Genomic DNA, 57,671 nt, shown 5'->3' on the forward strand with positions numbered 1-57,671 from the left:
GAACTCAACGTCATTCGAGTGTGGATCTGCGCAGCTCACAGCAGGTATGGAGAAGCGACGGCAAACGTCGAAAGAAGTCGATCTTAAATCGCAGGTTTATTGGTTCTAGTCAGCGCGACGGGTCGAGAACCAACTTTCCCGCAGTCTTGCGGGAGCGCAGGTCCTCGTGCGCCTGCCGGATCTCGCCCATGCCGTACTCGCCACCGGGAACGGCCTTCAACTTGCCGTCGACGACGAGCTCGAACAGCTCGGCCATCGCGCGGTGGGCCAGCGTGCCGTGCTCCGCGTCGCGCACCCTCAGAGCGTGAGGCAGCCACATACCCGCAACGGTCGTGGAGTGCACGAGCAGCGATCCAAGATCGACCGGCTTCGGCCTTTCGCGCGAGGCCATGCCATAAAACGCCAGGCGTCCGAACGGAGCCAGCGCCACCAGCGACTGGTCAGTGGTAGCCCCTCCCGTCATGTCCAGCACGACGTCGACACGCCTGCCGTTGTTGGCCTCGATCAACGCGGCCGTCATGTCCTCGGCGCGCGAGTCGATCGCGACGTCCGCGCCCAGGTCCAGCGCCAACTTGCGCTTGTCGTCGGACGACGCGGTGGCGATCACGCGACCGGCGCCCCACAACTTGGCCAGCTGCACGGCAATCGTGCCGACGCCACCGGCGGCCGCGTGCACGACGACCGACTCACCGGGCTCCTGGTGAGTCGACTTCCGCAGCAGCAGCCACGCGGTGGCGCCCTGCACGATCAACGACAGCGCCGTGAGGTCGTCGACCCCGTCCGGCACGTCGAAGGTCGTGAGTGCCGGCGCGACGGCCTTTTCCGCGTACCCGCCGGAGTTCTTGGTCAGCGCGACGACCCGGCGTCCGTCCTCGGTCGTGCCGACGACCTCGCCGCCGGGCACCAGCGGCAGCGTCATCTTGGCCAGGTACGAGTTCTCCGCCTGGTGCGTGTCGGCGTAGTTGAGGCCGGCCCGGCTGACGTTGATCAGCACCTCGCCCTCGGCCGGCACCGGGTCCGGCAGGTCGACCTGCTGCAGCACCTCGGGCCCACCGAACTCGGTGATCTGGATTGCACGCACGTCAGCTCTCCTTGAGCGCGATGGAAATGGGGTCCTTCTTGGCGGCGTCGACGCGCGAACCGTCGGCGGCACGCGGCCCAGGCGGGTTGCGGAACCCGAACGGCTCCGACTCCCTGCCGGACTGCACGAACCAGGCCTCGCCGGTTCCCGAGCCCTCCACGATGGACATGAACGTGTCCACCACAGCAGACACCGGCAGGATCGGCATGCCGATCTCGTCCAGCGTCGCCCGCAGCGGCGTGATGATGTTGGTGTCGGCGAACGCGGGGCACAGCGCGTTCACGCGGACGCCCGGCTCGGCGCCACCGAGAGCGCGTACGAGCGCGACGACGGCGGCCTTGTTCGCACCGTATACAGGATCCCCCGGCATGGGCATGAGGCCCGCCATCGAGGCCGTCGCGATGATCTGACCACCGCGTTCGCGCACCTGAGGCAGTGCGTAATGCATACCGTATGCAACGCCGTCGAGGTTGATGGCCATCGCGCGGCGGTAGGTCTCGACGTCGAAGTCGTCGCCCAGTGAGCAGCCGGTGCCGATGCCCGCGTTGAGGAATGCGATATCCAGTCCACCGTATTCACGCACGGCGGTCGCGACGGCCTCGGCGGAGTCCTCGGGACGCGTCACGTCGCAGCGCACGAACACGCCACCGACCTCGTCCGCGACGAGCTTGCCCTGCTCGACGTCGACGTCGGCGACCACGATGCGGGCACCGCGTTCTGCCAGACGCCGGGCGGACGCGGCGCCGATGCCGTTCGACCCACCCGTGATGAGTGCGACCTTGCCGGTGAGTTCCACGGGCACCTGCCTCCTCGTATTGCCACATTCCGACCAGTCGGTATGGTCGTCCGCACAGCGCTGGACGTCAAGCGGACTGATAGGTACGTTACTAAGCGCTTGCTTAGCTCACCATCCCCCAACGAAGGAGGACCCGTGGCCGACAGGGTTGCGATCGTCACCGGCGCGGCTCGTGGCATCGGTGCCGCGGTCGCGCAGCGTCTCGCCGCGGACGGCCTGGCCGTCGCGTTGCTCGACCTCGACGAGCAGGGTGTGCTCGACGGCGCCGACAAGATCGTCGCGGGCGGTGGGCGCGCCATCGGCCTGAAGGTCGACGTGTCCGACGAGGAGCAGGTCAACGCCGCCGTCGCGAAGGTCGCCGAGCAGCTGGGCGCCCCGACCGTGCTGATCAACAACGCCGGCGTGCTGCGCGACAACCTGCTGTTCAAGATGACGGCGTCCGACTGGGACACCGTCATGAACGTGCACCTGCGCGGCGCGTTCCTGATGAGCAAGGCCGTCCAGGCGTTCCAGACGAAGGAAGGCTTCGGCCGCGTCGTCAACCTGTCGTCGACCTCCGCTCTCGGCAACCGCGGCCAGGCCAACTACTCCGCCGCCAAGGCCGGTCTGCAGGGCTTCACGAAGACCCTCGCGATCGAGCTCGGCAAGTTCGGCGTCACGGTCAACGCGATCGCGCCCGGCTTCATCGCCACCGAGATGACCAAGGCGACCGCCGAGCGCATGAAGATCTCGTTCGACGACCTGATCAACGGTGCGGCGGCCACGATCCCGGTCGCGCGCGTCGGCCAGCCCGAGGACATCGCGCACACCGCGTCGTTCCTCGTCAGCGAGGGTGCCGGGTTCGTGTCCGGCCAGGTCATCTACGTCGCCGGCGGACCGAAGGACTGAGCGGATGCGCGTATTCGAAGGTGTTGACGAGCTCGTCGCCGCGAAGGGCGAGCACCTCGGTTTCGGCGAGTGGCACGAGGTCACGCAGGAGCAGGTCAACCTGTTCGCCGACGCGACGCTGGACCACCAGTGGATCCACATCGACGTCGAGAAGGCTGCCAAAGGCCCGTTCGGCGGCCCTGTCGCGCACGGCTACCTGACGTTGTCTTTGGTGCCTTATCTGGTGCGCGACATCTACACCGTGCGCAACATCAAGATGGGCGTGAACTACGGCAGCAACAAGGTCCGTTTCCCGCAGCCGGTGCTCGTCGGCGCAAGGGTTCGCGCGGGCGTCGAGCTGCTGGACATCTCGGACATCGCGCTGGGCAAGCAGCTCGTGACCAAGGTCGTGATCGAGATCGAGGGCAACGACAAGCCCGCGTGCGTCGCCGAGATCGTTTCCGTCATCGTTCCTTGATGCTGTGGATCAGCAGATCCGCGTAGTGCTCTGCCAGCCGCCCGGCCGGGATCTCCCCGTCCGGGCGGTACCACGTACCCAGGTGGTGCAGCGAGCCGAAGAAGTAGTGCGTGGCCAGATCAGCCGGCACGTCGGCCCGGAACGTCCCGTCCCGCTGCCCCTCCTCGACCAGCCCGCGGAACTTCTCGTGGTAGCGCCGCCGTTCCGCCCGCACTTCCTTCTGCTTCTCGGCGGAGAGATGATCGATCGACCGGAAGAACACCTTGGCGGCGTCGAAGTTCTCGACGCTCGTGACGATCACGTCGATCGCCGCCTCGCGCAGCCGTTGCGTGATCTCCCCGTCGCCTTCCGCGATCTTCTCCAGCCGTTCGGTCTGCATCCGCAGCAACCGCCCGTAGATCTCGTGCAGAAGGTCGTCCTTCGACCCGAAGTAGTGGTACATAGCGCCTTTGGTGACACCGGCGCGCTCCACGATCTCCTGCACGGCGACGCGTTCGTACCCCTTGTCCGCGAACAGGCGGGTGGCGGCGTCGATCAGTCTTTCAGGCACGGTCACGACCGGAGCGTACCTCCCGACCAAGGAGAATCCTGGCAATGATCAGTCGCTGGACCGTCGTCGTAGACCGCGACGACCTCACCAAAACCGAAGTCCTGCACGACGAACTCTCGCCCGAGTTGGGTGACTGCGAGATCCTGCTGCGCGTCAGCCACGTCGGCCTCACCGCCAACAACGTCACCTACGGCGTGGTCGGCGACCGCATCGGCTACTGGAACTTCTTCCCTGCCAACGCTCCCGGCAAGGGCGTCATCCCGTTGTGGGGCTTCGCCGACGTCGTCGACTCCACTTTGGACGCCGTCCCCGCCGGCACCCGCGTCTACGGCTACCTGCCGATGTCGAGCCACCTCGTCGTCCGCGCCCGGCTGACCTCGTCCGGCTTCGTCGACACCGTCGACCACCGGGTGGAGCTTCCTGCCGTCTACAACAGCTACCTGACCGCCACCGACCCGTCGTCGGAAGACCTCCAGGTCCTCTACCGGCCGCTGTTCATGACGTCGTTCCTGCTCGCCGATCAGTTGACGGACAACGACTTCTACGGCGCCCGCACGGTCGTGATCTCCTCGGCCTCCAGCAAGACCGCCTTCGGCACCGCCCAGTGTCTTCGCTCCCAGGGCGTCCGCGTGGTCGGCCTGACCTCACCGCGCAACGTCGAGTTCACTTCCGGCCTCGGCCTCTACGACGCGGTGCTCCCCTACGACGCTTCGGTGGACGTCGAGCCTTCCGTCTACCTCGACTTCAGCGGCTCCGCGGACGTGCGCTCGGGACTGCACGACCGCCTCGGCTCGTCGCTGGTCAAGGACATCTCGATCGGCCTCACCCAGCAGAAGGCGTCGGCGGACCCGCGCTCGCAGTTCTTCTTCGCCCCGGACCAGCTCCGCAAGCGCACGACCGACTGGGGCCCCGAGGGCTTCGCAGAGCGCTTCGGCACAGCCTGGAGCGCCTTCACCGCCCAAGCCGGCAACTGGGTCGCCATCGCGCACCACAACGGCCCGGACGAGCTCGTAGAGGTGTGGCAGGCCGTGCTCGCGGGCAAAACCAACCCGGACACGGCCGACGTCATCACCTTCTGAACAGGTCGCCCTTGACGGTGTCGAGGAACGCAGCCCAGGCGGGCGCCGCAACCGTGGCGTCCGCCAGGCCCTTCGAGTCACGGATCCGCGCGGCAGGGCCGTCCAGGGCGATCTCGACGCAGTCGCTGTTCTCGCCAGTGCCGCTCCTGCTGCTCTTGCGCCACACAACAGACACCTTGATCCCTACCTCCCGGCGGCCAGCCTCCCGATCCACTCGGCCGACTCGTCGGGGGTCAGCGCCAGCTTCGAGAGATGCTTGAAGACCAGCTTAGTGGGCTTCACCTTCGCCGCTTCCTCGATGTACGTGGCGCCAGCAGGGTGCTCGACGTAAAGCACCGACATCTCACCTGGGTAGGCGAAGTCCAGCACGGTGAACGACCCGAGCTGACCGTCGTTCAGTCCAGCGATGTCCGGCAGCACCTGCACCGTCACGTTGAGCAGCCGCGCTACTTCGTTTATGTGCAGCAACTGCTCCCGGTCCGCGTGACGGAAGGCTGCTTCGGCGATGATCGCGCGGTATTCGAGCGGGTCGTCGCCGACCAGTCGCTGGCGACGCCGCGTCCGCACCGCGACGTGGTTGTCGATCCACTTCCGCGACCGCTGCAGCTGCGATCCCGCGAACGCGGCGCGTATGTAGCTCTCGATCTGCAACAGGCCAGGGAGGTAGCCGAGGGCGAACGCGCTCACCCGGATCGCGTCGTGCTCCAGGCTGATGAAGCCGTGATCGTCCAGTCGGTAGGGGTGCCACCAGCCCTTCTCGCTGGCGCGTTCCCACATGTCGATGTACGGCGCCTCTTCCGTGACGAGCACGTTGTAGAGGTCGAGCATCGCCCTCAGGCCGTGGTACTCCGGCAGCTGACCGTTCTCGATGCGGCTCAGCTTCTGGTAGTTGTAGCGGAGCCGGTCCGCCGCGTCCCGCTGGCTGAACCCCGCCCGTTCACGCAGCCTCTTCAACGCCTCACCTAGGCGTACCTGCCGAAAGGTCGGGTCGGACATAGCCCAAACGTTACGGGCCAGATCTGACATCCGTGAATCACGCGGGCGATGTCTGATGAGGACCGTCCAAGCCATGGAGTACGTCCACAGCATCCAGTACCACCGCCGCAGCAGGAACGGCCGCATGACCCTCGCCTACGTCGAGACGGTGGAAGATCATGGTTGGTACATAAGGAAAGGCGACGACTGGAGGTCCCGCTACACGATCGCCTGCGCCACCGAGTACCTCGCGCGAGTGTCAGCAACCGCGGGCACGTTCGCCATCACCGTCTGGCGGGACACAACCCGAGTCTGCACGGTAGGCGTGGACTGGAATCCACCGATCAGGTGAACCTCTGAAGGCCTGACCGACCATCACGCGCACAGGGTCTTACTTGGAGGTTTTCCAAGCGTTCCAATGGATTCGTGCACGAGAAGCTAGTCCAGATCGGCATCCGGTTCCGGCAGTGGATGCACGACAACCTCACCCACGCCGCCACCCACTTCGGGCTCACCGTCACCGGCCCACCCCGCCACGGCTGGATGGACCGCTCGATCAGCGCGCCCACCGAAGGAGCGCTGTGGCTCCGCGTCGTGTCCGAGGACCAACACTGGTCCGGTGACGACATCTGGACGGGAAACCAAGCCGCCAACGCGTTAGCCGGCCTCCCCAAGCCGTACGTCCTCGACGTCTACGAGTGGACGAACTGGCAACACCAGCGCGCCGAACTGATGACCCTGCTGCCAGGCACACCCTGCACCCCAACCGACGCCCTGCACCTGACGGACGACTGGTGGCTGAACCTGCGCAAAACCATGGACACCATCGCCGCCACACCAACCGACCGCGTCAACACGGCCCAGGCCGAGGTGACCGGCCGAATCCAGCACCACTTCGGCGACGCGGCAGTCCACAAAGTCCACCAATGGGAGACAGCGCACGGCGACCTGCGCTGGGCACACCTGATGGGCCCGGACTTCGGCCTGCTGGACTGGAAGCAGTGGGGCCGCGCGCCAGCCGGAACGGACGCGGCGACCCTGCTCCACGACAGCCTCGCCGTGCCGGAACTCGCCGAGCGCGTGCGTGAGGTGTTCGCCGACGTGCTCAACACCGACGCCGGACAACTCGCCCAGCGCTACGTCAAAGCCAAGCGGGCCAGACGATGACCGCATCACGCCGTCGAGCTCGTCATCCGCGCCAAGCTGATCTTCTCGTCCCCACCAAGACGCTGTTTGGCACGCAAGTGCCAGCGGGGATGCAGGCAGGCAAAGCGAACCCGAGCACGGCCGATGTGATCACTTTCTGAGGTGCCGACCCATCCACTCGTGGACGTCGAGGTACCGGGTGAGGTGTCCTGCTTGCGCGCAAGCAGGACACCTCACCCTCGATGAACAAATGAATGAGCGCGCTTCATGGCTGTTCGCTTGCGCGATCCGGCAACCCGTAGAACCTCATCACCGCTGCTCGCTGATCAGCAACCGTCGCCACCTCGGAGATGTCGGCAGGCGCGAAGATGTCGACGGTGGGTCTGCCGGCCTCATCAGCCTCGTCTGTCAGGACGTAGGCGTACCTTCCACCGGTCTCCTGCTGTAGCAGACCGGAAGGAAAGACGTCCGGCCGCGCACCCTGACAGCAAAGCAGAAAACCATCTTCCTCCAGCCTGAGCCTGGCGTTCATGAGGCAGACGAAGAGGTCTTCAGCCTGAAACTCCAGGCTCGGACCTCCGTCGACCGCCATGACCATGGCCACGGCCGGGGGGTCGCGCAGCTCGATCTCGATCGAGCGCGCAACTCCCCGTTCGTTGAGGGCCACCAGCGTGAACGATTCCTCCAACGTCACCCCTTGAAGTGCGGGTTCGGCACCCAGTCCTTGCCTCCTACATAACATCCCACGATGCAACTCCGGTCGATCGCGCCGGGGACGGCTATCTCGTGCTCATACTTGTGACGGCCATCCGGCAGTGTCTTGTTCACGTCGACACCCTTGACGTTGCGGATGACGTACACGTTGTTCCCACGGCTCATCGCGTGCGACTTGGAAGTCGTCGTCGCCACGTATCCGGACGGATCCGTGTACTTGCCGGAGACTCCCGCCACGTGCTCCTCGAGGTTCATGTTGTCGCCCAGAGGCTCGAACCCCTTCTCGAAGATCTCGTCCGGATCTCGCGTGTCGGAGCGGTAGAGATCGCCGCAGTTGTGGCTGAGGACCGGCTGCGTACCCGCCACCACGAAGTAGGTGTGGATGTCGGCGACAGTCAGGTTGTAGACCCGCTCGTAAGCCGTCCACTTCCGAACCGCCGCGACCTGCACCCACGTGCCGGCCGAAGTCCGCAGCCACGCACCCTCTCGCAGCTCGGTGGCTTTGACCCACACACCCTTGTCCGGCAACCAGAACGGGTGCCCATCGGTCGCGGTCACCTTGCCGGTGGCCGAACCGGTCTTCCCGTCGGTGTCCACCGTGATCTCGACGAGGTTCTTCTTGCCCGCGCCGATGATCAGATTGGCGACGGTCTTGGTCTTGGACTCTCCTGTCTCCGGATCTGTGGCGAGCACCTTGTCACCGACCCGAATCGCGGCGATCGGTTTCCGCTTCCCATCCGCCATCACCACTTGGGTGTCAGGCGTGAAGCTGTTCTTCTTGTTGCAGCCGCCCAACACGTCACGAGCCTTGGCCAGTAGTCCCTTGGCCCACTCCTGCTGCTTCAGGAACGACTTGACCGCGGTGAAGGCGTTGTCCAAAGCCTTGACGATCTTGCCGGCCTTGAGGATCTTCCCCCACGGAATCACGCCGAGCACCATCTGAGCGCAGGCCCCGAAGTCGCCCTCGCCGAAGCACTTCTGCATGTCGTTGATGCCGAGAAGCTCCTTGAGGATCTCGCCACCGGCCTGCAGCGCGACGTCCACCCAGGACTGCTTCTCGAGCTCCTGAGCCCTGCGGTAGTTCGCGTCCGGAATCCCTGCCGCCTCGAGCTGGCGCTGCTGCGGCGACCGCAGCACGCCCATGCCGGACAGTTGCTCCGGCGTGTACTCGCCGTAGATCGACGAGCCTTCGCGGGTCGTGCTGTCGATGCCGCAGTCGCCGTAGATGCCGACGCAGATCGGGTGGTCGTCCTCCCGCTTCAGACCGGTCGGGTCGGAGTAGGTCAGTGGGCTGGAGTTGGCGTACGCGTAGCCGTTGATCTGCTGCGGATCGTCCAGCACCATCACCGGGTCCGCCGAGATGAACCTGCCCGTGGCGGAGTCGTAGTCACGCGCTCCCAGGCGGGTCAGACCGGACGCCTCCTGAACACCACCCACGAAACCCTTGTCGTCGGGCCACGAAGCCGGTGCGGCACCACGCGATTCGCCGAACGGGGTCTGACGGCGTTGCGTCACGGCCAAAGTCGACACCGCGAGCGAAACCTGTTGCGTGCCCTGGTGGTCGCTGAACTGCCACGAGATTCCAGCGGCGGTCCGGACGGCCACGGTCTGGCCACCAAGAGCGTAGTACCGCGTACCCCGAGGAGCCGTGGATCCGGAGACCAGCAGCATCTCCTGCATGCCCAGGTACAGGGTCGTGGCACCGGGAGCCTTGCGCAGCAAACGGTTTCCATCAGCGTCGTAGATGTACGACGTGTCCTGACCGGTCGCCTTGTCGGACACCATCTGGCCTTCGGCGTTCCAGTCCATCGTGTGGGTGGTGCCGGAGACCATGCGCCGGGTCATGTTGCCGGTGCTGTCGTAGTCGAACTCCGACAGCTGCTGCCCCGACGGCCCGGTGCTCGTGACCGAACGAAGCAGGTGACCACCCGACTGCGGATAGACATAATCCGACGTCGTGTCACCAGCAGCCGCGTGGTCGATCTCCTTGGTCCGGTTGCCCGCCTTGTCGTAGCGGAACGACTGCCAGTAGCCGGCCGGGCCACCCACAACAGCTTGCGAGGGCGCAGCAGCGCACTTCGACGTGCCGGCCCAGGCTTCCGTGAGCTGACGGACGTGGTCGTACTGGAAGCACTGGTAGTCGACGGAGCTGGGATCGTTGTTGGGCAACGTCACCACGTTGCCGTCGGCGTCGGTCTTGAACGAGGTGGGTGCCTCGATCACGGACTTGACGTTGCCGACCGCGTCGTAGTTGTACTGGGCCTTGCTCGGCACGGTGTTGGTCGACGCCCGGCGCAGGATGTCCGCAGTGGACAGTCGGCGGGTGTCGGCCTCGTAGGTGTAGTTGAGCTGCACCCACTTGGTCTTGTTCTGGATGCCCGTGTCGAGGTGGAGCTGGGAAAGCTGCGAGTACTCGTTGTACGTGGCCTTCTCCACGTACGGCGTCGTACCGCCCAGGTAGTCCGCCTGGCCGGTCTTCGTGTACAGGTACTGCAGCTTCTCCGCCGGCAGGTCGCCGGCTTTCGGCAGGTCGACGGTCGAGACGCTGCCGTCCTGGCCGTACTTGGTCCGAGTTTCGTAGGTGCCCGCCAGAGCGCCTTCCACGCCCGGAATGACGACCTTCGACGCTGTCGCGCGACCGGCCACGTCGTAGGCGGTCACCTCGGAGCGGTACTCCTGGCCGCCCGCGTAACGGATCGACGCGGTCGGCAGGCCCTTCGCGACCGTGTCGTAGGTCCACCCCGCGAGCTGAGCGGAACCCTCGAACGAGCCGGTCTTGCGGCCCAGCACGTCGTACTCGAAGCGCACGGTCTTGCCGCGCGAGTCCGTTGTGGACGTGAGCTGCCCGGCGTCGTCGTACGCACTGGTGGTGTGGCCACGGTCCGGGTCGTCGGAACCGGTCTTGCGGCCGCGCAGGTCGTAGGTGTTGCGCCAGACGTTGCCCGCCGGGTCGGTGACGGTTTCGAGCTCACCGGAACGCGAGTAGCCGTAGCGAGTCGCGTCGTAGTCGCCGGTCGGGGTGGGCTGCTTGTGCTGCCGCAGCTCGGTGGTGCGGCCGCGCGCGTCGGAGAGCACCGTCGTGGCCGTGCCGCCCGGCGGTGGCGTGGTCATGATCCGGTCGCCGCCGTAGACGGTGGTGGAGGTCCACTTGTCCTGGCCGAGACCGATGAACTTCTGGCTCACCGCACGACCGAGAACGTCGTACGAGGTCACCGTCTGGGACGGCAGCGCCACCTCGTTGCCGTTGGGCGGCACCACCAGCTCGGAGGACGGTAGAGAGTCCTTGTTGTAGTAGAGCGACGCGGTTCGCTCGACCAGACCGCGGTCGTTGTAGAACGTGTCGGTCAGCTGACGACCGGTGTACGGCGCCTCGGCCTGGGTCTGGCGCGGACGGAGCAGGCCGTCGTAGATGGCCCACGCCGTGACCTTGTTGCCCGTCGAACCGAGGGTCGTCGTCGACACCGCGGTGACCTTGTCCTTGCGCACCAGGTACTCGAACTGCGCGGTCGGCGAGTGCGTCCCGGGCACGCGACCCGGTTCGTACACCTTGAACAGGCGACCGAGCGCGTCGTACTCCAGTCGCGTGACGCCGTTGTTGACGTCGGTCTTCTCGATCGGCTGACCCAGAACGGGATCCAGCTTCACGGACGCGCTGTAGTTCTTGGCGTTGGTCATGGTCTGCCCGGTGAGCAGGCCGTGCGTGTGCGTGTACGACGTCGTCGACTTGCGGTCGAGCGCGTCGTAGGACTCGGTGACGCGGCCGTAGTCGTCGAAGGCGGCACGAGAAGTCTGACGGAAGACGTGTGCGCCGTTCTCGACGTACGCGGCTTGTTCGGACTTCGTCGCGTTGCCCAGACCGGGAATCACGCCCAGATCAGGGCTGCCGTCGTAGTACGTGCGGTTCTTCTTCAGCACCTGCTCGACGGTTGCCGTGCCGGTGCAGTCCTTGCCCCACGTCTCGGTCGAGACGAGCAGGTTGCGCAGCCACAGGTCGTCACGGTTCCCGTAAGTGCTCTTCACGCACAGGTCGTCGTCCGCCGTGGTGTCGTCACCGCGGTCGTCGACCTCCAGCACCACGCCGTATTGGTCGTGGTACTTCGGCGTGGACGTGGTCGTGCGCGTGGTACCGGACGAGAGCTTCGTGAACGTCCGGGTCTCGCCGGACCTCAGCATCCAGGCCTCGAGCGAACCCTTGCGCGCGAACGGACCCAGCGGCACCGGCTTGGTGATCGTCTTGATCAGCGCAGTGTCGTCGGGGCCGAGCACGATCTCCTCGCGCTGGAAGCCCTGGGCCGCGGGGATGTCGTCGAACTCCGGGTTCTCCGAGTCCTTCAGCTTGACGGACTTCGCGGTGCCGTCAGACTGCTTCCGGTCGCCGTTCATGCCGCGGTAGAACAACCGCTCGGTCCGCGTACCCGCCTTCGTGACCTTGACTCGCGCGTAGCCACGCCACTCCGACCACGTGCGCAACCGCTCCGGCGTGATCTCGTCGTCGGTGTAGTGCCAGGCGGGGTCGCCGATGTAGTCGTAGTTGGTCTTCTGGTCGGGAGCTCCACCCGTGCGGTCGGTCTCGGACACCGCGCGGACGACGTACTTGTGGAACCAGTCCACGGCCTCCGGGCGGTTCGGCGGCGCCCAGGTGACCGGGTAGCACCGCAACCTGTTCTCATCCAACGCGTTCTTGTCGGGCAGCCGCGAGTTCCGCTCGCAGTCGCCGTCGTGGTAGTCCAGGTTGATCCGGCCGCCCGACTCCGAGTACACGTCCGTCAGCCGGAACTTGTACAGCGGCAGGTACCCGCCGTAGCCCGCGGCACCGCCGACGCGGTTGGCCAGGCGCTTGCCGTCGAAGGTCACCTCGGGCAACGGGATCGTGTTGCCGCCGGCGTGACCCGCGTGCGTGATCCCCTTCAGCCACAACGCGGGGGAAGAAGAGTCCTCAGTGGACGGGAAGTCGTGGCCCAGCGACCACGAGTCGACCTCCTGCCAGCCGCCGTCGGTCTTCTTCGCCCTGGTGACGACCTTCGACAGCTTCTTGGTCGACCAGAACGACGCCGAGATCCGGTCAGGACACGTGCCGCCGTCGCACTTCTGGTCGAACGGCACGTCCGGGTAGTCGGCGGTACCGCAGGCGCTGCCGGACACACAGCGCTCGGCCGTCTCGAACGAGATCTTCGCCGGAGCACCCTCGTACTCGTGCCCCTTGCGCGTGCCGTACTCGACGCGGTTCAGCGTGCCACCGCGGATGTAGCGCGCAGCGGCGTCGTTGCGGTGCCGGCCGTAGAAGTTCACCTCGGCGTCGTAGTAGTACGTCATCGAGTTGCCGTACTTGTCCACGACGTAGTCGAGGTTCCACTTCCACACCCGGTCGCACCAGGAGTCCTTGAAAGCGGGCTTGTTGCACGGCTGACCGGCCCGGCGCTCGAACACCGGCACGGTCCACGCGGAGTTCGTCTCCGGGTTGCCCTGCGCCCAGCCGTCCAGCTTGTTGCGGCCGAAGTGGTACTGGGTGCCGTCGGTCTTCGTAACAACCCAGTACTCGCCGTCGACATCGCCGTTCGCGGCACCGGTCCGACGCTCGATCTTCGAGCCGTCGTCGTTCTTCAGCCGCAAAGCACCCGAGTCTTTGTCCTTGACGATCTGCGACGACTGGCCGCCCAGCACGATCGAGGCGTTCTCGTCGAACCAGCACTTGTCGGCCGTCTTGTCCGCGATGACCTCGGTGTTCTCGGCGCACGAGGTGAACCGCCGCTCGACGTGACCGGACGACATGTCCCAGCCCTCGCCGATCCACGACGGCTGGTTGTTCGTGGACGCCGTGTGCCCGTCGATCCGCGAGGACGAGTAGCTCAGCGCGAACTGCGGCTGCAGTCCGCCCGGCACCGCGGGCACCTTCAGCGGGTACGTCCAGTTGAAGTCGCCGGTCTGCTGCGACACCTGCCAGGACGCCGACGGCGCCAGCGGCGTCGCCGAGTAGTCGCCCTGACCATCACCGGACGCCGCGGCCGCGACCAGCGCGAACAGCACACCACCCGGCGCGGCGCCCTGCGCGACCGTCGAGTCCGAGCTGCCCGGCAGCTCGACGTCCGCCGTCAACTTCCCGGCGGTGCTGTCGTTGCGCGACGGCACAACGGTTCCGTCCGACACCCGCACCAGCTGCAACCGCGTCGCCCAGTCACCGCCGAACGCCCGCCGGAACCCGCTGTAGTCCAGGCCGACCGAGAGCGGACCGCCGTCGCCGGACACACGGAAGGCGACCCCGTGCACACCGGCTTTCTCCGTGGCAGCGCGGTCGAGCAGCTCGACCCGGACCTGGCCGTCCCGCTTCCCCACCCAGATCGGCAGGTTCCCGGCCCGCGCGTCCTTGCCTGCAGTCACGTCGACATCGGCGGATCCGGCACCAGGCCAGTCCACAGTGGACGAACCGCGCAGCGCGAGCCGCGCGGCCTCGCCCTGCTCGATCGGCTTCACCGGAACACCGCCCACCGCCACGTTGTGCGCGGCGGGCGGGTCCAGCACCAGTCGGGCGAGCTGGCTGACGGACGACGGCACCACCGCGGAGGCGCCGAGTGCGGCGACGCACGCGAGCAGCGTCGATCTGCGCAGATACCTCATGACAAGTCCCCAGGTCTCGTGATCAGGCGTCGGCGAGCAAGCGGATCTCGTTGGGCGTCAGCACGCCCTGGTACAGCCGGGCGTCGTTGACGGTGCCGTTGAAGTACTGCATCAGCTGGCCGTTGAACCGGCCCTGGCCGATCTGCACCGGTCCCCTGGCATGCCATTCGGACACGTGGAAGGCGGCATCGCCTTGAGGATGTCCGTCCACGTAGAGGCGCAGCTCACCCGCCGCCGCGTCGTAGACCGCCGCCAGGTGCACCTCCTCGTCCTTCACGGCATCCCTGTTGGCCTTGATGAACCTCTCGTTCGGGCCGTCCTTGTCGGCGTCGGTCATCCTGAGCCGCCAGGTCTTGACCGACTCGTCGTACTCCACGGAGAAGCCGCTGGTGCGGTCACCGATCTGGCTGATCACCGGGAACCGTCCGCCGGTCTGGCTCAGCTTGGCCCTGACCACCACGCTGAAGCTCTGGTCGGTGCGCACCACCGGACCTGCCGTCGCCGCGTACCCGTCGGTGCCGTTGAGCGTCAACGAACCACCCGACAGCGACGAGCCGCCGATGAGTGCCGCGGTGTGCCTGCGATCGGTGTCGTCAGCGGCACTGCGCGCGGCAGGCTCGAGTCGCCACAACGCCCCGTCGCCGGGATGGCCCTCGTACAACTCCTTGGCGCCGGCGTCGTTCGCCGCCTGCGCGTCGATCACAGTGCCCTCGATCGCGCCCGAGAGGTATCTCGTGAGGCCGACCGGCTTGCCGCGGCCCATGTTGAACGTGCCGGGCGTGGCCCAGGTGGTCGTCACCGGCACCGAGCCTTGCAGAGCCCCGTTGACGTACAACCGAAGCTGCTTCGCGACGTCGTCGTACACGCCGACCAGGTGCGTCCAGGTGTTCACCGCGGGCGCGTCCTTCGACCTGATGTGGAATCCCTGGGATCCGTTGGGGCTGTAGGTGCTGAACATCCAGCGGTCCCACGACTTGTTCCACTGCAGGAGCATCCCGCTGATGCCGGCGGTGCCGTCCTGGCTCAGCACAGGTGCCGACTCGTCGCCCTTGGCGCGCAGGTTCACCCAGGTCGACACGGTGAAGCTCCGCGTGGTGTCCAGCCGCCGGTCGGATCGGGCGTGACCGCCGTTGCCGTCGAAGGAGAGGGCGCTGTGGTCTCCACCGGCATGACCGGTCGTCCAGGTCGCGCCGCCGTACAGCGTCGGTGGCGGCACGGTGACCGGGCCGGCCGGGTTGTCGAACGACCAGTGCGCCTCCATCACCGCGGGCCGGTTCGACAGCTCCGAGATGTCCTCCGCGACCAACGTGCGGTCGTACACCACGACGTCGTCCACCCCGCCGGGGAAACGACCCCACGGGTTGCCGTCGAGCTTGCCCCTGCCGACCTGCAGACCGCCGGTCGCCGACCACGCCGCGGTGCGCTTGACCGCACCCTGGAACACGCCGCTGACGTACAGCTTCGCGTCACCGGACGCGGCGTCGTACACGCCGATCAGCCGCGTCCAGACACCGGTCTCCGGCGCGGCCTTCGAGGCGACCGCGCTCTCACCGCCGTTCTCGCCGGGCAGGTTGAACACCCAGCGGTCGAGCGAATGCGAGTACTGCAACAGGAATCCGCTGTTGCGAGCCCCGTCCTGGCTGACGGCGACGAACCAGTCGCCCTTGCGGTCGAGCTTCACCCATGCCGCGACGCTGAAGCTCTTGTCGGTGCGCACCACCGGTTGCGCGGTCGAGAGGCCGCCGTTCGTGCCGTCCAGCTGAACAGCCTGACCGTCGCGGCCCGGCGTCCAGCTGACGCCCGACGAGGACGGGGTCAGGTCGTGCGGCACGTCCGCGGTGTCGGTGCCGTCGCCGTCGAGCAGCCAGCGCCCGGTCGGCAGGCTCTGCTGGTCGGTCTGGAATTTGTACGCCACCGGCTGGCCCACGGAGACGTTGCCGGCGCGGTCCACGCTCTGGACGTAGATCACGTTGCGGCCCAGGTGTTTCGCGGTGATGTTCACGGTGGCGCTGCCGTTGGTGGCGGCGACCGAGTTCACCGGCGGGTTGTCGTAGCCGTACCGGAATCCGGCGACGTCCTCGACACCGTTGGCGTTGAAGGTGAAGCTGCCGTGGGTACCGGCGTGTCCGTGGAACTGGTCACCGGTCGGGAAGTCCGCCGAGGAGACCAGCGGAGGTTTGTTCGGCGGTGTCGAGTCGTAGGTGAAGGTGCAGTTGGCCGACGCGCTCGACTCCAGCCCACCATCGCCGGCGAAGGCCTTCCAGGTGTAGGTCTGTCCGTCCACGAACGCCTTCTCGCCGAACCTGGCGCGGGCGATCTCCCCGTTCGGGTGGTCGTTCACCTGGACCTTGAGGTCGCCCATCTCGAAGCGGGCGAACAACTTCGGGTTCTCGGCACCGTCCGGATCGGACACCCTCGCGGCGACCTCCGGGTTCGGCTCACGGATGTAGAGCGGCTTGCCCGGCAGGCGTGCACAGCTGGCGCCGGCCACGGTGAGGAACGCGGGCGGGTTCGGCCGCGTGTTGTAGGTGATGTTCAGCTGGGGGTTGGGGTCGAACTTGCGCCAGCCGTCGACGTTGCTCTCGTTGGTGGCCCACAGCCCCAGCCCGATCGTCCCGTCGCCGTCAGCGACCGCCGCGCTGACGCCGGTCAGGGCTTTGAAGTCGAACCCGTTGTGCTGGTTGCTGCAGTTCACGCCCTTCTCGTCGGTGCCGCTCTGCTTCTGCCTCCACCACACGTTGTTCCAGTTGGTGCCCCCGTCGATGACGCTGGTGCGCCACAGGTCGATCTGGCTCTTGGTGCAGTTCCACGCGTACCTCTGGGTGGCCTGGAACCACGCGGTGAGGACCTGTTTCCCGGCGAGCGCCGAGATGTCGAAGCTCCACGCCGAGCGCACGGTCACACCGGTCTGGGTCTCGTAGCCGGCCCGCGCCACACCCTGGAACCAGTTGTTCCAGTTCTCGTCCTCGGGCGCGTGCTTCCACAGTTCCGTGCCGCCGTAGCGGCCGGCGTTGAGCGGCGGGTCGATGTAGACCGGGTAGACCGTGTCGGGCGAGGTCAGCAGCTTCTGGTCGGGCACCACCTCGACGGAGCCGTCGGTGACGACGGTGTCCATCGCCTTGCGGCCGGCCTTGTCTCCCGGACCGCTCGTGGTCGAACCGCCCGCGGAGTCCCACATCATGGGCGTGGCGCCGGCGAAGACCTCTTTGCCCGCGTTGTCGGTCGCCTCCGGGTTGCCGCTGGCCTGGTCCTCGCGCAGGGTCAGTCCGGTGGTGCGCGCGCCGAGCTTGATGCGCTCCAGCGCGGAGTTCTTGGCGGCGTCGCGGTTCTTCACCACGAGCACCTGGGTGAAGCCGTCGGTCTTGGCGTGCAGCACGAGGTCGACGCCGGGGTACACCTCGGGGTAGGTCGCGCTGTCGCCGTCGAGGCGCGGTTCCGGCAGGGTGCCCGGCCACGTGAGCGCGATGTCCTTGCCGTCCTTGCTCAGCTTGACGAGCTGGTCGTCACCACCGCCGGAGAACACCAGTCCGGTGGTGGTCGCCGCCGGCTCGACCGCGCCATCAGCCCTCTCGCGCAAGCCCGTGTCGATCGGCACCCAGCCCGTGTCTCTTCGCACTCGCACGGGTTCGGCTCTGGACTCCAGGGTCCGCGTGCCGTCGGGGTTGACGAAGATCTTCGTCCGCTCGGTGCCGGAATCCGGGAGCTCGACCTTCTGACCGGTCTCCCGCGCCAGGGCCTCCGGCGACTTGTCCGGGCTCGCCACCGCGGCAGGCACAGCGGAAACAGCTCCGGACACGAGCGCGATCGTTGTGACGGCAGCGCAAACTAGACGCAGCATCGGATTGGCCCCCCAGGACTCCACAAATGAGCAGTTGAAGCTTCACCTGTGCTTTACGAGTCCACAAGGGTCTGTTCGGGCTAACGGACGATGAGCAACCGCGTACCGGGAGTGAGCAACTGTTACCGGCCCAGCAGAGTCGCCAGCAGCCCTGCGATGTTGTGCGCGTCGTCGTGCCCGCGGTGATGAGTGCCGTCGAGCTTCTGACCGGCGATGCGCACCGCTTCGGCCATCCCGACCTCACGCGGCAACGCGTTGGTGAGTGCGAAGAGCGTCTTCACGTTGACGTGCCGCGGCCCGAACGGATACCCGACGCCCAAGGCCTTGCACTGCCGTTCGAACATCTTGCGGTCGTAGTCGCCATAGGACGCCCACACCCGGCGATCCGACCGGAACTCCTTGCGCAGCAACGAACACGCCTCAGCGAAGGAGATGCCTTCGTCGACCTGTTCCTGCGTCAGCGTCGTCAGCCGCGTGCAGAACGCACTGACCCGCGACCGGGACGGACGCACCAGAACACTCCGTCGTTCGCCTCGCACGCCAGAGGAGACCTCGAGCGGGCAGATCCCGATCTCGATGATCTCCGAGACCTGACCGGGAGGCGGCGATCCTTCCCAACACGTCGACTCCACGTCGACGACCAGCACGTGGTCAAGCGATATCACGTGCTGATCGTCCCTGACGTGTCCAACGATTAGACGATGACAGCGCCACCGTCGACGACGAGCGTCTCGCCCGTGACGTAGCCACCGGCGGGAGAAGCCAGGAAGACGACGGCCGCCGCCAGCTCCTCCGGGTCGCCGATGCGACCGGCCGGAAGTGCGGCCTGCATCTTCTCCAGGTAGCCGGGCGGGTACTGGTCGGTCATCTCCGAGGCGAAGAAACCGGGGCAGATCGCGTTGACCCGGATGCCCTTGCGCCCGGTCCACTGCTGCGCCAGATCCCGCGTCAGACCGAGCAGACCAGCCTTGGACGCCGAATAGGCCGCCTGCGGGATGCCACCGGTCACCAGCCCCAGAACGCTGGAGATGTTGATGATCGAGCCACCGGACTTCATCACGGAAGCGGCGGCCTGAGCCATCCAGTACGCGCCGTTGAGGTTCACGTCCATGACGCCGAGGAACTCCTCCGGCGTCTCCCGCGACGCCGGCACGGCCGACGCGACACCGGCGTTGTTCACCAGCACCGCGACCGTGCCGAACTCTGCGGCCGCACGAGCCACCTCGCGGCAGTCGTCCGGCTGCGAAACGTCCGCCTGCACAACGAGAGCGCGACGACCGACCGACTCGACGAGCGCGGCCGTGTCCTTCAGCTTGTCCGCACGACGAGCCGCCAGCACGACGTCCGCACCGGCCTCGGCGAGACCCTTGGCGAACGCGACGCCCAGACCCGAGGACGCGCCCGTGACGATCGCGACCTTTCCGTCGAGGCGGAACTTGTCCAGGATGCCCACTACGAAAGCCTTTCCAGGATGATCGCCATGCCCTGACCGCCACCGACGCACATCGTCTCAAGACCGAACTGCGCGTCGCGCGCCTGCATGCCGTTGATCAGCGTCGTCATGATCCGCGCGCCGGTCGAGCCGAACGGGTGGCCCAGCGCGATCGCGCCACCGTGCACGTTCAGCTTGTCGATGTCAATGCCGAGCGCCCGCTGCGACCCGAGCACCTGCACGGCGAACGCCTCGTTGATCTCCACCAGGTCGATGTCCGAAATGGACAGACCGGCGTGGCTCAACGCCTGCTTGGTGGCGTCGACCGGCCCGAGGCCCATGATCTCCGGCGACAGCCCGGACACGCCCGTGGACACGATGCGCGCCAACGGGGTCAGCCCGAGCTCCTTGGCCCGCGTGGAGCTCATGATCACGACAGCGGCAGCGCCGTCGTTCAACGGGCAGCAGTTGCCCGCGGTGATCGTGCCCTCTGGCCGGAACGACGGCTTCAACGAAGAAACAGCCTCGTACGTGACACCGGCACGCGGGCCGTCGTCCGTGGAGACCACGGTGCCGTCGGGAAGAACAACCGGCGTGATCTCGCGGGCGAAGAACCCGTCCGCGATCGCCTTCTCCGCGAGGTTCTGCGACCGCACGCCGAACTCGTCCTGGTCGTGCCGCGAGATCCCCATCTGCGTGGCGACGTTCTCCGCCGTCTGCCCCATCGCGATGTAGTAGTCGGGCAGCTTGCCTTCGAGCCGCGGGTCGGTCCACGCCACGTTCGACGCGGCCGTGGCCTGAGTCCGCTGCTGCGCCTCGTCGAACAACGGGTTGAACGACGGCACACCCGAGTGCATGTAACGAGAAACGCACTCGACACCGGCCGAGATGAACCCGTGCCCCTCCCCCGCCTTGATCGCGTGGAAGGCCATCCGCGCGGTCTGCACCGAAGAGGCGCAGAACCGGTTCACGGTCGTGCCGGGCAGGTTGTCGTGCCCGAGCTGCACGGCGACGCGGCGCGCGATGTTCTGCCCGTGCTCGTCCTGCGGCTCGGCACACCCGAGGTGCAGGTCGGTGATCTCCGAGGCCGGAATGTCGCCCAGCGCCGCCGAAATCACCTGCGCGGCCAGGTCGTCCGGCCGCAGTGAAACCAGAGAACCCTTGCGCGCACGGCCGATGGGCGAACGCGCGGTGGAGACGATGACTGCTTCAGCCACAAGACACCCCTTACAGGCCCAGTTCGCGGCCGATGAGTTCCTTCATGATCTCGTTGGAGCCCGCCCAGATCTTCGTGACGCGGGCGTCCATCCACGCGCGAGCGACGCGGTACTCGGTCATGTAGCCGTAGCCGCCGTGCAGCTGCACACAGGCGTCGATGACCTCGTTCTCGACGTCGGCGCTCCAGTACTTCGCCTGCGCCGCCTCGACCGAGGTGAGCTCGCCGCGCACGTGCTGCATCGTCAGCGTGTCGACGAACGCCTGCGTGACGTCGAGCTTCGTGCGCAGTTCTGCCAGCTGGAACTTGTTGTGCTGGAACTTGCCGATCGCCTGGCCGAAAGCCTTGCGCTCCTTGACGTACTCCAGCGTCTCGTCGAAAACACCCTGCGCGTGCGCCAGGTTCGAGATGGCGCCGCCGATCCGCTCCTGCGGCAGGCGTTCCATCATGTAGATGAAGCCCTGGCCCTCCTCGCCGATCACGTGCTCCTGCGAGAGGCGCACGTCGGAGAAGAACAGCTCCGCGGTGTCGGACGGGTGCTGGCCGACCTTGTCGAGCTTGCGGCCGCGCTCGAAGCCGGGCATGCCGGTCTCGACGGCGAACAGCGTGATGCCGCGCGCGCCCTTCGAGGGGTCGGTGCGCGCCGCGACGACGATCATGTCGGCGGTGTAGCCGTTGGTGATGAACGTCTTGGAGCCGTTGAGGATCCAGTCGGACCCGTCCCGCACGGCGTTGGTCTTCAGCGCGGCGAGGTCGGAGCCACCGGAGGGCTCGGTCATCGCGATGCCGGTCTTGATCTCGCCGGTGCACATGCCGGGCAGCCAGCGCTGCTTCTGCTCCTCGGTGCACAGGTCGACGAGGTAGGGCGCCACGACGTCGCCGTGGATGCCCAAAGAGGACGCCACCGCGGCGTTGACCCGGCACAGCTCCTCGGCGAACACGGTGTTGAACCGGTAGTCGTTCGCGCCCGAGCCGCCGTACTCCTCGGGAATCTCGAGGCCGAGCAGACCCTGGCGGCCGGCCTCCAGCCACACGTCCCTGTCGATCACGCGCTGCTCGATGAACTTCTCGACGTTCGGCGTGATCGTGCGCTCGACGAACGCCTTCGCCGACTCCCGGAACGCGGCGTGATCCTCGTTGAACAGCGTCCGCTGCACGACTACCTCCATACTAAGCGGTTGCTTAGCGCTAAGCGCCCGCTTAGCGTGCAGTACGATTCATCACCTGTCAACACGCGAGGAGCGGGCCCATGACGACGACCGGACTGGACGAGTTCGCGCTGCTCGACGAGACCTGGCGCGCCGTCACGCCGGATGCCGCCCGCCGCATGCTCATCGCAGCAGCGCACGCGTTCGCAGGCAAGGGGTATCACGCCACGACCACGCGTGACATCGCCTCTCTGGCCGGAATGTCCCCCGCCGCGGTGTACATCCACTACCGGTCCAAAGAGGAGCTTCTCTTCAACATCTCCCGCGTGGGCCACGAACTGTCACTCACCGCGCTGTCGTCGATCGAAGGCCGTGACGCGACGGAACGGCTGCACAACGCGGTGAAGTCGTTCGCGAGCTGGCACGCGGAGTTCCACACGACCGCGCGGGTGGTGCAGTACGAGCTCGGCGCGCTCTCCCCGGAACACCACGCGGAGGTGGCGGAGCTGCGCCGGCAGATCGACTCGACGATGCGGTCGTTCATCGCGGACGGCGTCGAGGAGGGCACCTTCGACGTGCCGGACCTGAAGGGCGCGACGCTGGCCGTGCTGTCGCTGTGCATCGACGTCGCGCGCTGGTACCAGCCCGGCGGGAAGCGGACCCCGGACGAGATCGGCGCGCTGTACGCCGACCTCGTCCTCAGGATGGTCCGGCCTAACTGACCGACTTGCGGCCGTACATGCCGGCCACGACCGAGACACCGACCGCGGCGACGATGATCTGGACGATCACCTCGATCCAGTCGATGCCCGGCGTGTCCTGCACCCCGAGCAGCCGCGCGATCCACGACCCGATGAACGCGGCCGCGATGCCGACCAGCAGGGTCAGCCAGATCGGGATGTTCTGCTTGCCGGGCGCGAACAGCTTGCCCAGGAAGCCCAGGATCAGGCCGATGATGAGTGCGCCGAGAATGCTCTCGATGGTCACGGACGCCTCCTCCGCTTCTCCCCGCTGCTCACGGGGATCTCTCAGAAAATCATCCCGTCGATCGTCACGGTCCGCAGCGCGAGAACTACCGGCTCCACCAATCGGCCCTGGTCGGGTCGTGCAGCGCGTTGGTGACGCAGTGCACCTCGCCCTGCCGCTCGTGCGCGAACTCCCAGTCCTCGATCCACTTGACCTGCACCGGAGTGCCCGCAAGCGCTTGTTCGGTGACTGTTTTGAAGAGGTCGGTGCCGTTGATGCGCGGTCCGTGCGGTTCCGGTGCGCCGAAGATGTTGCCGTCGAGCGAGATTCCGTTCGGGATGCCCGGTGAGAAGGTGACGAGCCTCTGTTGAGGTGCCTCCCTCAGCTCGCGCCTGAGCCGATCCGGCTGGGGCTGCTCGAACAGCACGGGCACGCGGACGAGATCACGTTCGGTGAGCCCGGTTTCCTTCAGCAGCACGGCGACCTGCGCGTCCAGGTGCCCGGCCGCGATCTCGTTCGGCTCGGTGAACCACTGTTCGGCCAGCGACCGGTCGATCGAGAAGTCCCAGCCGTGTGGCAGGTCGTTGAACAGCATCTCGCCGCCGTGGCCGTCCTTCGACGCCTGGCGCAGCAGGCTGATCGCGAGCCTCGGATCAGCGACCATCAACGTCCAGCCGCGCGCGTTGCGGGCCGGGATGACGTGCACGGTCTCGTCTGCGTGGCCCACGATCAGCCACGACGTGTCGATCACGACCGGATCCGCGTACTGGGAGTCGATCAGCTTGGTGAACGTCGGATCCGGCCTGCCCTCGGGCGTGCTCCCGTACAGCGGCCTGCCGAGCGGGAAGCCGCGGTAGGGCGGCAGGCTCTCGAAGTTGCCGGTGGAGTTGAGCGTGTCGCGGCTGGTCGTGACGTCGCGCTGGGTCGTGTACTGCTGCACGACACCGACGTCCGGGCCGCGCAGCGCGCTGAACACCACCCGGCCGCCCACGCGCAGCATCGCCGGGTGCGGGCCGTCCCAGTCCTCGCGCGCGGGCTTGTAGTTGGGGCTGCGCAACAGGATTCGGATGATCTTCGGCCCGGTGGGGCCGGGCATGCTCGCCGTGGTGGGTTCGAACATGTCCTGGAACCACGGATCCGCGTTGTCGTGGGTGGTCGTTTCGGGCGCGGCCTTCTTGAGGTCCGCGAGGAACTTGTCGTACCCGAAGTCGTAGTCGCGGGGTCCTGGACGAGAGGTGAGCACCTGGCGCGGCGGTTTCAGGTCGCTCTGCAGGATCAGCGGCGCCACCCGCAACCGCACCGAGGTCGTGCCGAGCGACACCGTGACGACGCCGTTCCAGACGGCCTTGTCTCGCACGACATCGCGGCCCTCCAGCCCGAACTCGGCGCCGTTGCGGAGGTCTTGAGCGGTGATCGTGCCGCTGTCGCCGAGGGACGCCCACGTGCCGGCGTGCTTGATCCACAGCCTGGCGTACCTGCCCTCACCGGGACCGAGCGAGAGCGTGGTGTCCTTTGTGGCCCTGCCCGGCATGATCCGCAGCGGCGCGAAGTCCTCGGCGTCGAGCGGTCCGTTCACGACGTCGTCCTGCGCGTCGTTGCACGCCACGAGCCGCTCGTCGACCGCGAGCTCCTCGTCGCGCAGGTCGGCCTCGGTGACCTGGCAGCGCTTCGCGTCGTCGTCGAGGTTGGGCAGGAAGATCGCGGGATCCTTGCCCGTCCGGTCGGCCCAGCCGACCCTGCCGTCGCGGTTCGCGTCGGCCAGCAGCACGGGTCCGGGTGAGGCGATCGCGGGGGCCGCGCTGAAGATCAGGCCTGACACCACGCTCACCACGGCAAGTCCCCGCACGGCAAAGCCTCCACGTACTTGATCAAGTACGTGGAGGCTAGCGGCGTGGACTACCAGCGGCTACCGGAGACCTGAGCCATCCACTGGTTGATGGTCGCGGTCCAGTCGGTGGCGACGGCCTGCTGGTGCGAGACCGCGAAACGACCGTAGGCGTCGCCGCCCGCGCGCAGCAGCCCGGCGCGCTTGTCGGCCTCCAGCACCACGTGCAGCTCGTGCGGCGTCGTGACGAAGGTCAGCTCGACCTGCTTGAGGCGGCCGGAGAACTGCGGCGGCGGGTAGAACTCGATCTCCTGGTAGAAGGGCAGCTCCTGCGGCACGCCGTAGATGCGGCCGCGCTCGTTGTCCGCCTTGGTGAAGCGGAAACCCATCTGCCCGAACGCCTGCAGCACCGCGTCTTGCGACGGCAGCGGGTGCACCCAGATCGGGTCGAGGTCACCGGGGTCGACCGCGCCGCGGACCTCGAGCTCGGTGCGCAGGCCCAGCTGCATGCCGGACAGCTGCATGCCGCCGACCACGTTGAGCGGGCACTCGAACGGCACCGGGATCTGGAACGGCAGCGAGAGGTTCTGGTGCGGCTGGGCGACGATCCGCTGTCCCACGGAGAACTTGTGGAACTCCATGTTGGTGTTGTACTCGTTGTCGCCGCTCTCGACCTCGACGCGGGTGAGCAGCGCGAGCGTGACGTGGTCGATCTCGGCGGGGTGGTCGCCACCGGCGATGCGCACCTCACCACTGAGCAGCTCGCCCGGACGCACGTTCGGGTTGGTCAGCACCGTGTCGACAGTCGGCCCGCCCACGCCGAACGCGCGCATCATCCTCTTGAACACCACTGCGGCCTCCTGAAGCCACTCGCAACTTTGCGGGGAAGTCTGCCTGCTGAATCGCCCGAAAGCGGTGAAGCGTTCCGTGGACGCCTCAACCCCCCGATCGGTTCCGTATGGACTTCCGTTGACTTCAGATGGCAACATGCGACCGCCGTCACATACTAAGCGGTCGCTCAGGAGGATTGCCGTGCTGCTCGTCGCCAACCGGGGTGAGGTCGCCGTCCGCGTGCTGCGCGCGGCTGCTGACCTGGGTATTCGCACTGTGGCGGTGTACGCGGAGGACGACGCTTCCTCGCTCCACGTCACGCTCGCGGACCGTGCGGTCGCACTGCGTGGACCCTCGCCTTATCTGGACGTCTCACAGATCTTGGACGCCGCCGCCGGGTGTGTCGCGGTGCATCCGGGGTGGGGATTCCTGTCCGAGAACGCCTCATTCGCGCGGGCTTGTGCGGCGCGCGGGCTGACGTTCGTCGGACCGTCTCCCGAGGTGCTGGAACTGCTGGGCGACAAGCGGCGGGCCAGGGAGCTGGCCGCGTCGCTGGGCATCCCCGTACTGGACGCTGTGCCCGGCGAGTTCCCAGTGATGGTCAAGGCCGTTCTGGGTGGCGGCGGCAAGGGCATGCGGGCGGTGTACGCGCCCGAGGACCTCGACAGCGCTGTCGAGGCGTGCCGGGCGGAGGCGCTCGCGGCGTTCGGGGTCGGGGACGTCTACCTCGAACGGTTGATGCCCTCCGCCCGGCACATCGAGGTCCAGCTCGTGGGAACCTCGGTGATCGGCGACCGCGACTGTTCGCTGCAGCTGCGGCACCAGAAGGTCGTGGAGATCGCGCCCGCTCCCCTGCTGGATCCGGTGCTGCGCAAGGCTTTGCACTCGGCCGCCGCCTCACTGGCCTCCGCTGTCGGGTACACCGGCGTCGGCACGGTCGAGTTCCTGGTGGCCGGCGACTCCTTCTACTTCATGGAGGCGAACCCGCGGCTGCAGGTCGAGCACACCGTGACGGAGATGGTGTCCGGTGTGGACTTGGTGCGCACGCAGCTGCTGCTGGCTTGGGGCGGCGACGTCGACTACACGCCCTTTGACCGAGGTTCGGCCGTGCAGGTGCGCGTGAACCAGACTTCCGGCGGGGTGCTGTCTTCGTTCGCGTTGCCTTCCGGTCCTGGCGTGCGCGTCGACACCCACGGCTACGTCGGCTATCGGGTCGGAACCCGTTACGACGGCCTGCTCGCGAAGCTCGTGACGCACGGCGAAGACCTCGACGTGGCCCTGAACCGCGCTCGTCGTGCGTTGCGCGAGTTCCGCGTCGAGGGCGTCTCGACGAACCTGGACTTCCTCTCGTCGTTGCTGGCTCAGGACATCGTCGGCGCCACCACAGACTTCGTGGTCGAGGAACCGGTTGACGGCATGCGGGCTCCGTTGGCGGGCACTGTCGTGGACGTGTCCGCTGACTCCGTCGTGCTGGAAGCGATGAAGATGCAGCACGTGGTCCGGGTGTCCGGTGACGTGCTCGTGTCGGTCGGCGACACGGTCTCCGAGGGCCAGCTCCTCGCGTCCGGTGTCGGCGAGTCCACTGAGGACTCTCTTCAGGTCGATCTGGACGAGGTTCGCCCGGACCTGGCCGAAGTGCTGGCACGACACGACTTCTCCCGCCCCGAGTCAGAGGCCCGCCGTCACGCCACCGGCGGCCGGACGGCCCGCGAGAACATCGCCGATCTCTGCACCGACTTCGTCGAGTACGGCGGCCTGGCGATCGCCGCCCAACGCGCCCGCCGGTCGCTTCCGGAGTTGATCGAACGCACGCCCGCCGACGGCATGGTCGCGGGCATCGGCGTCGTCAACGGCCAACGGATCGTGGCGATGTCCTACGACTACGCGGTGCTCGCCGGCACGCAGGGCTTGCGCAACCACCAGAAGAAGGACCGACTCTTCGCGTTGGCCCAGCAGGAGAACCTGCCGGTGGTCCTGTTCGCGGAGGGCGGCGGTGGACGTCCCGGCGACACCGACCACAGCATGGTCAGCGGCCTGGACTGCGGCTCGTTCCACGCGTTCGCGACGTTGAGCGGCCAGGTTCCGCTGGTCGGCGTGGTCGCGGGACGATGCTTCGCGGGCAACGCGGTGCTGCTCGGCACGTGCGACGTGATCATCGCCGTCGAGGGCGCGAACATCGGCATGGGCGGGCCGGCGATGATCGAGGGAGGCGGCCTGGGCGTCTTCCGGCCGGAGGAGATCGGGCCGCTGGACGTCCAGATCCCCAACGGCGTGGTGGACATCGCGGTGGCGTCGGAGGAAGAGGCCGTCGCGGTGGCGAAGAAGTACCTCTCCTACTTCCAAGCTCCCGCAGGCGTCCCCCGCGAAGGGGGACCCCTTGATTCAATTATCCCAGACGACACCGACAATTTTCGGTGCGCCGATCAGCGCCTCCTCCGCCACGCCATCCCCGAGAACCGCCTCCGCGCCTACGACATCCGCAAGGTCATCGACACCCTCGCCGACACCGACAGCGTTCTGGAAATCCGCAAGGGCTTCGGCAAGGCCATCGTCACCGCCCTCATCCGCGTAGAAGGCCGCGCGATAGCCCTGATCGCCAACGACCCGAACATCCTGGGCGGCGCGATCGACGCCGACGCAGCCGACAAGTGCGCCCGCTTCCTCCAACTGGCGGACGCCTTCGACATCCCGGTCGTCTCCCTCACCGACACCCCGGGCTTCATGGTCGGCCCCGAAGCCGAACGCACGGCCACCGTCCGCCACCTGACCCGCATGGTCGTGACGGGCGCCAACCTCACCGTCCCCTTCGGACTGGTCATCCTCCGCAAGGCGTACGGCCTGGGCGCCCAAGCCATGGCAGGAGGCAGCCTCAAGGTTCCGCAGTTCGCCCTCTCCTGGCCCACCGGCGAGTTCGGCCCGATGGGTCTCGAAGGCGCCGTGAAACTCGGCTTCAAGAGAGAACTCGAGGCCATCGACGACCCGCAAGAACGCAAGCTGCGCTACGACCAGATGGTCGAAGCAGCGTACGAACACGGCAAAGCGCTGAACGTCGCCAGTGTCTTCGAGATCGACGACGTGATCGACCCGGCCGACACCCGCCGCTGGATCGCCACCGCGCTCGCCCCCACGACTTCCCGACAGCACAAGGGGAAGAAACGCCCGTTCATCGACACCTGGTAAGGGAGACGCCGTGGTCAGTGTTGCCCCGGAACAGAAGACCCTGCGCAGGCTGATGGCAGCCGGACTCGTGGGAAGCTCCCTCGAGTGGTACGACTTCTTCATCTACGCGACCGCCGCGGCCCTGGTTTTCCCCAAACTGTTCTTCCCCGAGGCGACGCCGATCGTGGCGCTGCTGCTGAGCTTCAGCACGTTCTGGGCGGGCTTCATCGCGCGCCCGATCGGCGGCCTGGTCTTCGGCCACGTCGGTGACAAGGTCGGCCGCAAACCCGCACTGGTCATCTGCCTCGCGCTGATGGCCGCCGCGACGTTCCTCATCGGCGTCCTGCCCACGACGGCGTCCATCGGCGTCGGCGCACCGATTCTCCTGGTGCTCCTGCGTTTCCTGCAGGGCATCGCGGTCGGCGGCCAGTGGGGCGGCGTCGTCCTGCTCCTCACCGAGTCGGCGGGGCCGAACCGCCGGGGCTTCGCGGGCACGTTCGGTCAGGCGGGCGTCCCGATCGGCGTGCTGCTCGGCAACATCGCCTTCATCAGCGCCACCACATCCCTCTCGCCGGCGGCGTTCGCGTCGTGGGGGTGGCGCGTGCCGTTCCTCGCGTCCGCACTCCTCTTCCCTGTGGTGCTCTTCATCCAGATGAAGGTCGAGGACAGCCCGGTATTCCGCGAGCTGCAAGCCAAGCGCGCGGACGCACCGGCTCCCGCACCGCTGAAGGAGGCCCTGCGCACCCACCGCAAGGCGATCCTGCTCGGCGCGGGCCTGATGTTCGCCTCCAACGCGATCTTCTACGTCTCGATCGCGGGCGTCCTCTCCTACGCCACCTCGACCCTCGGCCTCAGCCGCGAGTCGGTGCTGATCGTCAGCCTGCTGTCGTCGATCGTGAGCATCCCGGTGATCCTCTGGGCGGGCCACGCCTCCGACCGCATGGGCCGGCGGCCGCTGATCATCGCGGGCGCGATCGGGCTGACGGTGTGGGCGTTCCCGTACTTCCTGCTCGTCGACACGGGGTCGCTCGTCCTGCTGTTCGTGGCCGCGACGGTCGGAGGCATAGCGTCCTCCCTCGTCTACGGCCCGATCGCCGCGTACCTGGGAGAGCTGTTCGAGCCGCACGTCCGCTACTCGGGCGCCTCGCTCGCCTACCAGCTGGCGTCGATCCTGGTCAGCGGCGGCACGCCGTTCATCATGACCGCGCTGCTCGGAGCGACGGGCACGTCGATGTCGGTGTCCGCGTTCCTGTGCCTGATGGGTCTGGCCACGTTGTTCTCGGCGCTCAAGCTGCCCGAGACGCACAAGGTCGTTTGACCCCGGCTCGCTTGGTGCTACCCTAGTAGCACCAAGCGAGCTACCATGAGAAACATGGCGGTGGAGAAGTTGAGCGTGTCGATGCCCGGCGTAGTGGTCGCCAGGGCGAGGCTCGCCGCGGACCGGGCAGGGATGCCGCTGTCCGCGTGGCTCACGGAGGCGGCGGCCGCGGCGGCCGACCTGGCCGAGGCCCAGGCGGCAGCCGAGGACTACGCGTCGCACTACGGCGAACCGGACCAGGCCGAGCTGGAGCAGATCCGCGAGGAACTGGCAGCCGCCGGCGTCGGCACGCCCGAGTCCGCGGCGGACACCGCGGCGCGGCAAGCCGCGCTGGCACGACTTCTCGGGCTGCCGGACGAAAGGCAGGCCAGGTGAGCACTCGGGGCATCGTCCTGGACGCGGGTGCGTTGATCCACGTCGAAGGCAACCCACGCGGCCGCGTTTACGGCGCCTGCCGAGACGCCCTGGACAACGGCACCCGCGCCCTGCTTCCGGCCGTCGTGCTCGCTCAGGTGTGGCGTGGCAGCGCCCGGCAGGCGCCCGTGGCGATGCTGCGCCGGATGTGCAAACCGGTCCCGTTCACCGACGACGTGGCGGAAGCGGTCGGCAGGCTGCTCGCGCTGGCCGGCACGTCGGACGTCGTGGACGCGGCGGTCGTCATCGCCGCGTTGAGCCACAACTGTGCCGTGCTCACCTCAGATCCGGGCGATCTCGGCAAGCTCGCCGACGCCGCCGGGGCGAAGGTCCCGCTCATCACCGTTTGACCCCAGCACCTCTGGTAACCCTTGGTTCAGAACTCAAACCTGAATCGGGGGAAGCGCGTGTCCGAGAAGGTCTGGCTCATCACCGGCGCCAACAGCGGCTTCGGCCGCGCCATCGCCGAAGCCGCGATCGCGGCAGGCGACAAAGTAGTAGCCACCGCCCGCCGCACCGAAACGTTGGACGACCTCGTCCGCGCCCACCCGCGCCACGTCGTCCCGGTCCAGCTCGACGTGACCGACCACGACGCCATCGGGACCATGGTCGCCAACGTCATCGCCGAAGAAGGCCGCATCGACGTCCTCGTCAACAACGCGGGCCGCACCCACGTGGGCGCCGTCGAGGAGACCACCGACGAGGAGCTGCGGTCGCTCTTCGACGTCCACCTGTTCGGTCCGGCCGCGCTGACGCGTGCCGTTCTGCCTCATATGCGCGCACGCAAAGAAGGCGCCATCGTGCAGATGAGCAGCATCGGCGGCCAGCTGTCGTTTGCGGGCTTCGGTGCGTACAGCGCCACCAAGTGCGCCCTCGAAGGGCTATCAGAGGCCCTGGCCGACGAGGTCAAGTCGTTCGGCATCAAAGTCCTCATCGTCGAACCGGGCGCGTTCCGCACGAGCCTGTTCGAGAACGGCAGCGGCTCCGCCGACACCGAGATCTACGCCGACTCCGCGGGCAAGACCCGGCAGATGGTCGAGGCGACCGCGGGCAAGCAGCCCGGCGACCCCGACAAGGCCGCCCAAGCCATCCTCACCGCCCTCGACGCCGCCGAGACCCCGCTCAGGCTGCCACTCGGCGCGGACGCCACCGGCGGCATCCTGGACCACCTCAACCAGGTCAAAGCCGAGCTCGAGCTCTGGGAGAAGGTCTCCCGCGAGACCCAGTTCGACGGATGAACCGGACAAATCGATCCTTCACTGTCAAGACCTCTGCGGAACCCTGAGGCGATGCCGTACGTTGCTGCGTCGTGACCACTCTCATGGCGCGCTTCAAGCAGCGGATGCGCCGGTTCGCGCAGAAACCGGCGTCGGTTGACCTCGCCCCGTTCTCGGCACTGCTGAAGGACGTGGAGAAACACGCGGACACCTTCAAGGCGTTCAGCGACGAGGAGCTGACGGCACACGCCGCGAAGCTGCGCGAGGAGAGCGACGACCCGGAGCTGGTGGCTCTCACGCGAGAGGCCGCCGAGCGCGCGATCGGGCAGCGTCCGTTCGACGTGCAGGTGCTGGGCGCGCTGGGCATGCTCAGCGGGCTCGTCGTCGAGATGGCCACCGGTGAGGGCAAGACGCTCGCCGGCGCCATGGCCGCGGCCGGGTTCGCCATCAAGGGCAAGCGCGTCCACGTGGTCAGCGTCAACGACTACCTCGCCCAGCGCGACGCGGAGTGGATGGGGCCGCTGTACCGGCTGCTCGGCGTCACGGTCGGCTGGCTCAACGGCGGCTCGAAGACCGAGGAGCGCCGCGAGGCCTACCAGTGCGAGGTCACGTACGCACCGGTCAGCGAGATCGGCTTCGACATCCTGCGCGACCGGATCGTCACGAAGCCCGAGGACCTGATCGTCCCCGAGCAGCAGGTGGCGCTGATCGACGAGGCCGACTCGGTGCTCGTCGACGAGGCCCGCGTGCCGCTCGTGCTCGCCGGTTCGACCAGCGCCGAGGCCGCCGACCCCGTGATCGCGGACCTGGTGAAGCGCCTGCGCCAGAACCTGCACTACGAGATCGACGACGAGGAGCGCAACGTCTTCCTCACGGGTGCGGGCTCCGAGGCCGTCGAGCGCGCGCTCGGCGAGATCGACCTGTACTCGCAGGAGCACGTCACGTCCACGCTGTCGAAGGTGAACGTCGCCCTGCACGCGCAGGTGCTGCTGCACCGCGACGTGGACTACATCGTGCGCGACGGCAAGGTGCACCTGATCAACGACACGCGTGGCCGTGTCGCGAAGCTGCAGCGCTGGCCGGACGGTCTGCAGGCCGCGGTCGAGGCCAAGGAGAACGTCCAGACCACGGAGTCCGGCGAGATCCTCGACTCGATGACGGTGCAGGCGCTGATCTCCCGCTACCCGACGCGCTGCGGCATGACCGGTACCGCGGTCGCCGTCGCGGAGACCCTGCGCGAGTTCTACGAGCTCGAGGTGCTCGTGATCCCGCCGAACAAGGAGAACATCCGCGAGGACGAGCACTTCCGCCTCTACGCGACGCTGGAGCAGAAGGAAGACGCGATCGTCGAGGAGATCAAGAAGGTCCACGAGACCGGGCGGCCGATCCTCGTCGGCACGCTCGACGTCGCGGAGTCCGAGCGGATCTCCTCCAAGCTGCGCGACGCCGACATCGAGTGCGTGGTGCTGAACGCGAAGAACGACGCCGAGGAAGCGTCGATCATCGCCGACGCCGGCTCGTACCAGCGCATCACGGTCTCCACGCAGATGGCCGGTCGCGGTACGGACATCCGTCTCGGTGGCCACGAGGGCGAGGACCACGACCGGATCGCCGAGCTGGGCGGCCTGTACGTGATCGGCACGGGCCGGCACTCGTCCTCACGCCTGGACGACCAGCTGCGCGGCCGCGCCGGACGTCAGGGCGACCCCGGCGGCTCGGTGTTCTTCTCCTCGCTGCACGACGAGCTCATCACCCAGTACGCGCCCGACGCCGAGGATCCGTCCGAAGTGGACGGCACCGGCCTGGTCGAGGACAAGGGCCTGATCTACACCTTCGAGCACGCGCAGCGCGTCGCCGAGGGCGTGAACCTGGAGATCCACCGCAACACGTGGCGCTACAACAAGCTCATCGAGCACCAGCGCGACCTGCTGCTCAAGCACCGCGACGTGGTGCTGAGGACGGACGCGGCGCTCGAGAAGCTCGGCGAGAAGGAAGGCGTGTCCGACGAGGTGGCCGGTGACGCCGCCCGCAAGATCACGCTCTTCTACCTCGACGACCTGTGGACGCACCACCTCACGTTCCTGTCGGACCTGCGCGAGGGCATCCACCTGCGCGCGCTGGCCCGGCAGAACCCGCTCGACGAGTTCCACCGCGAGGCCATCCCGGCGTTCAACAAGATCGTGCCGGAGTCGTGGGAGCAGGCCTCGGACAAGTACGAGGCCGCGAAGATCACCGACGACGGCTACGACCTGTCGGACTCCGGCGTGAAGCGCCCGAGCTCGACGTGGACGTACCTGGTGCACGACAACCCGTTCGGCTCCGGGCTCGAGGAGACGATGAAGGGCCTCGTCAAGATGGTGCGCGGCCAGCGCCGCTAACCGTTTGGCACCAAGTCATCCGCAGGTCTGGCGGGCCGGGGCAATGCCTCGGCCCGTCTGTCTGTTCTTGACGTCGCCGTGGTCATCTCCTCGGTGAGGGCTCTGATCTCAGCGAGGATGTCCAGGTGCTCCTGCGACGGCGGCGGGCCAACGAAGTTGGACCTGTTGTGCGCCGTCCGTTCCGCCCGCTCGGCCAGCTGCCGGATGCGGCGGAGGAGATCGTGCTCCCCGTCCGGGAGCAAGAAGTCCGTCTGCTCCATCACCCGTGCAAGCTTTCGCGTGCACGGGTGACCAGTCGATCCCCTAGTCGGCTGATTCCAGTTTCTGGACGAGCCACTCGTGGAACCCGCCGATGTGGTGCTCAGAGGGCACCAACACTCCTCCGCGCGCGTACGCACGAGAGGACATCGCGGGTTGACAACGCTCACAGGCTTCGAAGTCCTGCTCGTTCACCCGGTGGAACAGCTCGACCGAGCGAGAGACGTCACGCCCGGTGTCGACCACTTCCTTTGCGTACAACCAATCGCACTCGACGATCGTCCTGTCGACCGCGACCGGGTACATCCGGTGCAGGATCACGTGGTCCGGCACGAGGTTGATGAAAACCTGCGGCTTGATGGTGATCGCGTAGTACTTCCGGTCGCGATCCTCTTCCAGGGCCGCAAGTTTTTCGAAGCCCTCGCTGCCGTCGACGGTGAAGCCCTTGATCTCGTCACCGAACTCCGCGCCGTGCCCGACGTAGTACTGCGCGGCGTAGCCGTCGGCGAACTCGGGCAGCACCTCGGTGAGCTCGGGGTGGATCGTCGCGCAGTGGTAGCACTCCATGAAGTTCTCGATGATCAGCTTCCAGTTGGCCTTGACGTCGTAGACGATTCGTTTGCCCACGGACAACTGGTCGATCTCGTAGCCGTCGATGCCCTCGAGCGAGCCGAGGCGTTCCGTCACAGCTGACAGCACGTCGTCCTCGAAGCTCGGCGGGTCGTCGGCGAGGTTGACCCAGGCGTAGCCGAGCCATTCCCTGAGGTGCACTTTCGTCAGCCCGTACTCGACGCGGTCGACGTCCGGCATCGAGGTGAGGTTCGGCGCGGCGATCAGCTTGCCGTCCAACGCGTACGTCCACGCGTGGTACGGGCACTGGAACGCCCGCTTGACGCTGCCCGCCTCGTCGACGCAGATGCGCGCGCCGCGGTGCCGGCAGACGTTGAGGAACGCGTTGAGCGCGCCGTGGCGGTCCCGCGCGATCAGCACGCTCTCCCGCCCCACCTGCACGGTGCGGAAGTCGCCGGGGTTCGCGAGGTCGCCCGACTTGACCGCGCAGAACCACATCTTCTCGAAGATGGCGGCTTGCTCCTGCGCGAAGATGCCCGGGTCGGTGTAGTAGCGGCCCTCAAGGGTGGAGATCAGGCTGCCGGTCATGCGTGGCCTCTCAGGCGAGCAGGGTCGAAAAGGGCGATCGGGTGCCGGGTGGCCCCGTCTGTGACGAGGTCGGCCAGGATCTCGCCGACGACGGGCACGAACTTGAAGCCGTGCCCGGAAAAGCCGCACGCCACTGTCACGTTGTCGTGGCCGGGGTGTTTCGCGATGACGAAGTGCCCGTCCGCGGTGTTGGTGAACATGCAGGTGGCGGCTCGCTGGAAGGTGCCCGTGATCCCGGGCATTCTGGGTTGCACGTAGTCCGTGATGTGCCGGACCTCGTGGTCGTGGACCGTGCGGTCGATCGTGTCGGGTGTGCAGGTCTCGCCCTCGCCGAAGATCGCGATCTTCACCGCGCCGTCGAGCTCGGGAAAGCCGTAGAAGGTGCCTTCCCGTTCCCAGATGTAGACCGGGTGGCCGGTGAAGTTCTCCTTCGGGGTGAAGAAGAACTGGACCTGACGTTCGACCTCGAACGTGATCTCGAGGTCTCGCAACAACTCCGGCGCCCACGGTCCCGGGCACACGACGACGTGCTCGGCCTCGTAACGGTCTTTCGTCGTCGTGACCGTGCCGGCTTCCCAGTGCGTGACGGGTTCCTCGAAGTGCAGCTCGGCACCGGCCTTCACGGCCAGGTCGAGGTGCGCCTTCACCGACTTCTCCGGTACGACGAGGCCTGCTCCAGCCTCGAAGAGCGCGACCTCGTCGTCAGCCGGGTGCATCGTGGGGAAGCGGGCCCGGATCTGGTGCGCGTCAAGCAGTTCGTGCTTCAGCCCGTACTGCTCGGCGCTCACCCGGCTGCCGCTGATCGTGCGGCTTTCCTTTGCACCGACCAGAATCCCGCCGACGCGGTGGAAGACGTGCTCGCCGCTGTCGTGCTCGATCTGGTCCCACATCTCGTGCGCTCGCAGCAGCAACGGCACGTACGCCGGGTCCTCGAAGTAGGCCTGCCGCGTGATCCGCGACCCGCCGTGGCTCGACCCGTGCGCGTGCACGGCCGTGTGCTTGTCCAGTCCCAGCACGCGTTTCCCGCGCTGGGCGAGCCGGTACGCGGCGGCACTGCCCATGCCGCCGAGCCCGATGACGATGACGTCGTACATCACCCCCGGAGCCGCTTCATCTCCGGGTCGAACAACGGCTCCTGCGCCGCACGCGCCTTGACGCGCTCGCCGAAGTACTCGATCTCCACCTCGTCGACGCCCTCGGGCAACCACGCGTAGGCGATGTTCAGCCCAGTGGTGTAGCCGTAGGCCGCGCTCGTGACGTACCCGACCGGCTTCCCCTGGTGGTAAACGGGTTCGCTGCCCATGACGACGCTGTGCGGGTCGTCGATGGTGAGGCAGGTGAGCTTCTTGTCGCTCGTGCGCTTGTCGAGCGCCTCCTTGCCGAGGAAGTCCTTGTCCTTGCGCACGGCGAACCCGAGCCCTGCCTCGAACGGGTCGTGCTCGTCGGTCATGTCAGCGCCCCACGACCGATAACCCTTCTCCAGCCGCAGACTGGTGAACGCGCCGCGCCCGGCCGCGATGACGCCGAGCTCCTGGCCCGCCTCCCACAACGTGTCCCAGAGCTTCGGACCGAGGTCCGCCGTCGTGTACAGCTCCCAGCCGAGCTCGCCCACATAGGACAGTCGCAGCGCGGTCACCGGAACGTTCTTGATGAACGCCTTCTGCCCGGTGAAGTAGCCCTTGGCCGTGTCCAGCGTGTTCGGGATCCGCTCCACGAGGTCGCGCGCCAACGGTCCCCACAGGCCGATGCAGCACGTGCCGGCCGTGATGTCCCGGAGGAAGACGTCGTCCGGCGCGTGCTTGGTGAGCCACGCGAGGTCGAGGTTGCCGTTCGCGCCGACCTGGAACGTGGTGTGGTCGAGGCGCGCGATCGTGAGGTCGCTGCGCACGCCGCCCGTCTCGTCCAGCAGCAGCGTGTAGACCACGGCGCCGGGCTTGCGGTTGAGGTTGTTGGTCGTCATGCGCTGCAGGAACTCCAGCGCTCCCGGCCCGCTGACCTCCAGCCGCTTCAACGGTGTCATGTCGAACATCGCCACGCGCTTGCGCGTCACCAACGCCTCGGCACCGCAGATCGGCGACCAGTACCGGCTGGCCCACTCCCCGCGCTCCGGCACTTCCGCGACCTCGGGCAGCGACGCGTTGGCCTCGTACCAGTGCGGCCGCTCCCACCCGGACGCCTCCAGGAAGAACGCGCCCAACGCTTTCTGGCGTTCGTAGAACGGGCTCGTGCGGATCGGCCGCGGGCTTTCCATGGGCTGCAACGGATGCAGCACGTCGTAGACCTCGACGAAGTTCTGGCAGCTGCGTTCCAGCACGTAGTCCGGCGCCAGCTGCACCTGCTCGAACCGGTTCAGGTCGCTGGAGTGCAGGTCGAGCTCCGGTTGCCCGTCGACGATCCACTCGGCCATCGCCTTGGCCACACCGGCGGAGTGCGTGATCCACACCGCCTCCGCGACCCAGAACCCCGGCAGCCCGGGGTGTTCCCCGAGCAACGGCATCCCGTCGCTGGTGAACGAGAACAGCCCGTTGAACCCGCGATCGAGCCCGGCCTCGGCGAGCGACGGGATCAGCTCGACGGCCGCATCCCAGGACGGCTCGAAGTCCTCCTTGGTGAACGGCTCCTCGGACCCGGTGATGTCGCGCGCCGCGATGGGCATGGGACGGTGGCCGTACGCCCCGATTCCGAGCGCCTCGCCGTGGGAACGGAAGTAGAGATCCGCGTCTTGATGCCGCAGGATCGGCTGCCGCGCCAAGGATTCCGTGCTGATCGCCGCCGAACCGCCCGCCGCGGCCACCACATCTCCCGTGAACGCGTACTGGTGCGCCATCGGCACCAGCGGAATGGTCAGCCCGACCATCTCCCCCAGCACCGGCCCCCACATCCCCGCGCACGACACGACGATGTCTGCGGGGTAGCTGTCGGTCTCGGTCCGCACCCCGGTGACCCGGCCCCCGGCGGTCTCGACCGCGACGACCTTCTGCCCGAACTCGAACCGCGCCCCGCGCTCGATCGCCCGCCGCGCCTGGATCTCCGCCGCCAGCACGGGCTTCGCGAGCCCGTCGCTCGGAATCAGGAACCCGCCCAGCACCTTGTCCCGGTCGACCAGCGGGTGCAGCGCCGCCACCTCGTCCGCGTCGATCAGCCGGCTCTCCACACCCCACGACGTGGCCCACCCGTGCCGCCGCGCGAGGTCGGCCAAGCGCGTCTCGGTCGTGGCGATCTCCAACCCGCCGATCTGGTCGAAGCACCCGAGCCCGGTGTACTTCTCGACGGTGTAGCGCGCGAAGGCCGTCATGCTCCGGCAGGAGTTCGTCTGGAACACGAGCCCCGGCGCGTGGCTGCTGGAACCGCCGGCGGCGAGCCACTGGGCCTGGTCCAGCACCGTGACGTCGGTGAATCCCCGTTCGGTGAGCTCGTCGGCCAGCGCACAACCGACGATCCCCGCCCCCACGAGCACCACGCGAGGCACCTCTCCAGGCATCTGGAACACCCCTTCGCCGCCGTTGCGCGGAACGGAACCTGTTCCGCTATCTGCAACAAGGTGCGTCCAGTGCGTCCTGCTGTCAATACCGCCGTTCGGGCATCCGGGGTTTGACGCTCGGTGAAACCGGGCATTGAGGGAGGTTCAGCGCGTCCACGAACCGCTCGGTGCCCAGAACCCGGTACGGCCGGTCGTGGAACAGACGGGTGCTGGGATCTACCGGCTCAGTCAGCCCGGCTTCGTTGTGGAGACGTGCGACGAACTCGTACGCCTCCACCAGGTACCGCTCCCGAGTCCGCCAGTCGGTGGCCGCCAGCACCGCCGTGAGCACCGGCCCCAGCGCCGGCCCGCAGGGCAGGTGAGCGAAGGCGGTGCCGAACCACTTGCCGTACGGCGGGTAGACGCGGCCGAGCAGCAGGCACAGGCACATCAGCTCGCGGACCAGGCGCGCGGCGATGACGGCGGACCCGAGCTCGTCACCGACGTCACCGCTGCGGCCCATGAACGAGTCCTCCTCGCCGATGCGCCGCCAGTGCCCGGCCATGACCTGACACCACACGTCGTCCGGATACCAGGCCAGCTTCCGCCGCACAGCTTCGAGCCCCAGCCCGTCGTGGAAGACCGCGCCGCCGGTGACCTCGGCGAACAGCTGGCTGGGCACCAGCCAGTCGACCTCGCCGAACGGGTCGAAGCCGAGCAGACCGGCCAGCCACTCCCCGGGCTCGGCGACGACGACGCCGTGCTGAACAGGCCCATCCGGCGGCCGCATGTGCAACGTTCCGCGCTCACCCGTCGGCACCAGGTTCGTCGAGTACCCGGCGATGGTGGCGGGGAGCTCCCTGGCCAGCACGTCCCGTAGCGCGGCGGCGTGCCCAAGATCGTCAGCGGCCAGGAACAGCTGCAACCGCGGCCCCCAGTCGTGGTCGGTCGACTGCTCGGTGTCGAACCCCAGGACCTCGGAGCCAGGCCCGATCAACGCCGCTGTGTGGACCAGTCCGGGAAAATGCCGCTCCAGCAACGGACGGACGGCCTCGCGGTAGAAGCGGCCGGACAGCTCCAGCCCCGGGATGTACGGCATGGGGAAAATCGTGGGGGCGAAGGCACCGAGTCCGCGACCGAATTCGGGCGGGGCTTCCATTCGTACAAGGCGTCCGGCCAGTCAGGCCTCCACCATGGATCGCATGCCTACCTGGGACGAAGTCGTCGACACCGCCAAGCGCCTGCCCGAGGTGGAGGAGTCCACCTGGTACCGGACCCCGTCGCTGAAGGTCGCCGGCAAGGGGTTCGCCCGGCTGCGGTCCGAGGCGGAGGGCGGGCTCATGCTCCTGTGCGACCTCGACGAGAAGGCCTCGCTGCTGGCGAGCGGCGACCCGGCGTTCTACACGACGCCGCACTACGACGGCCACGGCTCGATCCTCGTCGACCTGGAGAAGGTCGACGAGAGCCAGCTGGCCGAGCTGATCGAGGAAGCTTGGCGGATCAGGGCACCGGCCAAGCTCAAAATGAGCAGCTAGAGGCTGCCGCCGTCGCGCACAATCCGCACATGGAGTCCGCGACCCTGCACACGATGGCGCGCAGGTACCTGATGAGCCGCACCGACAAGCTGCACGCCGAGGCCGCCAGGGCTCCCAAGATGCCCAGCCTCAACGGCGCACACCCCGGTTACACCGAAGAAGAGAAGCGGATCTTCCCCCGGTTCCACGTCGTGAACGCGATGCTGAGCGCGGTCGAGCGCCTCGACCCCGAGGACCTGCCACCGCTGAGCCAGGTCGCGTCGACCCTCTCCATCGCCGCCTCGACGGCGCAGTCGATCTTCACCACGGATCGCGACCCGATCGCGACCGAGGCGGGCGCCGCCGAGCGCGAGCTGTTCCGCCGGGCGATCAAGGGTTGGCTGGTCTCATCGGACGTCGACGTCGAGCCGCTGCCGTACCGCCGCGTCTTCAGCGACGAGGAAGCGGCGGGGTGGCGTCGCGGCCTGGAGCGGAGGTGGGGCGTGCACCAGACCCTGTGGCACCCGCTGATCAGCGAGGACGTCCCGGAGGACGTGCTCGTGCTCGACTCGCTCGCGATGTGGGACGGCGGTGGGATCGAGCTGGTCCGCGAGGCACTGGCGGCCCTCGGCGTGCGCAGGGTGACCGAGATCCGCGAGTTCGGCGATCCGGGGGCACGGCTCGACCTGGAGCTGCTCGTACCGACCTACGACGGAGCCGAGGGCTACTGGACCGACGACACCCTCGACTGGCTCGTCTACGCCTCGCACGAGCAGTCGGTGGCGTTCGGCGGCACGCTCGCCGAACGCCTCCGCACCTCCTGGCCGAACCTCGCCGACTGGGCCTACGTCCCGCCGTGGGGTCAGCCGGCGAAGTAGCCGAGCTGCGCCGAGAGCTCCTGCGCGGCCGACGACATCGCGGGAACGATCTCCTCGACCCGTTCCCGCGACAACCGGTACGACGGCCCGGACGCGCTCATCGCCGCCACGACCTCACCCCGGTGCCCGCGCACCGGCACGGCCACCGCGTGCAACCCGAGTTCCAGCTCCTCGTAGCACGCCGCGTACCCCTGCTCCGCGACCGCTTCCAGTTCCGACAAGAGCCGCGAAGCGTCCACGACGGTGTTCTCGGTGTACGAGTCGAGCGGTAACGACACGAGCCGCTTGCGCTCGTCCAAGGGCAGGTAGGCGAGCAGGACCTTGCCGGACGACGTGGCGTGCAGGGGTGTGCGCTGGCCGATCCAGTTCACGGCCGACACAGCCGCGGAGCCGCGGGCCTGGGTGATGTTGATGGCGACTCCGGCGTCGTGCACGGCGATGTTGACGGTTTCGCCGAACGAGTCCGCGAGCGTCTGGCACACGGGCTGGCCGAGCTTGGTCAGGTCCATGCGGCCGGTGGCGGCACCGGCCAGGCGGACGACGCCGAAACCGATCGCGTACTTGCCTCTCTCCCCGAGCTGCTCGACCAGGCCACGCGCCTCCAGCACGGAGACGAGTCTCGACACCGTGGACTTGTGCACACCCAGCTCACCTGCGATTTCGGTGATACCGGCCTCGCCCTGGGCCAGTAGTTCGAGCACGCTGATGGCTCTGTCGACGGACTGCACCTGAGCTGCCGAGTCGGAGTTGCTCATCGCGCAACAGTAACCGGCAGGCAAAACAACCTGCTGGCCTCTTGACGAGAAGTCGCCGGAGCCGCACATTGTGTTGCGTCATTCGGAACGCGTGCCGCGTAACGCAACGGAGGCCCGACGATGATCCGCGCCTGCGCTCTCATGGACCTGCCCCCGGGAGAGGCGGTGCGCATCGTCGGCCCTCATGCCCCGATCGCGGTGTTCAACGCCGACGGGGTCCTCTACGCCATCGACGACACCTGCAGCCATCAGGACGCCTCCCTCAGCGAGGGATGGCTCGAAGGCTGCTTCGTGGAGTGCCCGCTGCACGCCGCGTCCTTCGACCTTCGCAGCGGCGAGCCGACTTGTCTGCCCGCCAAAAGACCGGTGAAGACCTATCCCGTCTTTGTGGAGGATGGAGTGGTCTATGTCGATGTCGAGGTGAACAAGGACGTGGCGTGAGGACGATCGCGATCATCGGCGCTTCGCTCGCCGGTTTGAGGTCGGCGCAGGCACTGCGCCAGCAGGGGTACGACGGACGGATCGTCATCGTGGGTGACGAGATCCATCTCCCCTACGACCGGCCTCCTCTCTCGAAGGACTTCCTCCTCGGCAAGGTCGAGGCGGTGCCGCTCGCCGACCAGGAGGACCTCGACGCGCTCGACGCCGAGTGGCGACTGGGCAGCAGGGCCACCGGCCTGCTCTCCACCCAGGAGATCGCGCTCGCCGACGGCACCACGGTCGCGGCCGACGGCGTCGTCATCGCGACCGGCGGTATACCGAGGACGATCTCCAATACACACGTCCTGCGCACCCTCGACGAGGCCGTCAAGCTCCGCGACGCCATCAACAACGCCCAGCACGTCGGCGTCATCGGCGCGGGCTTCATCGGCGCCGAGATCGCGTCGAGTGCGCGCGCCCTGGGCAAGGACGTCACCGTCGTCGAGGCGCTCCCCACGCCACTCACGCGTGTACTGGGAGCCGAGATGGGCAGTGCATGTGGACAGCTGCACGGCGACCACGGATCAACGTTGATTACTGGAATCAATGTTGACTCAGTCAACGTTGACGGCCAAATCAACCTCGGAGATGGACGCAAGGTTGACGCCGACGTCGTCATCGCGGGCATCGGCACGCGCCCGGCCACGGACTGGCTCGCGGGCGGACCGGTCAAGGTCGACAACGGCGTCGTGTGCGACGCGGGCGGTGTCACGAACGTGAAGAACATCGTGGCCGTCGGCGACGTCGCGAACTGCGCGGGTCATCGCGCCGAGCACTGGACGTCCGCCACGGAACAGGCGCAAATCGCCACCCGCAACTTGCTGGCCGGCGAGACCGTCGCCACGCACACCAACGGCGGCTATGTCTGGTCCGATCAGTACGGAGTGCGAATCCAGTTCATCGGACGGGCGACGAACGACGTCCGCGTCGAAGATGGGTCCATCGAGGACAGGAAGTTCGTCGCGACCTATCGAGACGGTGACAACCCGGAAGATGTCGTTGGCATCATCGCAATGAGCAACGCGCGCATGTTCACCCGCATGCGCAGGAACCTCAGATAGCGACGGTCGTCACGGTTTATCGCCACCGGCGACCGGCTATACCCCAGTGTCCTTCGTGGACACACGAAACAGGGAGGCAGTCCGTGTCGCCGGTGCGGCAGATCATCAACCCCTTCGACCAGAGCGTCATCACCGAGGTCGAAGAGCAGACCCGCGACCAGGCCCTCGCCGCGATCGCGAAGGCCAGGAACGCCTTCGACCACGGCGACTGGCAGCACGCGCTCCCCGAGCACCGCGCCGCCGTGCTCAACCACGTCGCGGACCTGCTGGAGCGCGACAAGGAGGACATCGCCCGCACCGAGACGCTCGACACCGGCAAAACGCTGGTCGAGAGCCGCATCGACGTGGACGACGTCGTCTCCGTGTTCCGCTACTACGGCAACCTCGCCGGCCTGCTGCACCCGAAGGTCGTCCAGGGCGCGCCGGCGGACGTCATCAGCCGCATCGACTACGAGCCCGTCGGCGTCTGCGGCATGATCGCGCCCTGGAACTACCCGCTGCTGCAGATCTCCTGGAAGATCGCCCCGGCCCTGCTCGCGGGCAACACGCTCGTGGCGAAGCCCAGCGAGATCACGCCGCTCACCACCATCAAGCTGTTCGAGCTGCTGCAGGAGGCCGGCCTGCCCGACGGCGTCGCGAACCTCATCCTCGGCACCGGGCCCGAAGTCGGCGCGCCGCTGAGCGAGCACCCCGACGTCGACCTCGTCTCGTTCACCGGCAGCCTCGCCACCGGCCAGCGGATCATGGCCAGCGCCGCCAGGACGGTGAAGAAGGTCGCGCTCGAGCTCGGCGGCAAGAACCCGAACATCGTCTTCGCGGACGCGGACATCGACACCGCCGTCGACTACGCGCTCACCGCCGCGTTCTTCCACGCGGGCCAGGTCTGCTCGTCCGGCACCAGGCTCATCGTGCACAGCAGCATCTACGACGACTTCGTCACCGAGGTCGCGCGCCGGGCCGACAGGATCAAGCTGGGCAACGGTTTCGACGAGGACACCGAGTCCGGACCGCTGGTCAGCGCCGAGCACCGCGCCAAGGTCGAGAGCTACGTCGAGCTCGCCAAGCAGGAGGGCGCCACGCTCAAGGCCGGCGGCAAGCGACCGGAGGAAGCCGAGCTGCGGAACGGTTTCTTCTTCCGCCCCACCGTCTACGCGGACTGCACCCGCGAGATGAAGCTCGTCCAGGACGAGACATTCGGCCCGATCATCACCGCCGAGCGCTTCGAGACCGAGGACGAGGCCACGTTCCTCGGCAACGACACGGACTACGGCCTCGCGGGCGGCGTCTGGAGCCAGGACCTCGACAAGGCGCAGCGCGTCGCGAAGAAGCTCCGCCACGGCACGGTCTGGATCAACGAGTTCGGCCCGTACCTGCCGCAGGCCGAGTGGGGTGGCTTCAAGCGGTCCGGCGTCGGCCGTGAGCTCGGCACCGCGGGCCTGCACGAGTACACCGAGCCCAAGCACGTCTACCAGAACCTCAAGCCACAAGCCCAGAACTGGTTCGCGCGAAAGGACTCCACCCAGTGACCGCATTTGACTACGTGATCGTCGGCGGCGGCACGGCGGGCTGTGTGCTCGCCGCGAGACTGACCGAAGACGAGAACGTGACGGTCGCGGTCATCGAGGGCGGTCCGTCCGACGTCGGCGACGAGAAGATCCTCAACCTGCGCAACTGGATCAACCTGCTCGAAACCGAGTACGACTACGACTACCCCACGGTCGAGCAGCCGCGCGGCAACTCGCACATCCACCACAGCCGCGCCAAGGTGCTCGGCGGCTGTTCCAGCCACAACACGCTGATCTGCTTCAACCCCCTGCCCCAGGACTTCGACGACTGGGGCCACGGCTGGACGTGGGACGCGATCGGCCCTTACTACGACAAGGTCGCGCTCAACATCATCCCGGTCGAGGAGAAGGACCGGAACCCGATCGCGAAGGACTTCGTCACCGCCGCGCAGGAGGCCGTGAGCGTCCCGGAGGTCGACGACTTCAACGCCAAGCCGTTCGAGGACGGCGTCGGCTTCTTCTCGATCGCCTACCACCCGGAGAAGAACAACCAGCGGTCGAGCGCCTCCACCGCTTACGTGCACCCGATCCTGGACCGCAAGAACCTGACGCTGCTGCTCGACACCTGGGCCGGCAAGATCGAGTTCGACGGCACCCGCGCGATCGGCGTGCACACCGACAAGGGCTATGTCGAGGCCACCAAAGAGGTTCTGCTCTGCGCGGGCGCGATCGACACGCCCCGCCTGCTCAACCTCTCCGGCGTCGGCGACGCGGAACACCTGCAGAGCATCGGCATCGAGGTCGCGCACGACCTGCCCGGCGTCGGCGAGAACCTGCTCGACCACCCGGAGTCGGTCATCGTCTGGGAGACCACGAAACCGCTGCCGCCCAACTCGGTCATGGACTCCGACGCGGGCCTGTTCATCCGCCGCGACTCCTCCGACCCGCGGCCGGACCTGATGTTCCACTTCTACCAGATCCCGTTCACCACCAACACGGAACGCCTCGGCTATCCGGCGGTGGAGCACGGGGTCTGCATGACGCCGAACATCCCGAGGCCCCACAGCAAGGGCCGCATGTGGCTGAAGTCCAACGACCCGAAGGAAAAGCCCGCGCTCGACTTCGGGTACTTCACCAACCCGGACGGTTACGACGAGCAGACGCTGGTCGACGGCTTCCGGATCGCGCGGAAGATCGCCGAGCAGGAGCCGCTGAAGTCGTGGCTCAAGCGGGAGATCGCCCCCGGACCGGACGTCAGGAGTGACGAAGCCCTGTCCGAGTACGGACGCAGAGCCGCCCACACCGTCTACCACCCGGCCGGCACGTGCGCGATCGGGTCCGTTGTGGACGGTGACCTCAAGGTCATCGGGCTGGAAGGCCTGCGAGTGGTCGACGCGTCCGTGTTCCCCACCATGCCGACCGTGAACCCGATGGTCACGGTCCTCATGATTGGAGAGCGCGCCGCCGACCTGATCAGGGAGGCGTAGTGACAGCTCCAACCGCCGAAGATCGGCTGAAAGACCTCGGGTACACGTCGGAGTTCCGGCGGGACATGAGCCCCTGGGCCAACTTCTCGCTGGGCTTCACCTACCTGTCCCCCGTGGTCAGCACGTACACGTTGTTCGGCACCGCCCTCGCCCTGGGCGGTCCGCCGATGATCTGGAGCTTCGTCGTCGCGGGCGTGGGCCAGTTCCTGGTCGCGCTCGTGTTCGGCGAGCTCGTCGCGCAGTATCCGGTCGCGGGCGGCGTGTACCCCTGGGCACGCCGCCTGTGGGGCAAGCGCTGGGCGTGGATGACCGGCTGGGTGTACATGATCGCCCTGCTGGTCACCATCGCGTCCGTCAGCTACGGCGCAGGTCCTTACCTCGCAACACTTCTCGGCTACACCGCCACCACCGGCAACACCGTGCTGTGCGCGGTCGCGATCATCGCCGTCTCCACGCTCATCAACTACGCGGGCACGAAAGTCTTGTCCTGGGCGGCTATTTTCGGGTTCGCCGCGGAGATCATCGGCGCGCTCGCCGTCGGCATCTGGCTGCTCGTCGACAACCGCGTGCACGGCCTGGGCGTGATCTTCGACAGCTTCGGCGCCGAGAAGAGCGGCAGCTACCTGCCGGCGTTCTTCGCGGCGGGCATCATCGGCCTCTACCAGTACTACGGCTTCGAGGCCTGCGGTGACACCGCGGAGGAGGTCAAGGATCCCGGCCGCGTCATCCCGAAGGCCATGCGCCGCACCATCTACATCGGCGGCGCGGCGGCGACGTTCGCGTGTCTGTCGCTGCTGCTGGCGGTGCCGGACTTCGGCAAGGTGATCTCCGGCGAGGATGCCGACCCGGTCACGAACATCCTCACCAACGCGTTCGGCCCGGTCGGCTACAAGATCGTGATCGGCGTCGTGCTGATCTCGTTCCTGTCCTGCACGATGTCATTGCAGGCAGCGGCATCCCGGCTGACCTACTCCTACGCCCGCGACAAGATGTTGTTCGGGCACAAGGCACTCGCGAAGTTCAACCAGAAACGGCACATCCCGCCGTACGCGCTCGCGCTCGCCGGCATCATCCCCGCGGTCATCGTGTTCGCGTCGATGCTGTCCACGAACGCGCTGGACAAGATCGTGTCGTTCGCGACGCTCGGCATCTACCTGGGCTTCCAGATGGTCGTGTTCGCGGCGTTGCGGGCCAGGCTCAAGGGCTGGGTGCCGTCGGGCGAGTTCACGCTCGACCGCTGGGGTCTGGCGATCAACGTCGCCGCCCTCGCGTACGGGGTCGCGGCGATGGTCAACATGGTCTGGCCGCGCACGCCGGACGCACCTTGGTACGACAACTACGTCGTGATCCTCAGCGGCGCATTGGTGGTGGGAATCGGGTTGGTGTACATGGCGATCGCGAAACCGTTCGGCAACTCCGACGCCCCCGCGGGGGACGCGGTCAGCTCATTCCGACCCGAACGGGTGTAAAACCGCGGACCGGCTGAGAACGCTGCCTATGCTCGTTCGTGGCCAGAGTCTTCCTCAGCTATTCCGTCGCGGACGAACGCCAGGCGGCCGAGGTGCGCCGGATGCTGGTGGCCGAGGGCCACGAGGTGTTCCTCGACCACGATCCGCAGGCAGGGATCCAGCCGGGCCAGGAGTGGGAAGCCGGCCTGCACGCCCAGCTGCGGCGGGCGGACGTGACGGTGTGCCTGATGACCGCCACCTACGTCGAGTCGCGGTGGTGCTTCGCGGAGATCTTCACCGCGCAGACCCTGGGCCAGCTGGTCGTGCCGTTGCTCGCCGAGCCCGGCGCGGAGCACCGGTTGCTGGACGCGGTGCAGCGCATCGACTTCACCGCGACGGACGGCCCGGCCCGGCTGGTGGCGAGGCTGCGGGAGGTCGACGCGTGCGGCGGCGCGGGCTGGGCGGACGGGCTGAGTCCCTTCCCCGGCCTGCGGGCCTTCGACGCGCGGTGGCGGCAGGCGTTCCGCGGCCGTGACGACGAGATCCGCGAACTGTCCGCGCTGGTGGCGAGGTCGAAGGAGATGCTGCTGCTGGTCGGGCCGTCCGGCTGCGGCAAGTCGTCCCTCGTCTGCGCGGGCCTCACCCCGGCGATCGCGGCCGAACCGGGCTGGCTGACGCTGCCACCGGTGGTCCCCGGCGAACGCGCGGTGGCCGAACTGGCGCTGGTGCTCGCCCGGCGGGCCTGCGAGCTCGGTCTGGAGTGGACGGTCGCGGAGGTGCGCACCGCCCTCACGACCGGCTGCGGCCTGGCGACTCTCGCGGACGAGCTGCTGGCCGCCGCTCCCGGACGACGAGACCGGCTCCTCCTCGTGGTCGACCAGTTCGAGGAACTGGTCACGCAGACGGAAACCGCAGAACGCCGCCGGTTCGCGCGCCTGCTCGCCGCGGGACTGCGCGCACGGGTGTCGATCGTCGCCACGCTGCGCCCGGAGTTCCTCGCCGCGGCACAGGCCGACGAGGAGCTGGACGCGTTGCCCCGCAAGCTGGTCGAGGTGCGGGTGCTGCGCAGACGGACACTGGGTGCGGTGATCGAACAGCCCGCCCGGCTCGCCGGTCTGAAGATCGACGGTGAGCTGGTCGACCGGCTGGTGGCCGACACGGACACGGGCGAAGCGTTGCCACTGCTGGCTTTCACGCTGCAGCAACTGGCCGAGGGCGTCGGCAGGGGCGGGCGGTTGTCGCCGGAGCGGTACGCCCGGCTCGGTGGGGTCGCCGGAGCCCTGGCGGGCCAGGCGGACCAGGCGCTCGAGGCCGCCGTCGACCGCACCGGTCAGCGGCCTGACGAGGTGATCGCGGGACTGGTGCGGCTCGTCACCGTGGACGAGCACGGTCTCCCCGCCCGCTGGCGGGTCACCAGGGACGACCTCCCCGAACAGCAGCGCACCGCATTGGACGAGTTCGTCGCACGCCGGTTGCTGGTCACCGGCACCCAGCACGGTACCGCCACAATCTCCGTTGCCCACGAAGCGTTCCTGACCGCCTGGCCACCGCTGGCCGACGCCATCGCGCGGGCCGGCACGGCGTTGAAGGCGAGGCCGCAGATCGAACGCGCGGCCAAGGAGTGGCGCGAGTCCGGCAACACCCACCTGTGGAGCGGTTCGCAGCTGGCCAAAGCGGTCGCCGACATCGGCGCGCACGAGCTCAGCGCGGACGGCCGCGAGTTCCTGACCACGAGCCGCCGCCGGGAACGCCGCCGCCGCACGAGGCTCGTCAGCGTGCTGACCGGCCTGCTCGTGCTGGCCCTGATCGCGGCCGGACTCGCGGTTCTCGGCCAGCAGAACGCCCTGCGCGAGCAACGCCTGGCCACCGTGCACGCCCTGATCACCCAGACCGATGCGATCCGCGACCGCGACCCCCGCACCGCTCTTCGGCTGGCTGTTGCCGCACAACACTTCTCCGACGACGAACGCACGCGGATCAACCTGTTCAACGCCTACAAGGACATGGACATCCTCGCGTCGCTGACCGGCCACACCTCGTGGGTGCGACAGGTCGCGTGGTCACGGGACGGCCGCACGATCGCCACTGCCGGCTCCGACAAAACGGTGCTGCTGTGGGACATGACCGGCGACGAGCCGCGTTACCTCGCAAGGCTCGTCGGCCACACCGAGCAGGAGGTGTCGCTCGCGTGGTCGCCGGACAACCGCACCCTCGCCACCGCCGGCGGCAGCACCGTGCTGCTGTGGGACCTCGGCGACCGCGAACACCCCCGGCTCGCCGAAAGCCTGACGGGACACACCGGAGGCGTCCTGTCGATGGCGTGGTCGCACAACGGCAGAACCCTGGCCACCGCGGGCTTCGACCACACCGTCCGACTCTGGGACAACGCCCGGCCCATCGGCACCCTCACCGGGCACACCGGCCAGGTGGAGTCGCTGGCGTGGTCCGCGGACGACCGCACGCTCGCCAGCGCGAGCCGCGACCACGACGTCCGGCTGTGGGACCTGTCCGCACCGGCGACGCCTCATCTCGCCGCAGACCCGCTCCGCCACGACACCGACGTGCTGTCGGTGTCGTGGTCTCCGGACGGCCGCACCCTGGCCACCGCCAGTGGCAAGACCATCTACCTCTGGGACACCGCCGAACGCCGCCACGCCACGCTCGACGGCCACCGCGAGGACGTCTGGTCGGCCGCCTGGTCACCGGACGGCCGCACCCTCGCCACCGCGAGCAACGACAACACCGTCCGCCTCTGGGACACCGCCACCCGGCGCCCGCTCGGCCACACCCTCATCGGCCACAGCAACGACGTGCTGTCGGTCGCCTGGGCACCGGACGGACGTTCCTTCGCCACCGCGAGCAGCGACCTGAGCGTCATCGTGTGGGACGCCGCCGCGCGTACCCGTCCACGCGGCCTCGGCAAGCTCACCGAAACACCGGTGCGCATCGCGGCGTCGTCGCCCGACGGACACACCCTCGCGACCGCCGGCCACGACACCGTCGAACTGTGGGACCTCGGCGAGCGGAACCGCCCGCGCCGCACCGGAACCACCCTGACCGGACCGGCAGCCGAGGCACTGGCGTGGTCCCCGGACGGCAAGATCCTCGCCATCTCCGGCTCCGACCTGACCATCACGCTGTGGGACCCGGTCAGCCGAAGACGCGTCACCACACCAACCGGACACCACCAGCGGGCACGGGCGATCGCGTGGTCGCCCAACGGCGGCGTCCTGGCCACCGCCGGCGAAGACAACGCCGTGCACCTCTGGGACACAGACCTCCGGCGGATCGCCTCGCTCACCGATCACACCGGCCCGGTCCGATCGGTGTCCTGGTCTCCGGACGGCAGGACCCTCGCCACCGCGAGCAACGACTCCAGGGTGATCCTCTGGGAGGTCACCGCCACGCCGCGCCGCATCGCCGAACTCAACGAACACTGGCGCGGTGTGCGCGCGGTGGCGTGGTCCCCGGACGGCCGCACGATCGCGACCGGCAGCTACGACGACACCATCCTGATCTGGGACGTCAGCCACCAGCCTCGCGTCATCGCGGCGGTCCTCGGCCACATCAACGACGTGATCTCGCTGGCGTGGTCCGCGGACGGCCGCACCCTGGCCAGCGCGAGCAGCGACCGGATGACGATCCTGTGGGACCTCACCGCCCGCGACGAACCCCGCCGTCTCGCGAACCTCAGAGGCCACGAGGGCGGCCTCACCTCGGTGACGTGGTCGCACGACCTCCTGGCGACCACGAGCGAGGACGAGACCGTGCAGCTGTGGGACCTCACCGGCCTCGACGACCTGAGCAGGAACGCCGCGGCCTGGGCGTGCGTCAGCGCCGGCGGCGGCCTCACCGAAGAAGAGTGGAGCCGTTACGTGCCAACGCTTCCTTACGAACCGACCTGCTAGCCCTGCAACCGGAGGAGCCGCAACGCGAGCTGCACCTCAAGCACACGTTCCGGCGACTGCCAGTCGCCCAGCAACGACGAGACCCGGTCAAGCCGTTGCGTGACGGTGTTGACGTGGAGGTGCAGCTCCGCCTTGGCACGACTCAGGTTCGCCCCGCACCGGAAGTAGACCTCCAGCGTGTGCACCAACTCCGTGCCGCGCTCGGCGTCGTAGTCCAGCACTGGCCCGAGCACCGACCGCACATAACCCGAGACGTCCGCCCGATCACCCAGCAGCACGCCGACGAAACCAAGATCGTCAAGAGTGGCGGCTTCCTTCTCGCGCCCCAACTGGCGCAACGCCTTCAGGCACCGGCGCGCTTCTTCGTAGGCCGCCGCGATCGCCACCGGCCCGGTGACCGGCCCGCACGCCCCGACCGTGGCGTCCAACGCCTTCGCGACCTCACGAGCGACGTCCGTTGATGTAGAAGGCAACGCCAGCACCACGTCGCGCCCGCGCGACCCGGCAAGGCCTCCGTAGACCGACACGTAATGCGTCGCACCGGACAGGTTCCCGTCCGCCACCAGCACCACGTGCGGCTCGCCCAGCTCGACACCGACCCGCCGGCCACGAGCCACCAGGCCCGCGGGATCACGCCCGTCCAGGATGTCGGTGATCAGCTCACCGCGAACCTTGTTCTCCGCCTCCGCGACGGTTCTTCGCAGCAGCAACAACAACGCCGTCACGGCAGCCGACCGTTCGAACACCCGGCGATCCGCATCCGAAAGGTCAGGCCGCCCGGACAACGCCAGCCCGCCCAGCAGCTCCGAACCCGCGAGCACCGCGCACACCCACACGCCATCAAGCACCACAGCGCGTCCGTTGGCCCGCACAGCCAGCGAAGGCACCGACTCCAGCACCTCGACCGGACCGCCGAGCAACTCCCCCACCGCCGCCGCGACCTCGGCCGACGACCCACCGCGCAACACCAAGTCCGTGAGCCGGTCGTGCGCTTCCTCGGCCCGTTTCATGGCCTCGTTGTGGGACTGGATCGTGGCGAACAACGACGCCGTGTCGATCGCGATGGCCGCGTGATCAGCCAACGACTGCAACAAAGCCACTTCTTCTGCCGGGAACTCGCGCGAGGTCCGATCAGCCGCGTACAGGACGCCGATGACCTTCGAGTCGAGCTTCAGCGGCACGCCCAGGATCGCCACGAGGCCCTCGTCGTGCACCGCCGAGTCGATCGGGTTGGTGTGGTTGAACCGGGCGTCCGCGAAGTAGTCCGAGGTCGCGTACGGCCGCGCCGTCTGCGCCACCAGCCCGCCCAGCCCCTCGCCGAGCCCCAGCCGCACCTTCTGGAACAGCGGCGAGAACGACCCGTCCGTCACCCTCATGTAGGTGCCGGCCGGGTCGTTCATCGACAGGTACGACACGTCGGTGCCGAGCAGCGTCCTGGCCCTGCGCACGATCGAGCGGAGAACCGCGTCCGGGTCGCGCATGCCCGCGAGCTCGGACGCGGTCTCGAACAACGCCGCCAGTTCGGCCTCACGCCGTCGTGTCACACCCCAACCCTGTCACGTTCCTCCAGATCCGCACCACGGGTCTCGCGCGCCACCACGACCGCCACGACCGTGAGCACGCACATCGCCACCACGTAGATGGAGATCGGGAACGACGACTTGTAGGCCTTCAACAGCGCCGTCGCGATCAGCGGGGCCAGAGCACCGGCCGCGATCGACGCGAGCTGGTAGCCGATCGACGCGCCCGAGTAGCGCACCCGCGTCCCGAACAGCTCCGAGAAGAACGCCGCCTGCGGCCCGTACATCGCCCCGTGCAGCACCAGACCGACCGTCGTCGCCAACGTGATCAGCACCGGGTCCTTGGTGTCCAGGAGCGCGAAGAACGCGAACACCCACACGGCCATGCCGACCGCGCCGATGAGGTAGATCGACCGCCGCCCGAACCGGTCGGACAGGTGACCCCACACCGGAATCGTCACCAGGTGCACGGCCGAGGCGATCAGCACCGCGTTGAGCCCGACCGACTTCGACAACCCGAGCCCGGTCACCACGTAGACCAGGATGAACGCCGTGATCACGTAGTACGACACGTTCTCCGCGAGCCGGGCGCCCATCGCGACCAGCACCTCGCGCCAGTTGTGCCGCAACAGCTCGAACACCGGCGCCTTCTCCTCCTTCGGCGCCTTCTCCGCTTTCTCCTGTGCCGCCAGGAAGACCGGCGACTCGGCCACCTGCAGCCGGATCCACAGGCCGATCACCACGAGCACGCCGGAGAGCAGGAACGGGATCCGCCAGCCCCACGCGAGGAAGTCCGCGTCCGACTGCACCGCCGCCAGGATCGCGAGCACGCCCGTCGCCAGCAGGTTGCCACCGGGAGCACCCGCCTGCGGCCACGACGCCCAGAAGCCGCGCCGGGAGGCATCACCGTGCTCCGACACGATCAGCACGGCCCCGCCCCACTCACCGCCGAGCGCAAAGCCTTGCACCAGACGCAAAAGCGTCAGCAGCACCGGCGCGAGCACACCCACCGAGGCGTACGTCGGCAGCACGCCCATGAGCATCGTCGCGCCACCCATCAGCAGCAACGACAACACGAGCAACTTCTTGCGCCCCAGCCGGTCGCCGAAGTGCCCGAACACCAAGCCGCCCAAAGGCCTTGCCAGGAAGCCGATCGCGTACGTGGTGAACGCGAGAAGCGTGCCGGTCAAAGGATCCGCGGTCGGGAAGAACAGCTTGTTGAACACCAGCGCGGCGGCAGACCCGTAAAGAAAGAAGTCGTACCACTCGACCGTTGTCCCGATGAGTGAAGCACCAACGACTTTCTTGATCATCGAACTCCTCCCAAAAAGAGTTACTGCGCGGTCCAGCCGCCGTCGACGGATAACGACGTGCCTGTGACAAAACTGTTCTCGCACAACCACAACACGGCGGACGCGACCTCGGAAGGCTCCATCAGCCGTTTGACGGCGGTGCGCTGGAAGAAGATCTGGTCCGCGACATCGGCCTCGGGGATGTCGTGCACGAGCGCCTGGTCCGCGATCTGCTTCTCCACCAACGGAGTTCGCACGTACCCCGGCGCCACGCAGTTCGACGTGACGCCGTGCGGAGCGCCTTCCAGAGCGGCGACCTTGGAGAACCCCTCAAGGCCGTGCTTCGCGGCGACATAAGCGGATTTGAACGCGGACGCGCGCAGACCGTGCACGCTGGAGATGTGCACCAACCGGCCCCAGCCGCGCGAGTACATGTGCGGCAGCACGTGCCGGGTCAACCGGAACGCGGCTCCGAGCATCAGTTCGAGCATCGAGGAGAACCGCGAGACCGGGAACTCGTGAATCGGTGCGACGTGCTGGACACCTGCGTTGTTGACCAGCACGTCGACCTCGGCGGGCAGCGCGTCCACCGACGAGGTCAGGTCGAGAACGTGCCCGACCCCGCCGATCTCGGACGCGATGTCCCGCACGTTCGGGTCGAGGTCGACCAGATGGACCTTGGCGCCCTCCGCGGACAGAGCGCGGGCGCAGGCGAGACCGATGCCACTAGCGGCTCCGGTGACCAGCGCGGTGTGACCCGTGACACTCGACATGACCGGAAACGGTAGGCGTCACACGGGGTGATCGACATGTGGCCTGCACACATAATGCCTGGTTATGAGGTGGCTTTAGCCAACATTTAGCGTCTCGATGGCATATGTGGCGAGAAGTTCGGGTACAGAGGCGTAAGCTCCCGTCACCTGAACGGGGGAAGATCCTTAAGAGGGGGCTACACCATGTCAGCGACACCGATTTACGACGACCTCCTGCGCGAGCTCGAAGAGATCGCGCAGGAGGCCGGGTTGACCAGCTCGGAGCCCACTTCCGAGCCCGTCAAGCAATAGGAACTACTTCGGAGGAGCGATCAGCTCGGCGGGCACCGGCTCGTCCTTGCTGATCAGGTCGAAGAGCTGCGAAGCCTTCTCCTTGTTCCACTGCACGACCGAGCCCGCACCGGGCACCGTCGGCGTGGACCCGACCGGCACCGTTCCGGACGTCGCGTCGCTCATGTTCAAAGCAACGCTCGCGAGGTGCCACACGTGGTCGCCCTCGTTGACCGACACCGACCCGGACGCCGCGTTCATCAGCGGCACCAGGCGGAACGGGTTCACGAGCGTGGCGGGGCTCTTCACCTTCTCGAACAACGCCGACAGGAACTTGCGCTGGTTCTGCACGCGCTGCAGGTCGGCGGTCGCGAACGCGCGGGTCCGCACGAACCCGAGCGCCTTCGGGCCGTCGAGCTCCTGGCAGCCCGCGGGCAGGTCGATGCCGGCCAGCGGGTCCTTGATCGGCTCGTCGATGCAGATGTCGACACCGCCGACCGCGTCGACCATGTCGGAGAACCCGCCGAAGCCGATCTCCATGTAGTGGTCGATCCGCACGCCCGTCGCGCCCTCGACGGTCTTGGCGAGCAGCTGCGGCCCGCCGAACGCGTAGGCGGCGTTGATCTTGTTGCGGTCGTTGCCGGGGATCGCCACGTAGGAGTCGCGCGGGATCGACACCAGCACCGGCTTGGCGGCGCTGTTGTCCGGCAGGTGCAGCATCATGATGGTGTCGGTGCGCTTGCCGGCCGCGTCACCGGTGGCGAGCGCGTCCTTCTGCGCCTGTGACAGGCCTTCTCGCGCGTCCGAACCGACGAGCAGCCACGTGGTGCCCGGCGTCTCGGCAGGACGGCCCTCGTAGTCCGGCAACGCGTCGATCCGCTGCAACGTCGAGTCGACGTAGAAACCGAATCCGACAGCACCCAGCACAATGACGAGCAGCAGCACCAGAATGACGCGTCCCGGACGCCTCTTCTTCTTCATCGGCCGCTGCGGCGGCATGGGACGCCGCGGCTGCTGGTAGCCGTGGTGATACCCAGCGCTCATGTGTCGCCAACCCCGATCGCATTAGATTCGCTTTGCAACTGAGGACGCAGTGCGCCCGTTCAGGTTGCGACGAACCTACCGGGGTGGCAGCACCAACGCTTCGAAAAGCCGGGTGACCTCGGCCGACGGATCGTCGGTGAATCCCGTATGCGCTGGTGAGGTCTGCACGATGGTGCTGCGCGGCGCGGTGAGCCACCGGAACCGTTGCCCAACCGTTGTCTTGCTGACCGGACCGGCGTCGGGTGTGCCGTCACACGAGTTCGTGAGGTGCTGGAGACTGTTTTCCAGGGTTTCGACGTCCAGCTGCGGGTCCAGCGCCCGCAGCCGGTCACCGTCCACATAGGTCTTCGCGCACAGGAAGTCCAGATCGCGGCAGTAGACGATCACGCCGACGTTCATGAACTCACCGCGCTCCTGCCGCGGCACCGCCCGCAGCAGCGCGTACTCAAACACGTGCGGCACGGGCGGCCTCCAGCTCGGTGACCCAGCCGCGGTGCGCGAGTCGGTAGGTGAAGAAGTCCTTGTAGCGCTGGCGAAGTTCGGCCGGATCGCCTTCGAGCCACTCGTCCGGAACGAGCGCGAGCACCTCGTCGAGCAGCTCGGGCGTGATCTTCGCGGCCATCTCAGCGTCCACTTCGGACACCGAACCCGCTTCCGGCAGCATCGCGTGGTCCGACGCGTCCCACCGGTACTCCTTGGTGGCGGGACGGTCCTCGCTCCACGAGTAGTGGAAGTACAGCGCGGCGCCGTGGTCGATCAGCCACGGTTCGCGGTGCCACAGCAGCATGTTCGGGTTGCGCCAGCTGCGGTCGACGTTGAG

Annotated in this window: 46 protein-coding genes (1 of these 46 running past the window's edge); 20 read left to right on the forward strand and 26 right to left on the reverse strand. The window is 67.7% G+C overall.

Annotation, left to right across the window (positions count from 1 at the left end):
• Positions 1-109 precede the first annotated feature (109 nt).
• Positions 110-1,081 carry an NADPH:quinone oxidoreductase family protein gene (locus AB0M24_RS34550; protein WP_363777653.1) on the reverse strand — a complete coding sequence of 324 codons (972 nt, stop codon included), beginning with the start codon at positions 1,079-1,081 and terminating at the stop codon, positions 110-112.
• Position 1,082: 1 nt separating this feature from the next.
• Positions 1,083-1,883 (reverse strand): SDR family NAD(P)-dependent oxidoreductase, encoded by an 801-nt coding sequence (locus AB0M24_RS34555; RefSeq protein WP_363777655.1) that lies wholly within the window; start codon positions 1,881-1,883, stop codon positions 1,083-1,085.
• A 129-nt stretch (positions 1,884-2,012) separates the two neighbouring features.
• Here AB0M24_RS34555 and AB0M24_RS34560 point away from each other — a divergent pair, with 129 nt between their 5' ends.
• Together AB0M24_RS34560 and AB0M24_RS34565 are read left to right on the forward strand one after the other, a co-directional pair.
• Positions 2,013-2,765, forward strand: a complete 753-nt coding sequence (locus AB0M24_RS34560) for an SDR family oxidoreductase (protein ID WP_363777656.1) — start codon at positions 2,013-2,015, stop codon at positions 2,763-2,765.
• Between the two features lie 4 nt (positions 2,766-2,769).
• The gene (locus AB0M24_RS34565) at positions 2,770-3,222 is read left to right on the forward strand and encodes a MaoC family dehydratase (protein WP_363777658.1); all 453 of its coding nucleotides are present in this window, start codon (positions 2,770-2,772) and stop codon (positions 3,220-3,222) included.
• Here AB0M24_RS34565 and AB0M24_RS34570 read toward each other — a convergent pair.
• Positions 3,209-3,778, reverse strand: a complete 570-nt coding sequence (locus AB0M24_RS34570; RefSeq protein ID WP_363777660.1) for a TetR/AcrR family transcriptional regulator — start codon at positions 3,776-3,778, stop codon at positions 3,209-3,211. The two genes, AB0M24_RS34565 and AB0M24_RS34570, sit on opposite strands and share 14 nt — an antisense overlap.
• 38 nt (positions 3,779-3,816) lie before the next feature.
• On the opposite strand from AB0M24_RS34570, the gene AB0M24_RS34575 reads away from it, so the two are divergent.
• Positions 3,817-4,851: a DUF2855 family protein gene (locus tag AB0M24_RS34575; RefSeq protein WP_363777662.1), complete on the forward strand. Its 1,035-nt coding sequence runs from the start codon at positions 3,817-3,819 to the stop codon at positions 4,849-4,851.
• Here the strand turns inward: AB0M24_RS34575 and AB0M24_RS34580 are convergent.
• On the reverse strand, positions 4,841-5,017 hold the full coding sequence (locus tag AB0M24_RS34580) for a DUF397 domain-containing protein (protein ID WP_363777664.1): 177 nt from the start codon (positions 5,015-5,017) through the stop codon (positions 4,841-4,843). The genes AB0M24_RS34575 and AB0M24_RS34580 overlap by 11 nt on opposite strands.
• A gap of 17 nt (positions 5,018-5,034) precedes the next feature.
• Positions 5,035-5,973: a helix-turn-helix transcriptional regulator gene (locus AB0M24_RS34585; protein WP_363777666.1), complete on the reverse strand. Its 939-nt coding sequence runs from the start codon at positions 5,971-5,973 to the stop codon at positions 5,035-5,037.
• Here AB0M24_RS34585 and AB0M24_RS34590 point away from each other — a divergent pair.
• Together AB0M24_RS34590 and AB0M24_RS34595 are read left to right on the forward strand one after the other, a co-directional pair.
• Positions 5,903-6,178, forward strand: a complete 276-nt coding sequence (locus tag AB0M24_RS34590) for a hypothetical protein (protein ID WP_363777796.1) — start codon at positions 5,903-5,905, stop codon at positions 6,176-6,178. The two genes, AB0M24_RS34585 and AB0M24_RS34590, sit on opposite strands and share 71 nt — an antisense overlap.
• 74 nt (positions 6,179-6,252) lie before the next feature.
• Positions 6,253-6,993: an aminoglycoside phosphotransferase gene (locus tag AB0M24_RS34595; RefSeq protein ID WP_363777668.1), complete on the forward strand. Its 741-nt coding sequence runs from the start codon at positions 6,253-6,255 to the stop codon at positions 6,991-6,993.
• A 244-nt stretch (positions 6,994-7,237) separates the two neighbouring features.
• On the opposite strand, the gene AB0M24_RS34600 is transcribed toward AB0M24_RS34595, so the two are convergent.
• From AB0M24_RS34600 to AB0M24_RS34630, 7 genes are all read right to left on the reverse strand, one after another.
• Complete coding sequence (locus tag AB0M24_RS34600) at positions 7,238-7,660, reverse strand: hypothetical protein (RefSeq protein ID WP_363777670.1); 423 nt, start codon at positions 7,658-7,660, stop codon at positions 7,238-7,240.
• Between the two features lie 2 nt (positions 7,661-7,662).
• The gene (locus AB0M24_RS34605; protein ID WP_363777672.1) at positions 7,663-14,298 is read right to left on the reverse strand and encodes a polymorphic toxin-type HINT domain-containing protein; all 6,636 of its coding nucleotides are present in this window, start codon (positions 14,296-14,298) and stop codon (positions 7,663-7,665) included.
• A 22-nt stretch (positions 14,299-14,320) separates the two neighbouring features.
• Positions 14,321-18,094, reverse strand: coding sequence for a LamG domain-containing protein (locus tag AB0M24_RS34610; protein ID WP_363777674.1), 3,774 nt, complete (start codon positions 18,092-18,094; stop codon positions 14,321-14,323).
• A gap of 164 nt (positions 18,095-18,258) precedes the next feature.
• Positions 18,259-18,801 carry a 3'-5' exonuclease gene (locus AB0M24_RS34615; RefSeq protein ID WP_363777676.1) on the reverse strand — a complete coding sequence of 181 codons (543 nt, stop codon included), beginning with the start codon at positions 18,799-18,801 and terminating at the stop codon, positions 18,259-18,261.
• A 29-nt stretch (positions 18,802-18,830) separates the two neighbouring features.
• Positions 18,831-19,589, reverse strand: a complete 759-nt coding sequence (locus AB0M24_RS34620; protein WP_363777678.1) for a glucose 1-dehydrogenase — start codon at positions 19,587-19,589, stop codon at positions 18,831-18,833.
• Positions 19,589-20,785: an acetyl-CoA C-acetyltransferase gene (locus tag AB0M24_RS34625; RefSeq protein ID WP_363777680.1), complete on the reverse strand. Its 1,197-nt coding sequence runs from the start codon at positions 20,783-20,785 to the stop codon at positions 19,589-19,591. The genes AB0M24_RS34620 and AB0M24_RS34625 overlap by 1 nt, the downstream gene beginning before the upstream one ends.
• 10 nt (positions 20,786-20,795) lie before the next feature.
• Positions 20,796-21,941: an acyl-CoA dehydrogenase family protein gene (locus AB0M24_RS34630; protein WP_363777682.1), complete on the reverse strand. Its 1,146-nt coding sequence runs from the start codon at positions 21,939-21,941 to the stop codon at positions 20,796-20,798.
• Positions 21,942-22,033: 92 nt separating this feature from the next.
• On the opposite strand from AB0M24_RS34630, the gene AB0M24_RS34635 reads away from it, so the two are divergent.
• Positions 22,034-22,654 (forward strand): TetR/AcrR family transcriptional regulator, encoded by a 621-nt coding sequence (locus AB0M24_RS34635; RefSeq protein ID WP_363777683.1) that lies wholly within the window; start codon positions 22,034-22,036, stop codon positions 22,652-22,654.
• Here AB0M24_RS34635 and AB0M24_RS34640 read toward each other — a convergent pair.
• The 3 genes from AB0M24_RS34640 to AB0M24_RS34650 form a co-directional block, all read right to left on the reverse strand.
• Entirely contained in the window at positions 22,647-22,919 is a 273-nt protein-coding gene (locus tag AB0M24_RS34640; RefSeq protein ID WP_363777684.1) for a GlsB/YeaQ/YmgE family stress response membrane protein, read from the reverse strand. The genes AB0M24_RS34635 and AB0M24_RS34640 overlap by 8 nt on opposite strands.
• Positions 22,920-23,004: 85 nt before the next feature.
• Positions 23,005-24,744, reverse strand: a complete 1,740-nt coding sequence (locus tag AB0M24_RS34645; protein ID WP_363777685.1) for a protein-arginine deiminase family protein — start codon at positions 24,742-24,744, stop codon at positions 23,005-23,007.
• A gap of 50 nt (positions 24,745-24,794) precedes the next feature.
• Positions 24,795-25,574, reverse strand: coding sequence for a sporulation protein (locus AB0M24_RS34650; protein WP_363777686.1), 780 nt, complete (start codon positions 25,572-25,574; stop codon positions 24,795-24,797).
• A gap of 181 nt (positions 25,575-25,755) precedes the next feature.
• Between AB0M24_RS34650 and AB0M24_RS34655 the strand changes: the two genes are divergently transcribed.
• The 6 genes from AB0M24_RS34655 to secA2 all read left to right on the forward strand — a co-directional run bounded on the left by AB0M24_RS34655 (position 25,756) and on the right by secA2 (position 34,040).
• Positions 25,756-28,734 (forward strand): carboxyl transferase domain-containing protein, encoded by a 2,979-nt coding sequence (locus AB0M24_RS34655; RefSeq protein WP_363777687.1) that lies wholly within the window; start codon positions 25,756-25,758, stop codon positions 28,732-28,734.
• A 10-nt stretch (positions 28,735-28,744) separates the two neighbouring features.
• Entirely contained in the window at positions 28,745-30,031 is a 1,287-nt protein-coding gene (locus AB0M24_RS34660) for an MFS transporter (RefSeq protein WP_363777688.1), read from the forward strand.
• Between the two features lie 54 nt (positions 30,032-30,085).
• Positions 30,086-30,406 (forward strand): hypothetical protein, encoded by a 321-nt coding sequence (locus tag AB0M24_RS34665; RefSeq protein WP_363777689.1) that lies wholly within the window; start codon positions 30,086-30,088, stop codon positions 30,404-30,406.
• A complete protein-coding gene (locus AB0M24_RS34670; RefSeq protein WP_363777690.1) occupies positions 30,403-30,795 on the forward strand; it encodes a PIN domain-containing protein in 393 nt (130 codons plus the stop codon). Before AB0M24_RS34665 ends, AB0M24_RS34670 begins: the two co-directional genes overlap by 4 nt.
• Positions 30,796-30,852: 57 nt before the next feature.
• Positions 30,853-31,683, forward strand: coding sequence for an oxidoreductase (locus tag AB0M24_RS34675; RefSeq protein ID WP_363777691.1), 831 nt, complete (start codon positions 30,853-30,855; stop codon positions 31,681-31,683).
• A 71-nt stretch (positions 31,684-31,754) separates the two neighbouring features.
• Positions 31,755-34,040 carry an accessory Sec system translocase SecA2 gene (secA2, locus tag AB0M24_RS34680; RefSeq protein ID WP_363777692.1) on the forward strand — a complete coding sequence of 762 codons (2,286 nt, stop codon included), beginning with the start codon at positions 31,755-31,757 and terminating at the stop codon, positions 34,038-34,040.
• 303 nt (positions 34,041-34,343) lie between these two features.
• Here the strand turns inward: secA2 and AB0M24_RS34685 are convergent, their stop codons facing one another.
• From AB0M24_RS34685 to AB0M24_RS34700, 4 genes are all read right to left on the reverse strand, one after another.
• Entirely contained in the window at positions 34,344-35,456 is a 1,113-nt protein-coding gene (locus tag AB0M24_RS34685; protein ID WP_363777693.1) for an aromatic ring-hydroxylating dioxygenase subunit alpha, read from the reverse strand.
• A complete protein-coding gene (gene solA / locus AB0M24_RS34690; RefSeq protein WP_363777694.1) occupies positions 35,453-36,550 on the reverse strand; it encodes an N-methyl-L-tryptophan oxidase in 1,098 nt (365 codons plus the stop codon). The genes AB0M24_RS34685 and solA overlap by 4 nt, the downstream gene beginning before the upstream one ends.
• Positions 36,550-38,937, reverse strand: coding sequence for an FAD-dependent oxidoreductase (locus AB0M24_RS34695; RefSeq protein ID WP_363777695.1), 2,388 nt, complete (start codon positions 38,935-38,937; stop codon positions 36,550-36,552). Before AB0M24_RS34695 ends, solA begins: the two co-directional genes overlap by 1 nt.
• A gap of 82 nt (positions 38,938-39,019) precedes the next feature.
• Positions 39,020-40,015, reverse strand: a complete 996-nt coding sequence (locus tag AB0M24_RS34700; protein WP_363777696.1) for a DUF4037 domain-containing protein — start codon at positions 40,013-40,015, stop codon at positions 39,020-39,022.
• Between the two features lie 103 nt (positions 40,016-40,118).
• Between AB0M24_RS34700 and AB0M24_RS34705 the strand changes: the two genes are divergently transcribed.
• Both AB0M24_RS34705 and AB0M24_RS34710 read left to right on the forward strand, forming a co-directional pair.
• Entirely contained in the window at positions 40,119-40,451 is a 333-nt protein-coding gene (locus tag AB0M24_RS34705; protein ID WP_363777697.1) for an MmcQ/YjbR family DNA-binding protein, read from the forward strand.
• Positions 40,452-40,480: 29 nt separating this feature from the next.
• A complete protein-coding gene (locus AB0M24_RS34710) occupies positions 40,481-41,308 on the forward strand; it encodes a hypothetical protein (RefSeq protein ID WP_363777698.1) in 828 nt (275 codons plus the stop codon).
• Here the strand turns inward: AB0M24_RS34710 and AB0M24_RS34715 are convergent.
• Entirely contained in the window at positions 41,293-42,063 is a 771-nt protein-coding gene (locus AB0M24_RS34715; RefSeq protein WP_363777699.1) for an IclR family transcriptional regulator, read from the reverse strand. The two genes, AB0M24_RS34710 and AB0M24_RS34715, sit on opposite strands and share 16 nt — an antisense overlap.
• A gap of 120 nt (positions 42,064-42,183) precedes the next feature.
• Between AB0M24_RS34715 and AB0M24_RS34720 the strand changes: the two genes are divergently transcribed.
• The 6 genes from AB0M24_RS34720 to AB0M24_RS34745 all read left to right on the forward strand — a co-directional run bounded on the left by AB0M24_RS34720 (position 42,184) and on the right by AB0M24_RS34745 (position 51,952).
• A complete protein-coding gene (locus tag AB0M24_RS34720) occupies positions 42,184-42,504 on the forward strand; it encodes a bifunctional 3-phenylpropionate/cinnamic acid dioxygenase ferredoxin subunit (RefSeq protein ID WP_363777700.1) in 321 nt (106 codons plus the stop codon).
• Positions 42,501-43,604 (forward strand): FAD-dependent oxidoreductase, encoded by a 1,104-nt coding sequence (locus AB0M24_RS34725; RefSeq protein ID WP_363777701.1) that lies wholly within the window; start codon positions 42,501-42,503, stop codon positions 43,602-43,604. Before AB0M24_RS34720 ends, AB0M24_RS34725 begins: the two co-directional genes overlap by 4 nt.
• Before the next feature lie 83 nt (positions 43,605-43,687).
• Positions 43,688-45,130, forward strand: a complete 1,443-nt coding sequence (locus tag AB0M24_RS34730; protein WP_363777702.1) for an aldehyde dehydrogenase family protein — start codon at positions 43,688-43,690, stop codon at positions 45,128-45,130.
• Positions 45,127-46,596 (forward strand): GMC oxidoreductase, encoded by a 1,470-nt coding sequence (locus tag AB0M24_RS34735; RefSeq protein WP_363777703.1) that lies wholly within the window; start codon positions 45,127-45,129, stop codon positions 46,594-46,596. Before AB0M24_RS34730 ends, AB0M24_RS34735 begins: the two co-directional genes overlap by 4 nt.
• The gene (locus tag AB0M24_RS34740; protein ID WP_363777704.1) at positions 46,596-48,065 is read left to right on the forward strand and encodes an APC family permease; all 1,470 of its coding nucleotides are present in this window, start codon (positions 46,596-46,598) and stop codon (positions 48,063-48,065) included. Before AB0M24_RS34735 ends, AB0M24_RS34740 begins: the two co-directional genes overlap by 1 nt.
• Positions 48,066-48,103: 38 nt before the next feature.
• The gene (locus AB0M24_RS34745; protein ID WP_363777705.1) at positions 48,104-51,952 is read left to right on the forward strand and encodes a TIR domain-containing protein; all 3,849 of its coding nucleotides are present in this window, start codon (positions 48,104-48,106) and stop codon (positions 51,950-51,952) included.
• Here the strand turns inward: AB0M24_RS34745 and AB0M24_RS34750 are convergent.
• From AB0M24_RS34750 to AB0M24_RS34775, 6 genes are all read right to left on the reverse strand, one after another.
• On the reverse strand, positions 51,949-53,496 hold the full coding sequence (locus AB0M24_RS34750) for a GAF domain-containing protein (protein WP_363777706.1): 1,548 nt from the start codon (positions 53,494-53,496) through the stop codon (positions 51,949-51,951). The two genes, AB0M24_RS34745 and AB0M24_RS34750, sit on opposite strands and share 4 nt — an antisense overlap.
• Positions 53,493-54,785, reverse strand: a complete 1,293-nt coding sequence (locus tag AB0M24_RS34755; protein WP_363777707.1) for an MFS transporter — start codon at positions 54,783-54,785, stop codon at positions 53,493-53,495. The genes AB0M24_RS34750 and AB0M24_RS34755 overlap by 4 nt, the downstream gene beginning before the upstream one ends.
• 20 nt (positions 54,786-54,805) lie before the next feature.
• Complete coding sequence (locus AB0M24_RS34760; RefSeq protein WP_363777708.1) at positions 54,806-55,537, reverse strand: 3-hydroxybutyrate dehydrogenase; 732 nt, start codon at positions 55,535-55,537, stop codon at positions 54,806-54,808.
• Positions 55,538-55,831: 294 nt separating this feature from the next.
• Positions 55,832-56,851, reverse strand: a complete 1,020-nt coding sequence (locus AB0M24_RS34765; protein WP_363777709.1) for an LCP family protein — start codon at positions 56,849-56,851, stop codon at positions 55,832-55,834.
• Positions 56,852-56,926: 75 nt separating this feature from the next.
• Positions 56,927-57,313, reverse strand: coding sequence for a DUF3037 domain-containing protein (locus AB0M24_RS34770; protein ID WP_363777710.1), 387 nt, complete (start codon positions 57,311-57,313; stop codon positions 56,927-56,929).
• Positions 57,297-57,671, reverse strand: partial view of a HipA family kinase gene (locus tag AB0M24_RS34775; RefSeq protein ID WP_363777711.1) — the 3' end only. Its footprint extends 405 nt past the window's final position; the window shows 375 of its 780 coding nt (coding positions 406-780); the start codon falls outside the window, past its right edge — the gene reads right to left on this strand; the stop codon is at positions 57,297-57,299. The genes AB0M24_RS34770 and AB0M24_RS34775 overlap by 17 nt, the downstream gene beginning before the upstream one ends.

The sequence above is a fragment of the Lentzea sp. NPDC051838 genome (assembly GCF_040681245.1).
GTDB lineage: Bacteria > Actinomycetota > Actinomycetes > Mycobacteriales > Pseudonocardiaceae > Lentzea.

Coding starts and splice junctions, on each gene's coding strand:
- AB0M24_RS34635 (WP_363777683.1), top strand. CDS start 22,034: ATGACGACGACCGGACTGGACGAGTTCGCGCTGCTCGACGAGACCTGG.
- AB0M24_RS34565 (WP_363777658.1), top strand. CDS start 2,770: ATGCGCGTATTCGAAGGTGTTGACGAGCTCGTCGCCGCGAAGGGCGAG.
- AB0M24_RS34700 (WP_363777696.1), bottom strand. CDS start 40,015: ATGCCGTACATCCCGGGGCTGGAGCTGTCCGGCCGCTTCTACCGCGAG.
- AB0M24_RS34695 (WP_363777695.1), bottom strand. CDS start 38,937: ATGCCTGGAGAGGTGCCTCGCGTGGTGCTCGTGGGGGCGGGGATCGTC.
- AB0M24_RS34575 (WP_363777662.1), top strand. CDS start 3,817: ATGATCAGTCGCTGGACCGTCGTCGTAGACCGCGACGACCTCACCAAA.
- AB0M24_RS34755 (WP_363777707.1), bottom strand. CDS start 54,785: ATGATCAAGAAAGTCGTTGGTGCTTCACTCATCGGGACAACGGTCGAG.
- AB0M24_RS34765 (WP_363777709.1), bottom strand. CDS start 56,851: ATGAGCGCTGGGTATCACCACGGCTACCAGCAGCCGCGGCGTCCCATG.
- AB0M24_RS34720 (WP_363777700.1), top strand. CDS start 42,184: ATGATCCGCGCCTGCGCTCTCATGGACCTGCCCCCGGGAGAGGCGGTG.
- AB0M24_RS34715 (WP_363777699.1), bottom strand. CDS start 42,063: ATGAGCAACTCCGACTCGGCAGCTCAGGTGCAGTCCGTCGACAGAGCC.
- AB0M24_RS34705 (WP_363777697.1), top strand. CDS start 40,119: ATGCCTACCTGGGACGAAGTCGTCGACACCGCCAAGCGCCTGCCCGAG.
- solA (WP_363777694.1), bottom strand. CDS start 36,550: ATGTACGACGTCATCGTCATCGGGCTCGGCGGCATGGGCAGTGCCGCC.
- AB0M24_RS34710 (WP_363777698.1), top strand. CDS start 40,481: ATGGAGTCCGCGACCCTGCACACGATGGCGCGCAGGTACCTGATGAGC.
- AB0M24_RS34585 (WP_363777666.1), bottom strand. CDS start 5,973: ATGCGGCCGTTCCTGCTGCGGCGGTGGTACTGGATGCTGTGGACGTAC.
- AB0M24_RS34665 (WP_363777689.1), top strand. CDS start 30,086: ATGGCGGTGGAGAAGTTGAGCGTGTCGATGCCCGGCGTAGTGGTCGCC.
- AB0M24_RS34605 (WP_363777672.1), bottom strand. CDS start 14,298: ATGAGGTATCTGCGCAGATCGACGCTGCTCGCGTGCGTCGCCGCACTC.
- AB0M24_RS34685 (WP_363777693.1), bottom strand. CDS start 35,456: ATGACCGGCAGCCTGATCTCCACCCTTGAGGGCCGCTACTACACCGAC.
- AB0M24_RS34590 (WP_363777796.1), top strand. CDS start 5,903: ATGAGGACCGTCCAAGCCATGGAGTACGTCCACAGCATCCAGTACCAC.
- AB0M24_RS34760 (WP_363777708.1), bottom strand. CDS start 55,537: ATGTCGAGTGTCACGGGTCACACCGCGCTGGTCACCGGAGCCGCTAGT.